Below are 50,727 nucleotides of genomic sequence, written 5' to 3' on the forward strand. Positions count from 1 at the left end.
GGCTGTGCTGCGGACGGTAGGGCGAATAACGCCATAGGCGTTATCCGCCGCGGCCCTGCACAATCGGCGGATAACCGCGATGCGGTTATTCGCCCTACGCCATGGTTTGACCGGTGGTGCCGGGCGGGCGCTCTGCCGAGGCCGGGGCGGCGTCTCGCTTGGCAGGGGCGCGCGACGGACCATGAAAAACGGGGCCCGAAGGCCCCGTTGGGTCGCTCATGGGAGCAGTGGCGCTTCAGTCGTCGCCTTCGTCGTCGGCTCCATCGACGTTCATCCCCAGCTCCTTGATCTTGCGGGTCAGGGTATTGCGGCCCCAGCCGAGCAGCACGGCGGCATCGCGGCGGCGGCCGGCGGTGTGCTTGAGGGCGGTTTCTATCATGATCCGTTCGAAGGCCGGCACGGCGCTGTCCAGCAGGTTCGACTGGCCGCGGCCCAGCGCCTGGTCGGCCCACTGGCGCAGGGCCTGTTCCCAGTTCGCCGCCGGCGCGCTGTCCTGCGGCTGGGTCAGCAGCTCCGGCGGCAGGTCGTCGATGTGCACCTCGCGGCCGGAGGCCATCACGGTGATCCAGCGGCAGGTGTTCTCCAGTTGTCGGACGTTGCCCGGCCAGCCGAGGTTCTTCAGGTACTCCTCGGTTTCCGCCTTCAGCAGCTTGGGTTCCACCGCCAGCTCCTGGGCGGCGCGGCTGAGGAAGTGCCGGGCCAGCGCCGGGATGTCCTCGCGGCGGTCGGCCAGCCGCGGGATGTGGATGCGGATCACGTTCAGGCGATGGAACAGGTCCTCGCGGAACTTGCCGTCGCGCACCAGGCTTTCCAGGTTCTGGTGGGTGGCGGCGATGATCCTCACGTCGACCTTCACCGGCGTGTGCCCGCCGACCCGGTAGAACTCGCCGTCGGCCAGGACGCGCAGCAGGCGGGTCTGGGTGTCGGCCGGCATGTCGCCGATCTCGTCGAGGAACAGGGTGCCGCCATCGGCCTGCTCGAAGCGTCCGCGGCGCTGGGCGGCGGCCCCGGTGAAGGCGCCCTTCTCATGGCCGAACAGCTCGGATTCCATCAGGTCCTTGGGGATCGCCGCCATGTTCAGCGCGATGAATGGCGAGGCTGCGCGCGGGCTGTGGCGATGCAGGGCATGGGCGACCAGCTCCTTGCCGGTACCCGATTCGCCGTTGATCAGCACGGTGATGTTGGAATGGCTGAGGCGGCCGATGGCGCGGAATACCTCCTGCATCGCCGGCGCCTCGCCGATGATCTCCGGCGTGCGCGCCTGGTTCGCCGGCAGCTCCAGGCCCTGCTGCTCCTGGGCGTGCTGGTTGGCGCGCTTGACCAGGGAGACCGCCTCGTCGACGTCGAACGGCTTGGGCAGGTATTCGAAGGCGCCGCCCTGGTAGGAGGCCACCGCGCTGTCGAGGTCGGAATGCGCGGTCATGATGATCACCGGTAGGCGCGGATGCAGTTCGCGGATCTGCGCCAGCAGGTCGAGGCCGCTGGCGCCGGGCATGCGGATATCGGAGATGATCACGTCCGGCTGCTGCCGGCCGAGGCGGCCGATCACGCTGTCGGCGCTGTCGAAGCTCACCGTGGTCATGCCTTCCTGCTGCAGGGCTTTTTCCAGTACCCAGCGGATGGAGCGGTCGTCGTCGACGATCCAGACGGTCTCTGATCGGCTCATGGTCAATGCACTCCTTGTTCCAGGGGCAGGAACAGACTGAACACGGTATGGCCGGGGTGGCTCTCGCATTCAATCAGCCCCTGGTGCTGGCTGATGATGTTCTGGGCGATGGCCAGGCCGAGTCCGGTACCGTCCGGACGGCCGCTGACCATGGGGTAGAAGATGGTTTCCTGGAGCTCGGCCGGAATGCCCGGGCCGTTGTCGATGATCTCCACCTTGCACACCAGGCGGTGACGCGTGTGGCCGATGGTGAACTGGCGCAGGGTACGGCTGCGCAGGGTGATGCGACCGAGACGCAGGTCGTTCTGCCCGGCGATCGCCTGCATGGCGTTGCGTACCATGTTGAGCACGGCCTGGATCATTTGCTCGCGGTCGAGCAGCAGGTCGGGGATGCTCGGGTCGTAGTCGCGGACCAGGGTGATGCTGCCCTGGCTCTCCGCTTCCACCAGGCTGCTGACCCGCTCCAGCACTTCATGGATGTTGGTCGGCGCCAGGTTTGGCAGTTTGTTCGAGCCGAGCATGCGGTCCACCAGGTTCCGCAACCGGTCGGCTTCTTCGATGATGACGTTGGTGTAGTCCTTCAGCGACTCTTCCGGCAGCTCGCGGGATAGTAGTTGCGCTGCGCCGCGGATGCCGCCGAGCGGGTTCTTGATCTCGTGGGCGAGTCCGCGCACCAGCAGCTTGGTGGTCTCCTGTTTGGACAGCTGTGCTTCTTCGCGGGTGATCCGCATCAGCCGGTCGCGCGGATGGACCTCGAGCAGCAGCAGCGTCTCGTTGCGGTTGAGGATGGGCGTCACCGCATAGTCGACCGTGATGCTGACGCCGGTGATAGAGGTCAGGGTCGCTTCGCGCTTGGTGAACGGATGCGCCTGTTCCACCGCCTGGCGCAGCGAGTTCAAGGCTTCCGGCGATTCGGTGAACAGCTCGCTGATGAATTGCCCGTGGCTGCGCTGGCCGCTCACGGCCAGGAGCATCTCCGCTGCCGGGTTCATGTACTCCAGGCGCAGTTCGCCGTTGAGCAGGATCACCGCGGTGGTCAGGTTGTCGAGCAACAGTCGGTGCAGGGTATCGGTCGGCATGGCGGGCAGCTGTTCCAAGGTTGGGCAGGAAAATGCAAAAAGCAAACCAGGCGCCGAAAAGGCGCGTTTTTTCTGCCGAGGCGCTGGCTAGAGGTGCGCCGGGAAGGTTTTCGGCGACGAGCGGTGACCCGAAATGGGGACAGTATAGAAAGTGGTGCGGGTAATCGCACCAATCTGGTGCGTTGACGTGGCCGGCGGCGTTTTCGCCAGGAGAGTCGGGAAAAAAACCGGAAAATCCCGCCCACGGCGGAGTGGGCAGGGGAAGTTCGGCTAGCGCTCGCTCGGCTGTACCGCGCTGACCAGCGGCGTATCGACCTCCGGCAGGGGTTGCCCGGCGATGCTCACTCGATGCAGGTGGAAGGGCTGGCTCGGGGTGCTTTCGACGGTCATGCCGTCGCCATCGATGATTTCCACTGCGACCTGGTGGGTGCCGCGATCGAGGTTCTTCAACGGGAACACCGGGCTGTGTCCCGGCGCTCCGGCAGGCTTGCCGTCGAGCAGCAGGCGATAGCGATGGCCGGGCAGCAGCGCCGGCTCGCTGGTGACGGTGACGATGACGTCGCCGCTGTTGGCGCGCAGGGTTGCGTCCGGTTCGGGGAAGAGGATGCGCAGTAGCTGGTAGGCCGGCGGCTTCACCTCCAGCGGCGCGGCGGGCGGACGATAGCGTATGCCCGGCGGCGCCACGCTGTTGCCCGGCGCCAGTTCGACGCGTTGGGCCTTGCGCCCGCTGGGGGGCTGGTCGGTGTAGACGCGGTTGCCCTCGGCGTCGATGTAGGTGTAGACCCCCGCTTGCGCGGCGCAGGCCAGGCACAGCAGGAGGGCGCCGAGAATGCGCGGGATCATCGCTTCTTCCCGAGGTGCACGCGCTGCACGGTGAAGGTCACCGGCGGGCTGGATTGCAGCACCCGTTCGCCGTTGAGTACCTGTACCGCGAGGCTGTGGTCGCCGCGGTCGATCTCGTGCAGGGTGAAGCGGGTGCCGCCGCTGGGCGTGCCGTAGGGTTTGCCGTCCAGCACCAGTTGCAACTGGTGGCCGCTGTGCAGGGCCGGGCGGATGCTGACGCTGACGTTGAAGGTGCCGTTGTTGGCGCGCAGCGCCTCTTCCGTGGGGAGGTCGCTGAGGGCAAGGATCTCGTAGGCGGCAGCCTCGCTATCGGCGGCCGGGGCATTGCCCGCGGAGGACTTTTCCGGCGTGTCGATTCCTACGGTATTGGTCGGCTGCAGTTCGACGGTCTGCGCCTGCACCCCGTCTGGCGGCTGGTTGGTGAATACCTTGTTGCCGTTGGCGTCGGTGTATTGGTAGATCTGCGCCATGGCCGGCAGGGCGGCGGCCAGGAGCAGGCAGCTGGTGATCAGGCGCATGGACGGTCTCCGGGTGAACCTGCCAAGCGTTGCACCGCATCGGCGCGCTGGCAAGCCGTGCATTGTGCGGCATGCGGGTATTCGAAGGTGTGCGCTGGGGCACGTTGGCGGTCGCTGTGCCCCGCCGCGCGGCTGCGTTCGTCTCAGCCGGCACTGGCGGGGCGAACCCTCGTTGCGCCAGAGTGTCTGTGCTTGCGCCGCCGGCCGGCGGCCCCGTTCGAAACGGCGGGTGTCCGGCTTGTATGATGCGGCTGTTTCGGTTTCTCACCTTGGGGACTGCCTTTCTCGTGCCGATCTTCGCCCGCTTCACCCTTCGCTCCCGCGTCCTGGCGGCCCTGCTGCTGTGCCTCTGCGCGGCCCTGTTCTACTCGCCGCCGGGCGCCGCGGCGCTGCCGAACCCGTTGGCGGGGAGTTCCTCCGGTGGCGAGAAGGTCAGCGATGCGCAGTTGGAACAATCGCTGAACCAGGTCATCCAGACCCTGGAGAACGACAGGCAGCGCGCCGACCTGCTGAAAAAGCTGAAACAGCTGCGCGACGTGACCAAGAAAGGCAAGGAAAGCGAGGGTGGGGTGCTGGGGCTGATCGGCGATACCCTGACCAGCCTGGAAAAGCAGTTCCAGGGCGCGAACAGCCCGGTCGCGTTATGGGGCAACCAGTTCCAGCTGGCGCGTGCCGAACTCGAGGAGCGCTTTCCCAGCTGGCGCGACCTGCCGGCGATGGTCTTCGATTTTTCGGTGGTGATCCTCCTCTGGGCCTGCCTGGCCAGCGCGCTGCTCTGGCTCAGCCGGCGCATGCGCGAGCGCTTCGGCCTGTCGGCGGAGTTGCCGCAGCATCCGAAGACCCGCGACCTGCTGCTGTTTTCCCTGCGCAAGCTGGGGCCCTGGCTGGTGGCCTTCCTCATCACCCTGTACCTGTCGGTGGTGCTGCCGGACTCCCTGAGCAAGACCCTGGCGATGGTCATGGCCTATGTGCTGGTCTGCGGCACGCTGTTCTCCGCGCTGTGCGTGATTTCCCTCTCGCTGCTCAGTGGCCCGCACCGCCAGCGCGCCCTGGATATCCTGCGGCGCCAGGCGTTCCGCCCGTTGTGGCTGATCGGCAGCCTCGCCGCGCTGGGCGAGGTCGCCCACGATCCGCGGCTGATCGCCGGCCTCGGCGAGCACACCTCGATCTGCCTGAGTACCCTGGCCAACGCCAGCGCCGCGCTGTTCACCGCGCTATTCGTGATGCGTTTCCGCCGGCCGATCGCCCACCTGATCCGCAACCAGCCGCTGGAGCGCCGCCTCAAGCGCCGTAGCCTGCACGACCTGGTGCAACTGGTCGGCTCGCTGTGGTTCGTGCCGGTGCTGGTGCTGGTGGGGATTTCCCTGTTCGCCACCTTCGTTTCCGCCGGCGACAGCAGTTCGGCGTTGCGCCGGGCGCTGGTCTGCGCGGTGCTGGCGGTGGTGGCGATGACCGTGATCGGGCTGATCCGCCGCCGTTCCAGTCGGGTCGGCGCCGGCCCGCGCCGCAGCGCGCCGTACATCGAGCAGTTGCAAAGCTTCGGCTACACCCTGCTGCACATCTTCGTGGTGCTGTTCTTCATCGAGGTCGCCTTGCGCGTCTGGGGCATGTCGCTGATTCGCTATGCGGAAGGCGAGGGCGAGCAGATCAGCATGAAGGTGGTCAGCTTCGGCACCACCCTGCTGGTCGCCTGGCTGATCTGGATCCTCACCGATACCGCGATCCAGCACAGCCTCGGCCTGGGCGGCAAGAGCCGGCCGAACACCCGCGCGCTGACCATGCTGCCGCTGATCCGCAACGTGCTGTTCGCCACCATCGCGGTGATCGCCCTGATCGTCGCCCTGGCCAACATGGGCATGAACGTCACCCCGCTGCTGGCCGGTGCCGGCGTGATCGGCCTGGCCATCGGCTTCGGTGCGCAGTCGCTGGTGGCGGACCTGATCACCGGCCTGTTCATCATCATCGAGGACTCGCTGTCGATCGACGACTACGTCGACGTCGGCGGCCACCTTGGCACGGTCGAGGGCCTGACTATCCGTACCGTGCGCCTGCGCGACCTGGACGGCGTGGTGCATACCATCCCGTTCAGCGAGATCAAGAGCATCAAGAACTACTCGCGCCAGTTCGGCTACGCGATGTTCCGCTGGCCGGTGCCGGCGAGCATGCCGATCGACGACGCGGTGGCGCTGGTGCGCGAGGTCGCGATGGAGCTGCGCAGCGACCCGGCGGTCTACCGCAACCTGTGGTCGCCGATGGAATTGCAGGGCGTGGAGAGTTTCGACAACGGCCAGGCGATCCTGCGCTTCCGCTTCAAGACCGCGCCGATCAAGCAGTGGGAGGTCCAGCGGGCGTTCAACCTGCGCCTGCGTCGGCGCCTCGACCAGGCCGGCCTCGAACTGTCCATGCCGCGTCTCAACGTACAGTTGAGCCGGGCGCCCAAGGCGAAATCCGCGGAACCGGACGAGCAGGGCACGCCGGCGGACGGCGGCATCTAGCGCGACAGGATGACCCGGCAGATGCGGCGCATGTCGCGGTCGTCGATGCCGTCGCACTGCCACGGCGCACGCGATACCACGGCCCGGCACTGGCGGCGCATGTCGCGGCTGTCGATGTCGTCGCAGCGCTTGCGGTCGCCGCGGACGATGGCGCGGCACTGGCGGCGCGTGTCGCCGTCGCGGATGTCGTCGCAGTCGTAGCGCTGTCCCGGCGCCAGCAGCGCGCCGCAGTAACGCCGCAGGTCGCGGCTGTCGATGTCGCCGCAATCCCCGCTGTCGCCGCGTTCCAGTGCGTTGCACATGCGCCGCAGGTCGCGGTCGTGGATATCGCGGCATTCGGTGGCGGCCTGGGCGGGCAGGCTGAGGATGGCGGCAAGCAGGAGCCAGAGAGAGTGACGCATGGACGGTCCTTATCCTTGGGGCGGGGAGCGCGGCAAGTCTAACCGAACGGCGCGGCGAACTTTGCGTTTCTCCATGGGCCGGCCCATAAAAAAGGCCTCCCGAAGGAGGCCTCAAGAGGGTGACTCGTTGTTATAGGAAAGGGTGGATCAGACGCTGTAGTACAGGTCGTATTCCAGCGGGTGCACGAAGGTGCGCACCTTGATCTCTTCTTCGCTCTTCAGCTCGATGTAGGCATCGATGAACTCGTCGGTGAACACGCCGCCCTTGGTCAGGAACGCGCGGCCCTTGTCGAGTTCTTCCAGCGCCTCTTTCAGGCTGCCGCAAACCTGCGGGATTTCCTTCGCCTCTTCCGGCGGCAGGTCGTACAGGTTCTTGTCGGCGGCATCGCCGGGGTGGATCTTGTTCTGGATGCCGTCCAGGCCGGCCATCAGCAGCGCGGCGAAGGCCAGGTAGGGGTTGGCTGCCGGGTCCGGGAAGCGCGCTTCGATACGGCGGGCCTTCGGGCTGGATACGTAGGGGATACGGATCGAGGCGGAACGGTTGCGCGCCGAGTAGGCCAGCATCACCGGAGCTTCGAAGCCCGGGACCAGGCGCTTGTAGGAGTTGGTCGAGGGGTTGGTGAAGCCGTTCAGGGCCTTGCCGTGCTTGATGATGCCGCCGATGAAGTACAGGGCGGTCTCGGACAGGCCGGCATAGCCTTCGCCGGCGAAGGTGTTCTTGCCGTCCTTGGAGATCGACATGTGCACGTGCATGCCCGAGCCGTTGTCGCCGTACAGCGGCTTCGGCATGAAGGTCACGGTCTTGCCGTAGGCGTCGGCGACGTTGTGCACGCAGTACTTCAGGGTCTGCACTTCGTCGGCCTTGGCGACCAGGGTGTTGAACTTCACGCCGATCTCGTTCTGGCCGGCGGTTGCCACTTCGTGGTGGTGGACTTCGACCACCAGGCCCATTTCTTCCAGGGCGTTGCACATGGCGGTGCGGATTTCATGGTCGTGGTCGACCGGCGGTACCGGGAAGTAGCCGCCCTTCACGCCCGGGCGATGGCCCTTGTTGCCGGACTCGATGTCGGCGTCGGTGTTCCAGGAAGCCTGCTCGGAGAAGATCTTGAACATCGAGCCGGAGATGTCGGACTTGAACTTCACTTCGTCGAAGATGAAGAACTCCGGCTCCGGGCCGACGAACACGGTGTCGCCGATGCCGGTGGACTTCAGGTACTCCTCGGCGCGCTTGGCGATGTTGCGCGGGTCGCGCTCGTAGCCTTGCATGGTGCTCGGCTCGATGATGTCGCAGACCAGGATCAGGGTCGGCTCTTCGGTGAACGGATCGAGGACGGCGGTGCTGTCGTCCGGCATCAGGATCATGTCGGAGGCTTCGATGCCTTTCCAGCCGGCGATGGAGGAGCCGTCGAACATCTTGCCGGCTTCGAAGAACTCATCGTCCAGCGCGTCGCGAGCCGGCATGGTGACGTGTTGCTGCTTGCCCTTGGTATCGGTGAAGCGCAGGTCTACCCACTTCACGTCATGGTCTTTGATCAGTTGGTGCGACTTGTACGACATGCTGTCCTCCAGGAGGGATTAGAGCTGGGAGCTTTTTCTGTGCCCCAGTATCGGGTGATGCCGGCCGGAATACTCCGCCAGGGCAACCTGCCTCACAAGTGAGCAAGTTGCGTGCCAGTGCCCGGAATCGGGCAGGGCCCCATGTTTGGCGGGGCCAGGTCTTCTTCATGGTAGCTGGGCGGCCTTCGGGTGCACCGTTATGGTGCTCCATGTTGGTGCATCATTCCATTTTGGTGCAGCAAAAATAACTGTGCATATTTCTGCTCAATACGTGAGCAATTTCAGATATAATTCCGCCCCTTTTTTTCCGTCGCCCCGCGCGTTCGCGTCCCTCGCATGAAACTCATCGTCAAGACCTTCCAGGAAATCACCATCAAGAGCCGGCCGGTGCGCAAGCGCTTCATCCGGCAGTTGGCGAAGAACATCCGCGCGGTGCTGCGCGACCTGGACCCGGAGCTGAAGGTCGAGGGCGAGTGGGACAACCTTGAGGTAGAGACCGCCGTGGTCGACGCCAAGGCCAGGCGCGAGATGATCGAGCGCCTGACCTGCACCCCGGGCATCGGTCATTTCCTCGAGGTCCACGAGTATCCGCTGGGCGATTTCGACGACATCCTCGCCAAGTGCAAGGCGCATTTCGGCGACCAGTTGGCCGGCAAGACCTTCGCCGTGCGCTGCAAGCGCGCCGGCAAGCACGCGTTCACCTCGATGGAGGTGGAGCGTTACGTCGGCAGCGGCCTGCGCCGCGAATGCGGGGCTGCCGGGATCGACCTGAAGCAGCCGGAAGTCGAGGTGCGGATGGAAATCCGCCTCGACCGCCTGTTCGTCATCCATCGCCAGCATCCGGGCCTGGGCGGCTATCCGCTGGGCGCGCTGGAACAGGTGCTGGTGCTGATGTCCGGCGGCTTCGACTCGACCGTGGCGGCCTACCAGATGATGCGCCGCGGGATGATCAGCCACTTCGTGTTCTTCAACCTCGGCGGGCGCGCCCACGAATTGGGGGTGATGGAAGTCGCCCACTACCTGTGGGAGAAGTACGGCCGCTCGCAGCGCGTGCTGTTCGTCAGCGTGCCGTTCGAGGAAGTGGTCGGCGAGATCCTCACCAAGGTCGACGACAGCTATATGGGCGTGACCCTCAAGCGCATGATGCTGCGCGCCGCCAGCCGCGTGGCCGAGCGCCTGGAGCTGGACGCGCTGGTGACCGGCGAGGCGATCTCCCAGGTGTCCAGCCAGACCCTGCCGAACCTCTCGGTGATCGACCGGGTTACCGACACCCTGGTGCTGCGCCCGCTGATCGTCAGCCACAAGCAGGACATCATCGACACCGCCCGGCAGATCGGCACCGCCGAGTTCGCCCGGCACATGCCGGAATACTGCGGGGTGATCTCGGTGAACCCGACCACCCAGGCCAAGCCCTACCGCGTCGAGCACGAAGAGTCGAAATTCGACATGGCGGTGCTCGAGCGCGCCCTGGAGCGCGCCACCCAGCGCACCGTCGACCGGGTGATCGACGAACTCGGCCAGGACCTGCAGGTGGAAGAGGTCGGCGAGGTGCTGCCCGGTCAGATTGTCATCGATATCCGCCATCCTGATGCCCAGGAAGACGAACCCCTGGCCCTGGAAGGCGTCGAAGTCCAGGCGCTGCCGTTCTACGCGATCAACAGCCGCTTCAAGGAACTGGACGCCAACCGCCAGTACCTCCTGTATTGCGACAAAGGGGTGATGAGCCGCCTGCATGCCCATCATCTGCTCAACGAGGGGCACACCAATGTGCGTGTTTATCGTCCGGCTTAAGCAGCCGGGCTTGTTCGGCGGCAGCATCCGCCACCGTCCTCCCGACACGTCCGCCGCCTAGGCCGATGCCCGCCCTTCGGCGTGCCGGCCGGACCGGGGCAGCGTCCGCCTGCTGCCCGCCCCTTAATTGAAGAAGCCTGTCGTGTCGGGCGCCGCCCTGTCCGACCCCACCACCGCCACGAAGCCGCGCTTCGGGCGTTAAACGAGACAAGACTTGTGATCGAAAATCTGCGCAACATCGCCATCATCGCCCACGTCGACCATGGCAAGACCACCCTGGTGGACAAGCTGCTGAAGCTGTCCGGCACCCTCGACCGCAAAGAAGCGGAAAGCGAGCGGGTGATGGACTCCAACGACCAGGAAAAAGAGCGTGGCATCACCATCCTGGCGAAGAACACCGCGATCAAGTGGAACGGCTACAACATCAACATCGTCGACACCCCCGGTCACGCCGACTTCGGCGGCGAGGTGGAGCGCGTGATGTCGATGGTCGACTCCGTGCTGCTGGTGGTCGACGCCCAGGACGGCCCCATGCCGCAGACCCGCTTCGTGACCCAGAAGGCCTTCAAGGCCGGCCTGCGTCCGATCGTGGTGGTGAACAAGATCGACCGCCCGGGCGCGCGTCCGGACTGGGTCATCGACCAGATCTTCGACCTGTTCGACAACCTCGGCGCCACCGACGAGCAACTCGACTTCCCGATCGTCTACGCCAGCGCCCTGAACGGCATCGCCGGCCTCGACCACGAGAAGATGGACGACAACATGGACGCGCTGTTCCAGGCGATCATCGACCACGTCCCGGCCCCGGTGGTGGACACCGAGGGTCCGTTCCAGATGCAGATCTCGCAGCTGGACTACAACAGCTTCCTCGGCGTGATCGGTATCGGCCGCATCACCCGCGGCAAGGTCAAGTCCAACACCCCGGTGGTGGCCATCAGCGACGACGGCAGCAAGCGCAACGGCCGCATCCTGAAGATCATGGGCCACCACGGCCTGCAGCGCGTCGAGGTGGCCGAGGCGGAAGCCGGCGACATCGTCTGCGTCAGCGGCATGGAGGAGCTGTTCATCTCCGATACCCTGTGCGACCCGCAGAACGTCGAGGCGCTGCCGCCGCTGACCGTCGACCAGCCGACCGTGAGCATGACCTTCCAGGTCAACGATTCGCCGTTCGCCGGCCGCGAAGGCAAGTTCGTCACCAGCCGCAACATCAAGGAGCGCCTGGAGAAGGAACTGCTGCATAACGTGGCGCTGCGCGTCGAGCCGGGCGACAGCCCGGAGAAGTTCAAGGTTTCCGGCCGTGGCGAACTGCACCTGTCGGTACTGATCGAGACCATGCGCCGCGAAGGCTTCGAGCTGGCCGTGGGCCGCCCGGAAGTGGTGATCATCGAGAAGGACGGCGAGAAGCAGGAGCCCTACGAGAACGTCACCATCGACATCGAGGAGCAGCACCAGGGCTCGGTGATGGAGCAGATGGGCCTGCGCAAGGGTGACCTGAGCAACATGATTCCCGACGGCAAGGGCCGAGTGCGCCTGGAGTACACCATTCCGGCGCGCGGCCTGATCGGCTTCCGCAACAACTTCCTGACCCTGACCTCGGGCACCGGCATCCTGACCTCGACCTTCAGCCATTACGGTCCGATCAAGGCCGGCGAAGTCAGCAACCGCCAGAACGGCGTACTGGTCTCCATGGCCACCGGCACCGCGCTGACCTACTCGCTGGAGACCCTGCAGAGCCGCGGCAAGCTGTTCCTCGGCCCGGGCGACGAAATCTACGAAGGCCAGTTGGCCGGCATCAACAGCCGTGACAACGACCTGGTGATCAACCCGACCAAGGGCAAGAAGCTCGACAACATGCGCGCTTCCGGCAAGGACGAAGTCATCGCCCTGGTTCCGCCGATCCGCTTCACCCTCGAGCAGGCGCTGGAGTTCATCGCCGACGACGAGCTGGTGGAAGTGACGCCGAAGTCGATCCGCCTGCGCAAGAAGATGCTCAACGAGAACGACCGCAAGCGCTACGAGCGCAGCAAGGTCTAAACCGTTGCCGTACCGGCGCGCCGCAACGGCGTGCCTCGCGGCCGGCAGGCAGGGCAGGGGTGCCCGGCCTGCCGGCCGTTTTGCTATGCGCCGGGCGCTTTCCGGCGGGGCTTGATGGCCCCCGCGGCAGCGGCCCGCAGCAAGCGGCGGAACGTCGGGCAGTCCATGTGCTCGCGCGCCGGACAGGCCGCGGCATGCCGCAGGCCGTCGCGCATGGCGGCGAGGCGGCGGATCGTCCGGTCCAGTTCGTCGGCCTTGGCCGCCAGCGCCGCGCGGTCGATCCGCAGCGCGCCGTCGGCTGCGCCCATGCCGGCAATCTCGTCCAGCGACAACCCGGCGGCGCGGCCCAGCCCGATCAGCGCCAGCCGCTCCAGCACGCCTGCATCGAACAGCCGGCGCAGGCCGTGCCGGCCGCTGGAGGCGATCAGTCCCTTTTCCTCGTAGTAGCGCAGGGTCGAGGCCGGTACCCCGGATCGTCGCGCGACCTCGCCTATGTCCAGTTGCCGCATGCCCTTGACCTCAAGTCGACTTGAAGTGGAAGACTAGCGTTTCGGCACCTGGGCCGTGACGAAATACAGACGAGGTGAACCTCATGTGGGACGAACGCTATGCCGCCGAAGAGTATGTCTACGGAACCGAACCCAACGCTTTCCTGAAGGAACATGCGCAGCGGCTGGCCGGGCCGGTGTTGAGCGTCGCCGAGGGCGAGGGGCGCAACGCGGTGTTCCTCGCTTCGCTGGGGCTGGAGGTGCTTGGCGTGGACGGCTCCGCCGTCGGCCTGGCCAAGGCGCGCCGGCTGGCCGAGGCGAAAGGCGTGTCGATCGACACCCTGGTGGTCGACCTGGCGGACTACGAACCGCCGGCAGCGGCGTTCGGCGCGGTGGTGTCGATCTTCGCGCACCTGCCCAGTCGCGTGCGCGGCAGACTCAACCGCCTGCTGGAGCGTTCGCTGCGACCGGGCGGTCTCTTCCTGCTGGAGGCCTATCGGCCGGAACAGCTCGGCCGCGGCACCGGCGGCCCGGCGGACGTCGACATGCTGGTGAGCCGCGCGGCGCTGGAGGCGGAGCTGCCGGAGTGCGAGGTGCTGCTGGCGCGGGAAATCGAGCGCGAGGTGGTCGAGGGCCGTTTCCACACCGGCGCGGCCTGTGTGGTCCAGTTCATCGCCAGGAAGAGGTAGCTCGCCACGGGGCGGGCGTCGGAATGCGTCGAATCTCGGGAATGCGGGCTGTATACTCCCGGCGCGGGTTCCGCTCTGGCAGGATGGCCAGGGCAGGTATCAGTGGATCGTGGTACCTCTTGATCAAGGATTCGACGCATGCAATGGATTTTCATGCTGGTGGGCCTGATCCTCGGCGGCTTCGCCGGGGAATCGCTGGTCGGCGCACTCCTCGGCGGCCTCTCCGGCCTGGCCCTGGGACAGGCCGTCTCGCTGCAGAACCTGGCGCAACAGAACGAGCGCCTGCGCAAGCAGATGAGCGAATTCGCCGAACGCTTCGAGCGCGGCACCGAGGTCATCCACCAGCGCTTGCTGCGTGTGGAGCGCCAGGCGCAGGACCTTCCCGAAAGCGTTCCCGAGCCGGCCGCCGACATCGACCAGCCGCTCGCAGACACGCCTCCCGCTCCTCCCGCCGAGGTTGCCCCGCCGCTGGACTGGGACATCGAGCTGCCGCCCGTCGAGGCTGCGCCGCCTCCGCCTCGTCCCCCCGAGCCCGTCCAGCCCATCGAGCGTCAGCCGGCGTTCCAGTCTGACGCCCAGCCAGCGCCGCGCCGCCCCGCCCCTCCGGCGCCTCCACGCGAACCCTCGCTGGTCGAGCGTGGCTTCGCCGCGGCCAAGGGCTGGCTGTTCGGCGGCAACACGGTATTGCGCATCGGCGTGGTGCTGCTGTTCATCGGCCTGGCCTTCCTCCTGCGCTACGCCTCGGAACGGGTGGCGGTGCCGGTGGAGTACCGCTACGCCGGGGTGGCGCTGGCAGCGATGGCGCTGCTCGGCGTCGGCTGGTGGTTGCGCGAGCGGCGCGCCGCCTACGGCCTGATCCTGCAAGGCACCGGTATCGCGGTGCTGTACCTGACCATCTTCGCCGCCATGCGCCTGCATCCGCTGATCTCTCCCGGCGCGGCGCTGGCCCTGCTGGTGGTGGTGACGATCTGCTCGGCGATCCTCGCCGTGCTGCAGAACGCCATGGGCCTGGCGGTGGTGGCGGCGCTCGGCGGCTTCGCCGCGCCGATCCTGACCTCCACCGGCAGCGGCAACCATGTAGCGCTGTTCAGCTACTTCGCCCTGCTCAACGCCGGCATCTTCGCCATCGCCTGGTTCCGCGCCTGGCGGCCGCTCAACCTGGTCGGCTTCGTCGGCACCTTCGGCATCGGTTTCGCCTGGGGACTGCGCTCCTATACACCGGAGCTGTTCGCCAGCACCGAGCCGTTCCTGGCCCTGTTCTTCCTGATGTACGTCGGGATCGGCCTGCTCTTCGCCCGCCGCAAGCTGCTGGAGGCCGCGCAGGCGCCTGCCGAGCGCGGCGAACTGCTGCGCTGGTCGGCGCGACAGGCCGACTACATCGACGCCACCGTGCTGTTCGGCCCGCCACTGGTGGGGTTCGGCCTGCAATGCGCGGTGATCGGCCACATCGATTTTGGCATGGCCTTCAGCGCCCTGGCCCTGGGCCTCTTCTACATGGTCCTGGCGCGGGCGCTGCGTGGCCATGCTTCGGCCGGACGCACCAGCCTGCTGGTGGAAATCTGCCTGGCGCTGGGGGTGGTCTTCGGCACCCTGGCCATTCCGCTCGGCCTGGACGCGCGCTGGACCTCGGCCGCCTGGGCCGTCGAGGGCGCCGGCATCTACTGGCTCGGCCTGCACCAGCAACGCCGCCTGGCGCGGCTCTTCGCCCTGCTGTTGCAGGGCGGTGCGGCGTTGGCCTACCTGAATGGCGTGCGGCCGGGTGAGACGACGTTGCTGGAGGGTTCGCCGCTGGGCGCGCTGATGCTCGGTGCGGCGGCGCTGTTCAGCTTCTGGCAGCTGCGTCGCGCGCCGGCGAAAGCGCTGGCCGACTGGGAGCCGGCCTGCCGGCCGTTGCTGGCGGCCGCCGGCCTGGCCTTCCTCTACCTGGTCGCACCGCTCTGCCTGGCCGTCGACGGCACCGCCATCGCCTGGGCCGTGGCCGGCCTGGCGAGCTTGTTCGCCGGCTTGCGCCTGGGCTCGCGTACCTTCCTGTTCTGCGCCTTCGCCGTGCAACTGCTGGGCGGTGCGCTGTTCCTCCTGCATTTGCAGGGCGGCGATGGCCAGGGTGGGGTATTCGACTCGGGCTGGCGTGGCTTGATGACCGCCTCGCTGATTGGCCTGGCGCTGATCGGCGGCATGCTGCTGGCGGCGCGCGACCCGCTGGTGAAGGACGACAGTCGGCTGCTCATGGGCTTGAGCCTGGTGCTGCTGGCCGGTCTGGCGTTCGTCAACCTGGCAGTGCTGTTCGTCCTGCCTTGGCGCAGCGCCAGCGCGGTATGGGCCGGTAGCGGGCTGCTGATCATCTGGCTGAGCCTGGTGCTGCGCCAGCGCCTGAGCTTCTACTTCGGCCTCGCCTTGCAGGTAGTGGGCGGCCTGGCGTTCCTCCTCGCCGGGCCGTCGCTGTTCGGCTCGCTGAGCGGCGAAGGCCTGCGGCCCCTGGCCCATTCCGGGTTCTGGACGCCGGCAGTGCTGGCCCTGGCGGCGCTGGTCGGCGCCTGGCGGCTGCGCCGCGCCGGCGAGCGCGAGCGGGCGCTGGGTATCGGTACCCTCGGCCTGGCCGAGCTGTCGCACCTGCTGCTGCTCTGGGGAGCCGGCTGGTGGGCGCTGACCGCGCTGTGCGAAACCGTCCGCTTCGTGCCTTATGGCCTGCGCGAGCATGCGTTGCTGCTGGTGGCCGCGGCGACAGTGGCGTCGTGGATGCTGCTGGCGCTGCGCGAGCGCTGGCGCGAACTGGCCCTGCTGTGCCTGGCGCTGGTCCCGGTGGCGCTGTTGGCCCTGGCCAGTGCCTGGCGTTTCGATTACCAGCCGTTCGGCGAATTCGGCTGGCTGGCCTGGCCGCTGCTGTTCGCCACGCACCTGCTGTCGCTGCGACGCCTTGCCCCGCTGCTGCCGGCGAAGGCCCTGAGCGTCGCCCATGTGCTCGGCTGCTGGCTGTTGCTCGGGGTGCTGGCGCTGGAGCTGCGCTACCTGTTCGCCTTGCTCGCCGAACAGTACAACGCCTGGCGTTGGCTGGGCTGGGCGCTGGTCCCGAGCGCCTACCTGCTGCTGGTGGCCGGCGTGCGGAGCCTGCCCTGGCCGCTGCGCGACTTCCCGCGGGAGTATCGGCTGCTCGCCGCTGCGCCGGTGGCGCTGTTGCTGCTCGGCTGGTTCTGGAGCGCCAACCTGTTCAGCGACGGCGCCGCCGAGCCGCTGCCTTACCTGCCGCTGGCCAACCCGCTGGAACTGGGGCTGCTGATCGCGCTGTTCGCCCTCTACCGCTGGAGCGACGCCAGCCTGGCCTCGCTCGTCGATGGCAATGCCAGCGCGCGCCTGGGGCGCCAGGCGTTGGCCGGCGCCTCGCTGTTCGCCCTGCTGACCCTGGCGGTGTGCCGCGCCGCGCACCACCTGGCCGGCGTGCCGTTCCAGGCCGACGCGCTGGCCGCGTCGATGCTGGTGCAGGCGGGGCTGTCGCTGGTCTGGACGCTCTGTGCGCTGGGCCTGACCATCGCCGGTACCCGTCTCGGCCGGCGCGACCTGTGGATGGTCGGCGCGGCGCTGGTCGGCGTCGTGGTGGTCAAGCTGTTCTTCGTCGAGCTCGGCAACAGCGGCAGCCTGGAGCGAATCATCTCCTTCATCGGGGTCGGCGTCCTGTTGCTGGTCGTCGGCTACTTCTCACCCTTGCCTCCGCGTCGTGCCGAGGTCGCATCGGAGGCCGAGCAGCCATGACGCGCTCCTTTTCGTTCAGAACCGCCGGCCTGCTCCTGCTGGGCGCCTGCCTGTCCCTGCCGCTGTCGGCGAAGGAGTCTGCCGAAGGTTTCAGCCGTCAGGTGGCGCTGTCGCTGCAGGGCGAAGGACCCTGGTATCGCCTGAGCATCCCGATGAGCGTGCAGTTGTCGGCTGCCCATGCCGACCTGCGCGACCTGCGGGTCTTCGATGCCGAGGGCGAGGCCTTGCCCTACGCCCTGGTGGCCGGCAGCGAACGCCAGGCCAGCACGCCGCATGAGGCCGAGGTGCGGCTGTTCCCGTTGCGAGGCACGTCCGCCGCCGACGCGACGCAGCCGAACCTGCGGGTGCAGCGCAACACCAGCGGCACCATAGTCGAGGTGCTGACGGAAAACGCCGGGCCGGCTGCCGAGACTTTGCGCGGCTGGCTGATCGACGCGAGCGCGGTGACGTTTCCCCTGGAGCGCCTGCGGCTGGACTGGAGCAGCCCGGAGGAGGGCTTCCAGCGCTTCTCCGTGGAAGCCAGCGACGACCTCGAGCATTGGCAGGCCTGGGGTGACGGACAGATCGCCCGCTTGACCTTCAACGGCGAACGCATCGACGTCAGCGAGGTCAAGCTTCCCGGCCGCCAGGCCCGCTACCTGCGTCTGGCCTGGCCGGCCGGGGCAACCGCGGCAGACCTCCATGGCGCCCGCCTGCAAGGCAGCACGCGGAGCACCGAGCCGGCGCCGATGATCTGGTCCGAGCCGCTGGCCGGGCGCCAGGCAGGGGACGGCGAGTACCGCTGGCAGTTGCCGCTGGCGTTGCCGTTGCAGCGGGTGCGGGTGTCCCTGGAGCAGGCGCTGACCCACACCATCGTCCCGGTGGAACTGTCCGGCCGTGATCGTACGGAGAACGCTTCGCCGCGCCGGGAGGCCGCCTGGAGCAGCCTGGCACGCGGGGTCCTCTACCGGCTGCCGATCGACGGCCGCAACGTACAGCAGAACGAGCTGGAACTGCCGGGCTGGGCGGTGCGCGAGCTGCGTCTGCAGGTGGACCAACGAGGTACTGGCCTGGGCCCGGAGGTCCCGTCCCTGAGTGTCGGCCTGCCGGCCAGCGAACTGGTGTTCCTGGTGCGCGGCAGCCCGCCGTACCGGCTGGCGTTCGGCAAGCCCGGCGCGCAGTCGGCGGCGCTGCCGCTCGGCGTACTGATTCCCGGCTATACCGAGAGCAAGCGCGCCACCCTGGGTAGCGCCAGCCTGGGCGAACCGCTGGAGGTGGCCATGGCGGCCGCGGCGCCGGCACCGGGTAGCGACTGGAAGAAGATCGGCCTGTGGGCGGTACTTCTGCTGGGGGTCGCTCTGCTGGTAATAATGGCAATGAGCCTGCTGCGTTCCTCGCCGAACAAGCCATGAGCCGGTTCCGCGCTATGCTGTTCGGCTGAGGAGGCTTTACGACGGGCCCCGGGGCGCATGCCGACGACGCGGCGGCCCGACAATAAAAACAAATCACGGAGTAAGAGAATGATCAGAATGGCGCTCAAGCCACTGGTAGCGGCCTGCCTGCTGGCTTCGCTGTCCACCGCCCCGCAGGCTGCTCCTTCGCCCTATTCGACGCTGGTGGTGTTCGGCGACAGCCTCAGCGATGCCGGGCAGTTCCCCGATCCTGCCGGCCCCGCCGGAAGCACCTCGCGTTTCACCAACCGGGTCGGCCCGACCTACCAGAACGGCAGCGGCGAGATCTTCGGACCGACCGCGCCCATGCTGCTCGGCAATCAGCTCGGCATCGCCCCGGGTGACCTGGCTGCCTCGACCTCGCCGGTCAACGCCCAGCAGGGCATCGCCGACGGCAACAACTGGGCGGTGGGCGGCTACCGGACCGATCAGATCTACGACTCGATCACCGCGGCCAACGGCTCGCTGATCGAGCGCGACAATACCCTCCTGCGCAGCCGCGATGGCTACCTGGTGGACCGTGCCCGCCAGGGCCTGGGTGCCGATCCGAACGCGTTGTACTACATCACCGGCGGCGGCAACGACTTCCTCCAGGGGCGCATCCTCAACGACGTCCAGGCCCAACAGGCCGCCGGTCGCCTGGTGGATAGCGTGCAGGCCCTGCAGCAGGCCGGCGCGCGCTACATCGTGGTCTGGCTGTTGCCCGACCTGGGCCTGACCCCGGCTACCTTCGGTGGTCCCTTGCAGCCTTTCGCCAGCCAACTCAGCGGCACGTTCAACGCCGAGCTGACCGCCCAGTTGAGCCAGGCCGGCGCCAACGTCATTCCGTTGAACATCCCGCTGCTGCTCAAGGAAGGCATGGCCAACCCGGCTTCCTTCGGCCTGGCCGCCGACCAGAACCTGATCGGCACCTGTTTCAGCGGCAACGGCTGTACCATGAACCCGACCTACGGGATCAACGGCAGCACGCCCGACCCGAGCAAACTGCTGTTCAACGACAGCGTGCACCCGACCATCACCGGCCAGCGCCTGATCGCCGACTACACCTATTCGCTGCTGTCGGCGCCCTGGGAGTTGACCCTGCTGCCGGAAATGGCCCACGGCACCCTGCGTGCCTACCAGGACGAACTGCGCAGCCAGTGGCAGGCGGACTGGGAGAACTGGCAGAACGTCGGCCAGTGGCGCGGCTTCGTCGGCGGCGGCGGCCAGCGCCTGGACTTCGACTCCCAGGACAGCGCCGCCAGCGGCGACGGCAATGGCTACAACCTGACCCTTGGCGGCAGCTACCGCATCGACGAGGCCTGGCGCGCCGGGGTCGCCGCCGGTTTCTACCGGCAGAAGCTGGAAGCCGGCGCCAAGGATTCCGACTACCGGATGAACAGCTACATGGCCAGCGCCTTCGTGCAGTACCAGGAAAACCGCTGGTGGGCCGACGCGGCGTTGACCGGCGGCTACCTCGACTACGACGACCTGAAGCGCAAGTTCGCCCTGGGCGGCGGCGAGCGCAGCGAGAAAGGCGACACCAACGGCCACCTGTGGGCGTTCAGCGCGCGCCTGGGCTACGACATCGCCCAGCAGGCCGACAGTCCCTGGCACCTGTCGCCGTTCGTCAGCGCCGACTATGCACGGGTCGAGGTCGACGGCTATTCCGAGAAGGGCGCCAGCGCCACCGCGCTCGACTACGACGACCAGAAGCGCAGCTCGAAGCGCCTGGGCGCCGGCCTGCAAGGCAAGTACGCGTTCGGCAGCGATACCCAGCTGTTCGCCGAGTACGCCCACGAACGCGAGTACGAGGACGACACCCAGGACCTGACCATGTCCCTCAACAGCCTGCCGGGCAATCGCTTCACCCTCGAAGGCTACACCCCGCAGGACCACCTCAACCGCGTCTCCCTCGGCTTCAGCCAGAAGCTGGCGCCGGAGCTGTCGCTGCGCGGCGGCTACAACTGGCGCAAGGGCGAGGACGATACCCAGCAGAGCGTCAGCCTGGCGCTGAGCCTGGACTTCTGAAACGGCGGCCGGCGCCCGGGCGGCGCCGGTCGCGTTTCCCGTCGACGGAACGATCGGCGCGCGCCGGCATCAAGAGAGTAGTACCCCGCTGTTACTCGCCGCCCGGTCGACCGCCATACACTGCCGATCCGTTTCGTTCGAGGGAATCGCCCGATGAGTTTCAACACCGAAGTACAGCCCGGCATCTGCATGGAGCCGGACGCCATCACCCAGGAATACGTGTTCAACCACACCATGTTGCGGGTCAAGGATCCGAAGCGCTCGCTCGACTTCTACTCGCGGGTGCTCGGCATGCGCCTGCTGCGTCGCCTGGATTTCGAGGAAGGCCGCTTCTCCCTGTATTTCCTCGCCATGACCCGTGGCGAAGAAGTGCCTGATGCGGTTGACGAGCGCCAGCGATATACCTTCGGGCGCCAGTCGGTCCTCGAGCTGACCCACAACTGGGGCAGCGAGAGCGACGACAGCCAGTACCACAACGGCAACCAGGACCCGCGCGGGTTCGGCCATATCTGTTTCTCGGTGCCCGACCTGGTGGCGGCCTGCGAGCGTTTCGAGACGCTCGGGGTGAACTTCGTCAAGCCGCTGGACCGAGGCATGAAGAACGTGGCCTTCATCAGCGATCCCGACGGCTACTGGGTGGAAATCGTCCAGGCCAGCCTGAACGGCGAGATGGGACGCGGCTGACGACCGTCGATCGGCTGCGCGCCGCGGAAATGAACCGCGCCACCGCCGCCGATCTCCAACCGGCGGTTGCGCGGAGTCAAGCGTGACCGCCAATTCCGCGTTAAACTGCGCGGGTTTTTTCCTCTCTCCGGAGCCATCCATGTCCCGCGTTACCCTGAGCCGCTATCTGATCGAGCAGACCCGCAGCCACAACACCCCGGCCGACCTGCGCTTCCTCATCGAGGTCGTGGCGCGTGCCTGCAAGGAAATCAGCCATGCGGTGTCCAAGGGCGCGCTGGGCGGCGTACTCGGCAGCATGGGCACCGAGAACGTGCAGGGCGAGGTGCAGAAGAAGCTGGACGTGATGTCCAACGAGATCCTGCTGGAAGCCAACGAATGGGCCGGCAACCTGGCCGGCATGGCCTCCGAGGAGATGGACCACCCCTACCAGATTCCGGGGCGCTACCCGAAAGGCGCCTACCTGCTGGTCTTCGACCCGCTGGACGGCTCCAGCAACATCGACGTCAACGTCTCGGTCGGCACCATCTTCTCGGTGCTGCGCTGCCCCAGCGAGTACCTGAACCAGAACGATACCCTGCGCGAGGAGGCCTTCCTCCAGCCGGGCACCACCCAGGTCGCCGCCGGCTACGCCATCTACGGCCCGCAGACCATGCTGATGCTGACCCTCGGCAACGGCGTCAAGGGCTTCACCCTGGACCGCGAGCTGGGCAGCTTCGTCCTCACCCACGACAACATCAGCGTGCCGGAAAGCACCGCCGAGTTCGCCATCAACATGTCCAACCAGCGCCACTGGGAAGCGCCGGTGAAACGCTACGTGGAAGAACTGCTGGCCGGCAAGGAAGGCCCGCTGGGCAAGAACTACAACATGCGCTGGATCGCCTCGATGGTCGCCGACGTCCACCGCATCCTGACCCGTGGTGGCGTCTTCATGTACCCGCGCGACGCCCGCGAGCCGGAGAAGCCCGGCAAGCTGCGCCTGATGTACGAAGCCAACCCGATGTCGTTCATCATCGAGCAGGCCGGCGGCGCCGCCACCAACGGCACCCAGCGCATCCTCGACATCAAGCCGGAGAACCTGCACCAGCGTGTCGCGGTGTTCCTCGGCTCGAAGCAGGAAGTCGAGCGCATCACCGGCTACCACGCGGAGTAGGCCGATGAGCGCGCCCTGGGAGACCTTGCTCGACTGGTGGTTCGGCACCTCCAGCGATGCCGCCGAGGTGGTTGCCCAGCGCAACGGCCTGTGGTTCGGCAAGAACGTCTGCCAGGACGCCGATGCCGGCGGCCGTTTCGGCGACCTGGTGAACCAGGCGCTGGACGGCGGCTTGCAGGAGTGGACGGCCGAGGCCGATGGCTGGCTGGCGTTGATCCTGTTGCTCGACCAGTTGCCGCGGATGATCTACCGCGACACGCCGCGCGCCTACGCCGGCGACGCCCGGGCGCAACGGGTGGTGCGCGAGGGCCTGGAGAAAGGCTTCGACCGCCAGTTGCCGCCGGTGCGCCGGGTGTTCGCCTACCTGGTCCTGGAGCACGCCGAGGACCTGCCCAGCCAGGAGCGGGCGGTAGCCTGCTTCCGCGACCTGCGCGATCAGGTCGGCGGCAGTGCGCGCCAGCCCTTCGATGACTTCTACGACTATGCCGAGCGGCATCATGCGGTAGTCGCCCGTTTCGGCCGCTTCCCCCATCGCAACGCCATTCTCGGCCGCCCTTCCAGCGAGGAGGAGACGGCGTTCCTCAGGGAACCCGGTTCGCGTTTCTGACTCCAAGGCTTCGGATTTCCCCCGCGTATGCCAAGCTGTAGGGCAGCGCTTCCCCCGAACAAGGAGTTCCTCATGGCGTCGTTCCGTACCCTGGCCGTGGTCGCTTTCTGCGTCGTCCTGGCTGCCTGCAGCAAGATCAACCAGGAAAACTATTCCAAGCTCAAGGCCGGCATGAGCAAGGCCGAGGTCGAGGCGATCCTCGGCAAGCCCACCGAGTGCTCCGGCGCGCTGGGCATGTCCAGCTGCACCTGGGGCGACGAGAAGGCTTTCATCAGCGTGCAGTACGCGGCCGACAAGGCGCTGCTCTTCTCCGGCCAGGGGCTCAAGTGATCGGTCTGCCGATCCGGGTGCTCTGCACCCTGTGGCTGGGCTTGCTGCTGGTCGGTTGCGCGGGCTCGCCGAAGAATCCGCCGGCCACCGAGCAGGTCGACCTCCAGCGCTACCAGGGCACCTGGTACGAACTGGCGCGCTTGCCGATGTTCTTCCAGCGCAACTGCGCGCAATCGGAGGCGCATTACCGCTTGCAGGAAGACCAGAGCATCCAGGTGATCAATCGCTGCCTGACCTTGGATGGCGAGTGGGAGCAGGTGGAGGGGCGGGCGGTCGCCCAGCAGCCGGGACGCACCGACAAGTTGTGGGTGCGCTTCGACAACTGGTTCGCCAATCTCTTCCCCAACGTGGCGCGCGGCGACTATTGGGTGCTGGCGGTGGACGACGACTACCGCACCGCGCTGGTGGGCAATCCGAACCGTGAATACCTGTGGCTGCTGTCGCGTACCCCGCAGGTTTCGCAGCAGACCCGCGAGCGTTTGCTGGAAGAAGCGCGCAGCCGCGGTTACGCGGTGGACGAGCTGATCTGGCGGGTACCCGACGGCCAGTTGAAGCGGAGCCAGTGAAGGAACGCCCCGCCGGGGCGTTTTTTCTTTCCAGCGCCGTTCACGCCTGGCGGCTGGCGTGGGAAGTATCGGCGTTTAGCGCCCGACGGCTCGAACGAGTGGGGCGGATAAGCGCAACGCGGTTATCCGCCGCTGCGCAGGGTCAGTCGAGCAGTTCCCCCAGCACCTGGACGAATGCCCGTGCGCTGCGTTCTTCCCCGGCATGCCGGCCGTCGCGCACCACCCATCTGCCGGCCACCATCACGTCGCGCACCTGGCGGTCGCCGCCGGCGAACAGCCAGCGGTTGAGCAGGGCGTCGCCCTCGGCGCTGGCCAGGTAGGGGTCGTTGCCGTCGAGCACCAGCAGGTCGGCGCGACGGCCCACGGCGAGGCTACCGATCGGCTGCCCAAGGGCCTGGGCGCCGCCAGCCAGAGCAGCGTCGTAGAGCGTGCGGCCGATCATCGGCTGGTCGTCGCGGTACAGCCGGTTGCGTTTCCGGTCGCGCAGGCGCTGGCCGTATTCCAGCCAGCGGAGTTCCTCGACCACGCTGAGCGAGACGTGGCTGTCCGAGCCGATGCCCAGGCGCCCGCCCTGGGCGAGGAAGTCCGTCGCCGGGAAGATGCCGTCGCCGAGGTTGGCCTCGGTGCTCAGGCACAGGCCGGCCACCGCGCCGCTACGCGCCATCGCCGCCACCTCGGCGGGGTCGGCGTGGGTCGCATGGACCAGGCACCAGCGCTGGTCGACCGCGACGTTCTCGTACAGCCATTGCAACGGCCGGCGTCCGCTCCAGGCCAGGCAGTCGTCGACTTCCTTCTGCTGTTCGGCGATATGGATGTGGACCGGCAGGTCGTCGTGGCCGGCGGCGAGGACCGTGGCGATCTGCTGCGGAGTCACCGCGCGCAGGGAGTGGAAGCACAGGCCCAGGGAGTGGCCTGCCGCCTCCAGCGGCGCGCGCAGGCGCTGGAGCAGTTCCAGGTAGGCCTCGCTGCCATTGATGAAGCGCCGCTGGCCCTCGCTGGCCGGCTGGCCGCCGAAGCCTGCGTGACTGTAAAGCACGGGCAGCAGGGTCAGGCCGATACCTGCGGCGCTGGCGGCGCGGGAGATGCGCAGGGAAAGTTCGGCGGGGTCGGCGTAGGAGTGGCCGTTGAGGTCGTGATGGACGTAGTGGAATTCCGCCACCGCGGTGTAGCCGGCCTTGAGCATCTCGATGTAGAGCTGGCAGGCGATGACCTCGATCTGTTCCGGCGACAGTCGAGCGACCATCCGGTACATCAGCTCGCGCCAGGTCCAGAAACTGTCGTTGGGATTGCCGGCGACTTCGGCGAGCCCGGCCATGGCGCGCTGGAACGCGTGCGAATGGAGGTTGGGCATCCCCGGCAGCACGGCGCCGCCGAGGCGTTCGGCGCCGTCGGCGTTGGCGTCGGGACGAATCTCGGCGAGGACTCCGTCCGCGGAAATCTCGAAACGGACATTTCGCGCCCAGCCTTCCGGCAGCAACGCACGTTCAGCGAAAATTGCGGACATAATCAGCTCACACGCAGTCTGTTTTATTTGTATATACATATACAGACGATTAAGCGGTGCGTAAACTCACTTCATCGACGCCTCGACAAGGAGTCTCTCCGTGACGTCCTCTTCTTCCGATCGTTCCCCGCTGGCCTCGCAACTCGGCGAGGTACCGGCGCCGCTCTACGCGCGGGTCAAGCAGATGATCGTCAGCCAGATCCAGTCGGGCGCCTGGCCGCCGCACCACCGGGTGCCGTCCGAGAGCGAACTGGTCAGCCAGCTCGGCTTCAGTCGCATGACCATCAATCGCGCCCTGCGCGAACTGACCAGCGACGGCCTGCTGGTGCGCATGCAGGGGGTAGGAACCTTCGTCGCCGAGCCCAAGGGCCAGTCGGCGCTGTTCGAGGTGCACAACATCGCCGACGAGATCGCGGCCCGCGGGCATCGCCATCGTTGCCAGGTGATCACCCTCGGCGAGGAGGTCGCCGGCCCCGAGCGCGCCCTGGCACTGGACGTGCGCGAAGGCCAGCGGGTGTTCCACTCGCTGATCGTGCACTACGAGAACGATATCCCGGTGCAGATCGAGGACCGCTACGTGAACGCCGCGGTGGCGCCGGACTACCTCAAGCAGGATTTCACCCGGCAAACGCCCTATGCCTACCTGACCCAGGTGGCGCCGCTCACCGAGGGCGAGCATGTGGTCGAGGCGATCCTCGCCGAGCCGGCCGAGTGCAAGCTGTTGCAGATCGAACGCGGCGAGCCGTGCCTGCTGATCCGCCGCCGCACCTGGTCCGGGCGTGTCGCGGTGACCGCAGCGCGGCTGCTGCACCCGGGTTCCCGCCACCGTCTGGAAGGACGCTTCAGCTCATGAGCGAATTCCGCATCCTGCGCGCCGTCGACTACCCGAGAATGCCGTGGAAGAACGGCGCCGGCTCCACCGAGGAGATCGCCCGCGACGGCGGCGACGGCCTGGACGGCTTCGGCTGGCGCCTGTCGATCGCCGATGTCGGCGAGTCCGGCGGCTTCTCCCGCTTCGCCGGTTACCAGCGGATCATCAGCGTGCTGGAGGGCGGCGGCATGCGCCTGCGGGTGGATGGTGCGGAATCCGCGCCGCTACGCGCGCGGCAGGCCTTCGCCTTTTCCGGCGACAGCGAGGTGCACTGCACCCTGCTCGATGGAGCTATCCGCGACTTCAACCTGATCTATGCGCCCCGGCGCCATCGCGCGCGCCTGCAATGGCTGCGGGTCGAGGGCGAGCTGGACTGGCACGGCACGGCGAGCACGCTGCTGCTCTTCGCCCAGCAGGGCGGGGTAGCGATTTCCTTGCAAGGGCAACCTCGCGGGCAACTGGCTGCCCACGACTGCCTGTGCGCCGAGGGACTGCAGGGCTTGCAGCATTGGCGCCTGACGGCACACGAGCCGGCGTGGGTCTGTGCGGTGGAACTCGATTCGCTGTGATTCGCCGGCGCCGCCAGGAAAAAGCGTCTACACCGAAAGGGTAGGCGCTTTTGTCTATCAAAAGAACCAAACGTTATTAATCCAATATTTTTAATGCCTATATAGTTCCGCATGCCGTCCGACTCCAACCGGGAGACCCGCATGCCCCCGCTTCGCCAGATCCTCGCCGTCCTCGCCCTGGGCGCCAGCCTCGCCAGCCAGACCGCCGTCGCGGCGGAATGCCCGTACCCGGGCAAAGTGGTGTTCGCCGGGCTGAACTGGGAAAGCGGCATGTTCACCACCGACCTGTTGCGCTACGTACTGGAAAAAGGCTACGGCTGCGAGACCGACGCGCTGCCGGGCAATACCGTGACCATGGAAAACGCCCTGCGCCAGAACGATATCCAGGTCACCGGGGAGCAATGGGCCGGGCGTAGCCCGGTGTGGCGCGCGGCGGAGGAGGCGGGCGAGGTGTTCTCCGTCGGCGAGACGGTGAAGGGCGCCACCGAGGGCTGGTGGGTGCCGGAGTACCTGGTCAAGGGCGACCCGCAACGAGGCATCGAGGCGAAGGCGCCGGAGTTGAGGTCGGTCGCCGACCTGCCGCGCTACAAGGCGCTGTTCCGCGATCCCGAGGAGCCCGCCAAGGGGCGTTTCTACAACTGCCCGACCGGTTGGACCTGCGAGATCGTCAACAGCCAGAAGCTCAAGGCCTACAGGTTGCAGGACAGCTACACGAACTTCCGCACCGGCACCGGCCCGGCGCTGGATGCGGCGATCAGTGCGGCCTTCCGGCGCGGTGAGCCGGTGCTTTTCTACTATTGGTCGCCGACTCCGTTGATGGGCCGTTTCAAGCTGGTGCAACTGGAAGAGCCGCCGTTCAGCGAGAAGGCCTGGGCCACCCTGTCCGATCCGAAGAACCCCGACCCCATCGGTTCCCGCTCGTTGCCGGCGAAGATCACCATTGGCGTTTCCCGCGATTTCCATGACAAGGCGCCGGCGTTGGTCGAGCTGTTCCGCAAGGTCGAGATCCCCTTGCCGCTGTTCAACGAGCTGCTCGCCGACATGGCGCAGAATCATCGCGAGGTCGGCGAGGTGCGTGCGCAGTTCCTTCGCCAGCATCGCGAAATCTGGAGCCACTGGGTGCCGGCCGAAGTCGCCGCGCGCCTCGATACCTCCCTGAAGTAAGCCTCGCCAGCCTTCATGGCGCACTACCTGAGCGGGCGTCAGCGCACCCTGGTGCGGCGGCTCCAGGATACCTTCCAGGCGCGCAGCGAATGGCCGACCTGGCTGCTGATCGCCTGCCTGTACGGCGGTTGGGCACTGCTCGCCAGCCAGTATCGGCATTGGGGCTGGCCGGTGCTGGCGGGGCTGGTGCCGTTCGCCTCCCTCTACATGTCGTTGCAGCATGAGCTGATCCATGGCCACCCGACCCGCTGGCCGAGGTTCAACGCCGTGCTCGGCTACCTGCCGCTGGCCGTCTGGTATCCCTATCCGCTGTACCGTGACAGCCACTTGCGGCACCACCGCGACGAGCAACTGACCTACCCGGGGCTGGACCCCGAGAGTCGCTACGTCAGTCTGTCCGAATGGCCGCGCCTGGGCTCCTGGCGGCGGCGCTGGCTCTGCCTGGACAAGACCCTGCTCGGTCGCGCCACCCTCGGCCCGCTGCTGGCCCTGGCGGCGATGGCGCGCCTGGAGGGTTCGCGGTTGCGCCAGGGAGAGGGCGCCGCCTGGCGCCTGTGGGGCCTGCATGCCGTGCTGCTGGGCGGGTTGCTGGCCGGGCTTTGGCGCTGGGCGGGTATCCCGCCCTGGCTATACCTGCCGGCGGTGGCCTATCCGGCCCTCGGCCTGAGCATGCTGCGCTCTTTCTACGAGCACCGTCCGGCCCGCGAGCCGGCGCAGCGCAGCGTGCTGGTCGAGGCGGGGTGGCCGTGGCGGCTGCTGTTCCTCAACAACAACCTGCATCTGGTCCACCACGATCTGCCGGGCCTGCCCTGGTACCTGCTGCCGCGCGTGTATAACGCAAGCCGCCGTGCCTACCGGCGACGCAGTGGCGATTTCCACCTGCCCGGCTATGGTCGTCTATGGCGGCGCCACGGTTGGCGGCCGGTGGATGCGCCGGTGCATCCCGAGCATTGAAGGCAGGCGGACGAGAGCATGATCGATACCCCGGTGGTGGCGGCGCTGGACATGTATGTCGAGCCGGACTGCGTCAGGCAGGCCGGCGCAACCTTCATCGGCGAGGTCTGCCGGCGCCTGGGCGTGCGCCGTTACGCGCCGGCCGCCGCCGATCTGGCGGTGCAGTGGCGACAGCCTAACCTGCTGTTCGCGCAGACCTGCGGCTATCCGCTGATGACCCAGTTGCGCGGCCAGGTGGCGGTGCTCGCGGTGCCCAGCTACGACTTGCCCGATTGCGCTCCCGGCGAGCATTGCAGTCTGTTCGTCGCCGCTGAAGGACAGGCGCGCCAGCGCCTCGGCGACTTCCGCAATACCCGCCTGGCGCTCAACGACCACGACTCCAACAGCGGCATGAACCTGCTGCGCCATGCGCTGGCGCCGCTGGGGCGAGACTCGGCGTTCTTCGCCGAAGTGCGCATCAGCGGCGGCCACCTGCGCAGCCTGGCGATGGTGGCCGCGGGTGAGGTCGAGCTGACCTCGGTGGATGCAGTGACCTTCGGCTACCTGCAACGCCACGCACCGGAGCGCCTGGACGGCCTGCGCGTGCTCGGGCGCAGCGCGCCGAGCCCGGCCTTGCCGCTGATCACCTCGCTGCACTGGAGCGCGGCGCAACGCCGCGAGCTGTTCGAAGCGCTGAACCTGACGCTGATCGAGTGCCCGCACCTGGCCGCGACACTGGCGCTGAAAAGCTTCCTCCCGGCCGGCGAGGAGCATTACCGGATTCTCCTCGACTACGAGCGTCAGGCGCAGGGCTGGGGTTACCCGCAATTGCGCTGAACGGTGTTACCGAAGGCCCCAAACCGGTGCGCGCACGCTTCGAACACATGCATCCAGGGCCGTTCCGGCAGGTTCCTTTTTCCGGAGAAGAGGCCACCTTCGCTAATTCTTAACTCCAGAAAAATCAACGTGTTGAATGAGATTCACGGGGGTGTGCAGATATCGCCGGAGGGCGTGACGGCAGAATTGGCCCTTCCTTTGCTTATACTTGTATGTACAAGCATAGATGTGTTCGGTAGACCCAGCCCGACCTCTGCTTCGTCCCCGAATTCAGGCGCACCCTCGCGGGGCGCCGCCCGTTGAACGCCACGCCCAGGAGCCTGCCGTGACCACCCCGAGCAAATTCCGCGATATTGAAATCCGCGCCCCGCGCGGCACTACGCTGACCGCCAAGAGCTGGCTGACCGAAGCGCCGTTGCGCATGCTGATGAACAACCTCGACCCGGAGGTCGCGGAGAACCCCAGGGAACTGGTGGTTTACGGCGGCATCGGCCGCGCCGCGCGCAACTGGGAGTGCTACGACAGGATCGTCGAGACCCTCAAGCAACTGAACGACGACGAGACCCTGCTGGTACAGTCCGGCAAGCCGGTCGGCGTGTTCAAGACCCACGCCAACGCGCCGCGGGTGCTGATCGCCAACTCCAACCTGGTGCCGCACTGGGCGACCTGGGAACACTTCAACGAACTGGACGCCAAGGGCCTGGCGATGTATGGCCAGATGACCGCCGGTTCGTGGATCTACATCGGCAGCCAGGGCATCGTCCAGGGCACCTACGAAACCTTCGTCGAGGCTGGCCGCCAGCATTACGACGGCAACCTCAAGGGCCGCTGGGTGCTTACCGCCGGCCTTGGCGGCATGGGCGGCGCCCAGCCGCTGGCGGCGACCCTGGCCGGCGCCTGTTCGCTGAACATCGAGTGCCAGCAGAGCCGCATCGACTTCCGCCTGCGCAGTCGCTACGTCGACGAGCAGGCCAAGGACCTGGACGACGCCCTGGCGCGGATCCAGCGCTACACCGCCGAAGGCAAGGCCATCTCCATCGCCCTGCTGGGCAATGCCGCCGAGATCCTTCCGGAACTGGTTCGCCGCGGCGTACGCCCGGACATGGTCACCGACCAGACCAGCGCCCATGATCCGCTCAACGGCTACCTGCCGGCCGGCTGGAGCTGGGAAGAGTACCGCGACCGCGCGCAGACCGACCCGGCCGCCGTGGTCAAGGCCGCCAAGCAGTCCATGGCGGTACACGTGCGGGCCATGCTGGCGTTCCAGCAGCAGGGCGTGCCGACCTTCGACTATGGCAACAACATCCGCCAGATGGCCAAGGAAGAGGGGGTGGCCAATGCCTTCGATTTCCCCGGCTTCGTCCCGGCCTACATCCGCCCGCTGTTCTGTCGCGGCATCGGTCCGTTCCGCTGGGCCGCGCTGTCGGGCGACCCGCAGGACATCTACAAGACCGACGCCAAGGTCAAGCAACTGATCCCCGACGATGCCCACCTGCACCGTTGGCTGGACATGGCCCGCGAGCGCATCAGCTTCCAGGGCCTGCCGGCGCGCATCTGCTGGGTTGGCCTGGGGCTGCGCGCCAAGCTCGGCCTGGCCTTCAACGAGATGGTGCGCAGCGGCGAGCTGTCCGCGCCGATCGTCATCGGCCGCGACCACCTCGACTCCGGCTCGGTGGCCAGCCCCAACCGCGAGACCGAGGCCATGCAGGACGGCTCCGACGCGGTGTCCGACTGGCCGCTGCTGAACGCCCTGCTGAATACCGCCAGCGGCGCCACCTGGGTCTCGCTGCACCACGGCGGCGGCGTGGGCATGGGCTTCTCCCAGCACTCCGGGATGGTGATCGTCTGCGACGGTAGCGACGAGGCCGCCGAACGCATCGCCCGCGTGCTGACCAACGACCCGGGGACCGGGGTGATGCGGCACGCCGACGCCGGCTACCAGGTCGCCATCGATTGCGCGAAGGAGCAGGGCCTGAACCTGCCGATGATCACCGCCCAGCGCTGACCTCGGAAACCGCCTCCACGCCGGCGGGGCGTGGGGGCGGCCGCCCACTGTCCCGACCAGGCCACAACAAGAATGGCGGCGCGCGAGCCGCAGCGGAGTACAGCAGCATGACCCAGGGCAGCGACAGCAAGCCACTGATCGAACGGCGCTCGATCGACTACATCCCGGCGAACGAGCGTCACGGTCGCCTCTACAGCCAGTTCACCCTCTGGCTGGGGGCTAATCTACAAATCACCGCCATCGTCACCGGCGCCCTCGCCGTGGTCCTCGGCGGCGACGTGTTCTGGTCGCTGGTCGGCCTGCTCATCGGCCAGCTCCTCGGCGGTGCGGTGATGGCCCTGCACGCCGCGCAGGGGCCGCGCCTGGGGCTGCCGCAGATGATTTCCAGCCGGGTGCAGTTCGGCGTCTACGGCGCCTGCATCCCGATCGCCCTGGTGTGCCTGATGTACCTGGGCTTCACCGCCACCGGCACGGTGCTTTCCGGCCAGGCCATCGGCCAGCTCACCGGGCTCAGCGACAGCGCCGGGATCTTCATCTTCGCCGCCTTCATCGTCCTGGTGACGGTGCTCGGCTATCGCGTCATCCACATCATCGGGCGGATCGCCAGCGTCCTCGGCATCATCGCCTTCGTCTACCTGTTCAGCCGCCTGATGCTGCTCAGCGACATCGGCGATCTGCTCGCCATCCGCCACTTCAGCTGGGCCTCGTTCCTCCTCGCGGTGTCCCTGGCGGCGTCCTGGCAGATCGCCTTCGGCCCCTACGTGGCCGACTATTCACGCTACCTGCCGGCGTCCACCTCGTCGTGGAAGACCTTCCTCGCCGTCGGCCTCGGCTCGGTGCTCGGCGCCCAGGCCTCGATGGTCCTCGGGGTGTTCTCCGCAGCCCTGGCCAACGGCCAGTTCGCCGGCCGCGAGGTGGCCTACATCGTCGGCCTGGGCAGCAGCGGGACCGTCGCCGCACTGCTCTACTTCAGCATCGCCTTCGGCAAGGTGACCATTTCCACGCTGAACTCCTACGGAAGCTTCATGTGCATCGCGACCATCATCAGCAGCGTACGCGGTCAACTGGAGATCACCCGCGTGCAACGCCTGTTCTTCGTCCTCGCGATCGTCGGCGCCTCGACGCTCATCGCGCTGCTCGGCCAGCACTCGTTCCTCGCTGCGTTCAAGTCCTTCATCCTGTTCCTGCTGACCTTCTTCACCCCGTGGAGCGCGGTGAACCTGGTCGACTACTACTTCATCACCCGCGAGCGCTATGACGTGCCCGCGCTGGCCGACCCCGACGGCCGCTACGGTCGCTGGAACCTGCCGGGAATCGCCGTCTATACCCTCGGCGTGCTGGTGCAGATGCCGTTCCTGGCGACCACGCTGTACACCGGACCGATGGTCGAGCACCTCGGCGGCGTGGATATCTCCTGGATCATCGGCTTGCTGGTGCCGGCGGTCCTCTACTACCTGGTGGCGCGGCGCAAGGCCACGCGCCAGGCCCCGGCGCGAATGATCCTGCCGGCCGATCCCGGCGCCTTCGAACGTCCCGCGCACGGGGCCTGAGACGAATTTCCAGGGCGGCGCGGCCGCCTTCAATCCCATGAAACGCCGCTGGCGGACGGCGCTGCCGAGCCCGCCGAACCGAACAAGGAGCCTTCGATGAGCCTGCATCTGAAACCCGGCCAGCTGACCCTGGCCGACCTGCGCCAAGCCTACCTGGCCCCCGTGCGCCTGAGCCTGGATCCCAGCGCCGACGCGCCGGTCGCCGCCAGCGTCGCCTGTGTCGAGAACATCATCGCCGAGGGCCGCACCGCCTACGGCATCAATACCGGTTTCGGCCTGCTGGCCTCGACGCGGATCTCCCCGGCCGACCTGGAGAAGCTCCAGCGCTCCATCGTCCTGTCCCATGCCGCCGGCGTCGGCGAGGCGCTGGACGACGCCATGGTGCGGCTGGTCATGCTGCTCAAGGTGAACAGCCTGGCGCGCGGGTTCTCCGGCATCCGCCGCAAGGTGATCGACGCGCTGATCGCGCTGATCAACGCCGAGGTCTATCCGCACATCCCGCTGAAAGGCTCGGTGGGTGCGTCCGGCGACCTGGCGCCGCTGGCGCACATGTCGCTGGTGCTGATCGGCGAAAGCCGGGCGCGCCATCGCGGTGAGTGGCTGCCGGCCGCCGAGGCGCTGGCGGTGGCCGGGCTGGAGCCGCTGACCCTGGCGGCGAAGGAAGGCCTGGCCCTGCTCAATGGTACCCAGGTGTCCACCGCCTACGCGCTGCGCGGGTTGTTCGAGGCCGAGGACCTGTTCGCCGCCGCCACCGTCTGCGGCGGGCTCAGCGTCGAGGCCATGCTCGGTTCGCGGGCGCCGTTCGATGCGCGCATCCACGCCGCGCGCGGCCAGCGTGGGCAGATCGACGTGGCCGCGGCCTATCGCGACCTGCTCACCGCCAGCAGCGAGGTGGCGCGTTCCCATGAGAAGTGCGACAAGGTCCAGGACCCCTATTCGCTGCGTTGCCAGCCGCAGGTGATGGGCGCCTGCCTGACCCAGATGCGCCAGGCCGCCGAGGTGCTGGAGATCGAAGCCAACGCGGTGTCCGACAACCCGCTGGTATTCGCCGCCGAGGGCGACGTGATCTCCGGCGGCAACTTCCACGCCGAACCGGTGGCGATGGCCGCCGACAACCTGGCCCTGGCGTTGGCCGAGATCGGTTCGCTGTCGGAACGGCGCATCTCGCTGATGATGGACATGCACATGTCGCAGTTGCCGCCGTTCCTGGTGGCCAACGGCGGGGTCAACTCCGGCTTCATGATCGCCCAGGTCACCGCCGCCGCGCTGGCCAGCGACAACAAGGCCCTGGCCCATCCGGCCAGCGTCGACAGCCTGCCGACCTCGGCCAACCAGGAAGACCACGTGTCGATGGCGCCGAACGCCGGCAAACGGCTCTGGGCGATGGCCGAGAACGTCTGCGGGATTCTCGCCGTGGAATGGCTGGGCGCCTGCCAGGGCCTGGACTTCCGTGAGGGCCTGAAGAGTTCGCCGAAGCTGGAGCAGGCTCGCCGCCTGCTGCGCGACAAGGTGCCGTACTACCAGGAGGATCGCTTCTTCGCCCCTGACATCGAGGCCGCCAGCCAGTTGCTCGCCAGCGGTTGCCTGAACGCGCTGCTGCCGGCCCGGCTGTTGCCGAGCCTTTGATACCCGCCCCCGGCCGCTCGGCCGGGGCGCTCCAGCAAGAACAACAACAGGAGAGCCGAGGGATGACGCACGACACGGGGCTTCGGCGCGGGCTGAACGCCCGTCATATTCGTTTCATGGCACTGGGGTCGGCGATCGGCACCGGTCTGTTCTACGGTTCCGCATCGGCCATCCAGATGGCCGGGCCGGCGGTGCTGCTGGCCTACCTGGTCGCCGGCGCGGCGGTGTACATGGTGATGCGCGCGCTCGGCGAGATGGCGGTGCACGAGCCGGTGTCCGGCTCGTTCGGCCATTACGCCAGCAGCTATCTCGGCCCCCTGGCCGGGTTCGTCACCGGCTGGACCTACGCTTTCGAGATGATCATCGTCTGCCTCGCCGATGTCACCGCGTTCGGCATCTACATGGGGTTCTGGTTTCCCGACGTGCCGCGCTGGATCTGGGTACTGTCCATCGTGCTGTTCATCGGCGGGCTGAACCTCTGCCATGTCAAGGTCTTCGGCGAGCTGGAGTTCTGGCTGTCGCTGGTCAAGGTCGGCGCCATCGTCGCGATGATCCTCGCCGGGCTCGGCATCATGTTCTTCGGCTTCAGCCTGGACGGCGCGGCGACGTCCGCCACCGGCGTGCACAACCTGTGGCAGCACGGCGGCTTCCTGCCCAACGGCTGGGCCGGGCTGGTCGCCTCGCTGTCGGTGGTGGTGTTCGCCTTCGGCGGCATCGAGATCATCGGCATCACCGCCGGCGAAGCGCAGGACCCGCAGCGGGTGATCCCGCGGGCGATCAATGCGGTGCCGCTGCGCATCCTGCTGTTCTACGTGCTGACCCTGTTCGTGCTGATGGCGATCTTCCCCTGGCAGCAGATCGGCAGCAACGGCAGTCCCTTCGTGCAGATCTTCGACGGCCTGGGGATCGAGTCGGCCGCGGCGATCCTCAATGTCGTGGTGATCACCGCGGCGATCTCGGCGATCAACAGCGACATCTTCGGCGCCGGTCGCATGCTCTACGGCATGGCCCGCCAGGGCCAGGCGCCGGTCGGCTTCTCGCGGGTGTCGCGGCACGGCGTGCCGTGGATGACCGTGTTGCTGATGGCGGTGGCCCTGCTGCTCGGCGTGGCGCTGAACTACCTGATCCCGCAGAGCGTATTCCTGCTGATCGCTTCCATCGCCACCTTCGCCACCGTGTGGGTCTGGCTGATGATCCTCCTGGCCCAGGTCGGCATGCGCCGGCGCATGGGGCCGCGCCAGGTCGCCGCGCTGAAGTTCCCGGTGCCGCTGTGGCCATTCGCGCCGGCGGCGGCGATCGTCTTCATGCTGTTCATCTTCGTGGTGCTCGGCTATTTCCCGGACACCCGCCCGGCCCTGTGGGTCGGGGCTATCTGGATCGCCGTGCTGGTGATCGCCTACCGGCGCTGGGTCAGGCCGAAGGGCGATGCCGCGCATGGCGTGCTTCAGGCCCAGGGAGGGCTGTGACGGAACCGACGGCGGCCTGAGCCGCCGGCCAATAACAACGATCGAGGCCGTTCCCCCGGGCGCGGCCCGCAGGTTTTCCAACTGCCTTTCCCAATCGTGCATCTGGAGCGTCGAACCATGCGATACAAGAAGTCGATGTTGAGTGTTCTCTGTGCCTTCGGCCTGCTCGCCGCCGCGGCGGGCGCCCAGGCGGAAGGCTGGTGCGAGTCCGGCAAGGCGGTGAAGTTCGCCGGGCTGAACTGGGAGAGCGGGACCCTGCTCACCGAGCTGATGCAGTTCGTCCTGGCCAAGGGCTACGGCTGTACCACCGACAGCCTGCCGGGCAACTCGATCACCATGGAGCAGGCGCTGAGCACCAATGACATCCAGGTCTTCGCCGAGGAGTGGATCGGCCGCAGCGACGCCTGGAACAAGGCCGCCGCCGCCGGCAAGGTGGTCGGCGTCGGCGAACCCATCGTCGGCGCGGTGGAGGGCTGGTACGTGCCGCGCTACGTGATCGAGGGCGACCCGCAGCGCAAGCTCGAGGCGAAGGCGCCGAAGCTGCGCTCTATCGCCGACCTGGCGCAGTACGCCGAGGTCTTCCGCGACCCGGAAGAGCCGGGCAAGGGACGCTTCTACAATTGCCCGGCCGGCTGGACCTGCGAGCTGGAGAACAGCGAGATGCTGAAAAGCTACGGCCTGGAGGAGACGTTCACCAATTTCCGTCCGGGCACCGGCCCGGCACTGGACGCGGCGGTGCTGTCGAGCTATCGGCGCGGCGAGCCTATCCTGTTCTACTACTGGTCGCCGACGCCGCTGATGGGCCGCGCCGACCTGGTGCGCCTGGAGGAAAGGCCCGGCGTCGACAAGCGCATCAGGATCCAGGTCGGCCTGTCGCGGACCTTCCACGACCAGGCGCCGGAGCTGGTGGCGGTGCTGGAGAAGGTCAACCTGCCGGCGGAGCTGCTGAACAGCGACCTGGCGCGGATGGCCAAGGACAGGATCGATGCAGCGCGCCTGGCGCGCGAGTTCCTCAAGGAGCACCCCGAGGTCTGGCACGCCTGGGTCGACGAGGACGCGGCGAAGAAGATCGAAGCGGCACTCTGAACCCACGACCGACGAGAGCAGACCATGTTTCCCGAACGCCTGACATTTTCCATCGCCGACTGGGTCAACGCTTGGGTCGACGCCCTGGTGACCAACTACGGCGACCTGTTCCGCAAGATCTCCGACACCCTGCTGTGGGCCATCGTCAACCTCGAAGGGCTGCTCCGCGCCACGCCCTGGTGGCTATTGCTGGCGATCGTCGCGGCGATCGCCTGGCACGCCACCCGGCGCCTGCTGCCGACCCTGGTGATCACCGGCCTGCTGTTCCTGGTCGGCGCCGTCGGCCTCTGGGACAAGCTGATGCAGACCCTCGCGCTGATGCTGGTGGCGACCTTCATCTCGGTGCTGATCGGCATCCCCCTGGGCATCCTCGCCGCGCGCAGCAACCGCCTGCGCGCGGTACTGATGCCGCTGCTGGACATCATGCAGACCATGCCCAGCTTCGTGTACCTGATCCCGGTGCTGATGCTGTTCGGCCTGGGCAAGGTGCCGGCGATCTTCGCCACCGTGATCTATGCCGCGCCGCCGCTGATCCGCCTCACCGACCTGGGCATCCGCCAGGTCGACAGCGAGGTGATGGAGGCGGTCAACGCCTTCGGCGCCAACCGCTGGCAGCAGCTGTTCGGCGTGCAGTTGCCGCTGGCCCTGCCGAGCATCATGGCGGGGATCAACCAGACCACCATGATGGCCCTGTCGATGGTGGTGATCGCTTCGATGATCGGCGCCCGCGGCCTCGGCGAAGACGTACTGGTGGGCATCCAGACGCTGAACGTGGGCAAGGGCCTGGAAGCCGGCCTGGCGATCGTCATCCTCGCGGTGGTGATCGACCGCATCACCCAGGCCTACGGCCGTTCCCGGCACGAGACGAGCAAATGAGCGGTGCGCAGATGAACAAGATCGAAGTGAAGAACGTGTTCAAGATCTTCGGCCCGCGCGCCGATGCCGCGCTGGCGCTGATCCGCCAGGGACGCAGCAAGGCCGAAGTGCTGGCGCAGACCGGCTGCGTGGTCGGCGTCAACGACCTGTCGCTGACCATCGGTGCTGGCGAGATCTTCGTGATCATGGGCCTGTCGGGTTCCGGCAAGTCGACCCTGGTGCGCCATTTCAACCGCCTGATCGACCCCACCAGCGGCGAGATACTGGTGGATGGCGAGGACATCCTGCGCTACGACATGGAAGCCCTCCGGCAATTCCGCCGGCGCAAGATCAGCATGGTGTTCCAGAGTTTCGGCCTGCTGCCGCACAAGAGCGTGCTCGACAATGTCGCCTACGGCCTGAAGGTTCGCGGCGAAAGCCGGGCGCAGTGTCACGAGCGGGCCCTGCACTGGATCGCCACGGTGGGCCTGAAGGGCTACGAGAAGTCCTATCCGCACCAGCTTTCCGGCGGCATGCGCCAGCGCGTCGGCCTGGCCCGCGCGCTGGCCGCCGACACCGAGATCATCCTCATGGACGAGGCCTTCAGCGCCCTCGACCCGTTGATCCGCGCGGACATGCAGGACCAGTTGCTGGAACTGCAGAAAACCCTGCACAAGACCATCGTCTTCATCACCCACGACCTCGACGAGGCGGTACGCATCGGCAACCGCATCGCGATCCTCAAGGACGGCCAACTGATCCAGGTCGGCACACCACGGGAAATCCTCCACCAGCCGGCCGACGACTACGTCGACCGCTTCGTCCAGCGGCGGGTGGCGAACCTATGAGCGACCTACCGAGCGTCGTGTTCGGCGACGGTCCGCTGCGTTGGCAGGAACTGGTCGCGGTGGCCCGGCACGGTGCGCGCCTGGAACTGTCGGCGGCGGCCTGGGCACGGATCGACAACGCCCGCGCCATCGTCTGCCGTATCGTCGCCAATGGCGAGCGTGCCTACGGCATCAGTACCGGCCTCGGCGCGCTGTGCGACGTCCTGCTGGAAGGCGAGCAGCTCGCCGAGCTGTCGCGCAACACCTTGCTCAGCCATGCCTGCGGGGTCGGCGAGCCGCTGCGCGACGAACAGACCCGGGCGATCATCTGTGCCGCCGTCGCCAACTACAGCCAGGGCAAGTCCGGGCTCGACCGTTCGCTGGTGGAAGGGCTGCTGGCGCTGCTCAACCACGGGATTACCCCGCAGGTGCCGGCCCAGGGCTCGGTGGGCTACCTGACCCACATGGCGCACGTCGGCATCGCCCTGCTCGGCATCGGCGAGGTCAGCTACCGCGGCAGCGTCGTGCCGGCCGCCGCCGCGTTGGCGGCGGAAGGCCTGGCGACGGTGCGCCTGGGAGCCAAGGACGGGCTCTGCCTGGTCAACGGCACGCCGTGCATGACCGGCCTCGCCTGCCTGGCCCTGGACGACGCGCAGCGCCTGGCGCAGTGGGCCGACGTGATCGGGGCGATGAGCTTCGAGGCCCTGCGCGGCCAACTGGCGGCGTTCGACGCCGAGATCGTTGCGCTCAAGCCGCATCCCGGGATGCAGCGGGTCGCCGCCAATCTGCGGGCCTTGCTGGCTGGCAGCCAGGTGCTGGAGAACGCCCGCGGCATCCGCACCCAGGATGCCCTGAGCATCCGCTCGATACCGCAGATCCATGGCGCCTGCCGTGACCAGTTGGCCCACGCGGCGCGGCAGATAGAGACCGAACTCAACTCGGCCACCGACAACCCGCTGCTGCTGGGTACGCCGGAGGCCTACCGGGTGGTATCCCAGGCCAATCCCCACGGCGAATCGGTGGCGATGGCCGCCGACCTGCTGGCGATCGCCGTGGCCGAGCTGGGCGGGGTCGCCGAGCGGCGCCTGGATCGCCTGGTCAACCCGCTGGTCAGCGGCCTGCCGGCGTTCCTGGTGGGCAAGCCGGGAGTCAACTCGGGGATGATGATCACCCAGTACGTCGCCGCCTCCCTGGCCGGCGAGAATCGCCAGCTGGCGCAGCCGGCGGTGGTCGACAACTTCGTCACCTCGGCGCTCCAGGAGGACCACCTGAGCCTCGGCACCAGTGCCGCGCTCAAGCTTGGCAGGGCCCTGGAGAACCTCCGGCGGATCCTCGCCATCGAGTACCTGCTGGCCGCCCAGGCCTTCGAATTCCTCGCCCCGCAACGCTTCGGCCAGGGCACCGCGGCGGCCTGGGGCATCCTGCGCGAGCGCGTGCCCGCGTACGACACCGACCGCTGGCTGGCTCCCGACATCGCCAGCGCGGCGGCCATCCTCGGCGAACGGAAGAGTCTCGCCCGGCTGGCCGCGAGCATAGGAGACCTGCAATGAAACGACTCTGGCAGCATTGCCATGCCGCCACCCTCAAGGGCGGCAAGTACTCGATCGTCGAGGACGCCGCCCTGGTCACCGACGGTCCGCTGATCCACTGGATCGGCCCGCGCGCCGAACTGCCGCCCGACGACTACGCCGAACGCATCGACCTCGATGGCGCCTGGCTGACCCCGGGGTTGATCGACTGCCACACCCACGCGGTGTTCGGCGGCAACCGCAGCGGCGAATTCGAGCAGCGCCTGGAGGGCGTCAGCTACGCCGAGATCGCCGCCGCCGGCGGCGGTATCGCCAGCACCGTACGCGCCACCCGCGAGGCCAGCGAGGAAGAATTGCTGGCCAGCGCGCGCAAGCGCCTGGACCCCTTGCTGCGCGACGGCGTGACGGCGCTGGAGATCAAGTCCGGCTACGGCCTCGACCTGGCCAGCGAACGCAAGATGCTACGAGTCATCCGCCGCCTCGGCGAACGCCTGCCGGCGACCGTGCGCAGCACCTGCCTGGCCGCCCATGCGCTACCGCCGGAATACGCCGGGCGCGCCGACGACTACATCGAGCATATCTGCTCGACGATGCTCCCCGCGCTGGCCGGAGAGGGACTGGTGGACGCGGTGGACGCCTTCTGCGAGCACCTGGCGTTTTCCCCGGCGCAGGTCGAGCGGGTATTCATCGCCGCCCGCGAGCTGGGCCTGCCGGTGAAGCTGCACGCCGAGCAGCTATCCTCGCTGCACGGTTCCAGCCTGGCGGCGCGCTACCGGGCTTTGTCGGCCGACCACCTGGAGTACATGACCGAGGACGACGCCCGCGCCATGGGCGAGGCGGGCACCGTCGCGGTGCTGCTGCCGGGCGCCTTCTACCTGCTGCGCGAGACCCAGCTGCCGCCGATCGATGCCCTGCGCCGGCACGGCGTGGCCATGGCCATTGCCAGCGATCTCAATCCCGGCACCTCGCCGGCGCTGTCGTTGCGCCTGATGCTGAACATGGCCTGTACCCTGTTCCGCCTGACCCCGGAGGAGGCGCTGGCCGGTGTCACCCTGCACGCCGCCCAGGCGCTGGGGCTGGAAGCCCGCCACGGCAGCCTGGAGGTCGGCAAGCTGGCCGACTTCGTCGCCTGGGACATCGAGCGTCCGGCGGAGCTGGCCTACTGGCTGGGCGGCGATCTGCCGAAACGCGTCATTCGCCACGCCGAGGAGGTATACCGTGGATGAAGTCCTGAGTTTCAAGCGCGGCCGCGTGCCGCTACTGATCAGCATGCCGCACCCCGGCACGCGCCTGACCCCGGCGGTGGACGCCGGCCTGGTGGAGGAGGCGCGGGCGCTGACCGATACCGACTGGCACATTCCCCGGCTCTACGATTTCGCCGAGGAACTGGGCGCCAGCACCCTGGCTGCCCACTATTCGCGCTATGTAGTCGATCTCAACCGCCCTTCCGACGACAAGCCGCTGTACAGCACCGCCACTACCGGCCTGTATCCGGACACCCTGTTCGACGGCCGGCCGCTCTACCGCGAAGGCATGGCGCCGTCTGCCGAGGAACGCATGCGCTACCTGGCCGAAGTGTGGACGCCCTACCACCGGACCATCGCCGAGGAACTGGCGCGGCTGAAGGCCGAGTTCGGCTACGCGCTGCTCTGGGACGCCCACTCGATCCGTTCCCACGTGCCGCACCTGTTCGACGGCCGACTGCCCGACTTCAATCTCGGCACCAACGCCGGCGCCAGTTGCGATCCAGCGCTGGCGGCCCGCCTGGAGGCGGTCTGCGCTGCCGCCGAAGGCTACAGCCATGTGCTCAACGGGCGCTTCAAGGGCGGCCACATCACCCGCCACTACGGCCAGCCGGAGCAGCACGTCCATGCCGTCCAGTTGGAGCTGGCGCAGTGCACCTACATGGACGAGCAGGCCCCGTTCGCTTACCGCGCGGACCTCGCCGAAGCGACCCGCGCGGTCATCCGCGAACTGCTGGAAAGCCTCCTCGCCTGGGGGCACGAGCGCTACGCCTGAGGCGCTCGGAGGCGGCGGACGCCTGGCCGTCCTGGCGGACGTGAATGCCGCGGATGGGGTGGGGCGTCCGCGTCGGCATTCTGGAAATTTTATGTTACAAATTTATTGAGGTCAGCGTTGATGCGGCCGGGAGGCCGAGTGCGCAAAGAGTTGCACAACTGTTCTCCTCTATCCTCTCGGCCAGCATTTCCATCGCGCGGGCGCAGGCGCGTCGCGCCCGGAACCGAATACGCCAGGAACGCACGGCTGCGTTTCCAAGAGGACAGTGAATGTTCGCCCCCGCCAACCAGACGCACTTCAGCCTTCGCATCGAAAACCTCCGGCACGACTTCCAGGTACTCGCCTTCCGCGGTCGCGAAGCCATCAGCCAGTCCTTTCGCTTCGACCTGGAGCTGGTCAGCGAGCGATCCGATCTGGACCTCGACGCGCTGCTGCACCAGCCGGCCTTCCTGATCCTTTCGCCGAGCGGGCAAGGGGTCCACGGACAGCTCACCAGCATCGCCCAGGGGGACTCCGGCAAGCGCCTGACCGGCTATCGCGCGACCCTGGAGCCGCGCCTGGCCTACCTGGGGCTGTGCAGCGACCAACGCATCTTCCAGCGCCTCAGCGTGCCGGAAATCATCGGTCGGGTGCTGGAGGGCCACGGCATTCTCGCCGACGCCTACCGCTTCCAGCTGGGCCCGACGCCGTACCCGGCCCGCGAATACTGCACGCAGTACGACGAAACCGACCTGGCGTTCCTCAGCAGGCTCTGCGAGGAGGAAGGCATCCATTACCACCATGAGTTTTCTGCCCGGGGCCATATGCTGGTCTTCGGCGACGACCAGACCTCCTTTCCGCGGCTGCAACGCCCCGTCGCCTACGTGCAGGACGCCGGGCTGGTCGCCGACCAGCCGGTGGTCAAGCGCTTCGGCGTGCGCTTCGACACCCGTGCCAGCCGGGTTACCCGGCGCGACTACGACTTCGAGCAACCCGCGTTGCAGATGCAGGCCGCCCATGGCCCGCAGCCCGGGGCGCAGCAACCGGACCTGGAGGACTACGACTATCCCGGCCGCTTCACCCACCGCGAGCGCGGCAAGCACCTGAGCCGGCGCGCGCTGGAACGGCATCGCGCCGACTACCTACAGGCCAGGGGCGAAAGCGACGAACCGGCGCTGCTCAGCGGACACTTCCTGACGCTGTCCGCGCATCCCCGCGGCGAATGGAACGATCTCTGGCTGCTTACCGAGGTTCTCCACGAAGGGCGGCAGCCGCAGGTACTGGAAGAGTCGATCGACAGCGACGTCGCGCAGGGCCGGGGCGATTTCCGCCAGGGCTATCGCAACCGTTTCGTCGCCACTCCCTGGAGCGCGCATTTCCGCCCCCCGCTGGAGCATCCCAAGCCACACGTGCTGGGCTGCCAGACAGCGGTCGTGACCGGCCCCGCTGGCGAGACCATTCACTGCGACCAATACGGCCGGGTCAAGGTGCAGTTCTTCTGGGATCGCCTCGGCCAGGCCGACGACAACACCAGTTGCTGGTTGCGCGTCGCCTCCAACTGGGCGGGCAAACGCTATGGCGGCGTCGCCATCCCGCGGGTGGGCATGGAAGTCCTGGTGGGTTTCCTGGAGGGCGATCCGGATCAGCCGCTGGTCACCGGCTGCCTCTACCACAGCGAAAACCGGGTGCCCTACGAACTGCCGCAGAACAAGACCCGCAGCGTTTTCAAGACCGACAGCTACCCCGGCGGCGGCGGTTTCAACGAACTGCGCATCGAGGACCGCAAGGGCCAGGAACAGATCTTCGTCCACGCCCAGCGCGACTGGGACGAGAACATCGAGCACGACCAGAAGATCCGCGTCGGCCATGAGCGCCACGACACGGTCGAGGGCGATAGCTACAGCGAGTTCAGGGCCGAGGAACAGCGCACGGTCCACGCCGACCGCAAGGTCGAACTGAAGGCGGCCGACCACCTCAGCGTCGCCGACGCGTTGCACCTGAGGATCGGCACCGGCCAGTTCGTCGAGGCGGGCGACGAGATCCATTTCAAGGCCGGCGACAAGGTAGTGATCGAGGCAGGCATGGAGCTGACCCTAAAGGGCGGTGGCAGCTTCGCCAGGCTCGACCCGGGCGGTGTCACCCTTGACGGCGCCCAGGTGATGATCAACAGCGGCGGCAGCCCCGGCATCGGTAGCGGCGTTCGCGCGCTGTCGCCGCTGCAACCGCTCGCGGCCGACTCCGCGGCGGCGGGAGGCGCCTTGTTGGGAGCCATCGCCCAGAAGATCGGCGAAGCGCCGCAGAAACTCCTGCGTTTCGAACTCAGTCCGTTGCCCGGCGTGGCATCGGCGGCCAGGCAACCGTATCGGCTCTACGCCAACGGTGCCCTCAAGGAGGAGGGCATCGCCGACGAAGGCGGCGCAATCAGCTTCGAACCGCTTCCGGGCGAACGCACCTATCGTATCGAGACGGCCAATGGCCACGCCTACGAAGTGGAGATGGTCGACCAGCCGGACGCACTGCAGGCCGACGATCGGCTCGCCCAGCAGGGGTTCCGCGACTACCGGGCGGAAATGCCCCAGCACAAGCCGCGTTCCGCCCCGGACGCCTACCGGCGCGACGCCTCGCGGCCCGGCGCCGCCGACAAGGATGACCCCACGCCATGAGCGACCTGTACAAACCGCAGACCCTCAAGCTGTACGCGCAACAGGCCGGCAGCGTCCGGCTGACCCTCGACTGGTTCGCCAACAAGGCTTTCTACCCGCCGCGCGCGGGTGTGCACATCAAGCCGCTGATCAATGGCCAGGCGGCCTTCGACGCGGTGCATGCGGCGATGGAAGCGGCCCGGCACAGCATCGACATCATCACCTGGGGCTTCGACCCGGCCATGCGTTTCAAACGCCCCGACGGACCGCGAATCGGCGAATTGCTGCAGACGAAGGGCCGCGAAGGGGTGCAGGCGCGGGTGCTGGTCTGGAGCAACCAGCTCGCCAGGCTCAAGGAAAACACCATCCCCGGGGCCGGCGTCGGCGGTTCCGGCGGCACCTGGGCGGGCTCGGGCGTCGCCAGCGGCAGCGCAGTGGACAACGAGGTGCTGCGGCTGGAGCAGCGGCGCCAGCATAACCTCAACCTCATCGCGCGGCAGCAGGAAGCCCTGGAACGCTCGGAACGGCTGCACCGCGAAGGCAGGCTGCCGAGCTTCGACCCGCGGGGCGCCGCCCACGCGCGGGCGCGCATCGCCGAGCTGGAGGCGGAGAACGCCGAGATCCAGCGCACTCTCGACAGCAGCGAGGCCCAGGGCTACGGCGGCAAGCGCGGTTCCGGCGGCACCCGCCAGGATCCCTGGGGGCAGATATTCACCCGCGACTGGTTCAAGGCGGTACGCGGCGGTGGGTTGCAGAACGTCGAGTTCCGTACCCGCGACTTCGAGCAGACGGCCAGACCGGTGATGAACGGCGAGCAAGTGCGCCTCGTCAACGGGCGACTGCAAAGCCTGATCCACCTGCTGCGCGCCGATGGCATCGACGACCTGGGCATCGGCCAGTTGCTGGTACTCACCCAGTTCGCCAGCCATCACCAGAAGATGGTCCTGGTCGACTATGGCAGCCCGCAGGCCATCGGCTTCGTCATGGGTCACAACATGCACCGTAACTACTGGGACACCAGCGCCCACCTGTTCGACGACCGCGCCGCCGGTCGCGATCCCGGGTTCGGGCCCTGGCAGGATATCTCCATGCAGGTCCAGGGCCCGGTGCTGGCCGACCTCAGCCGCAACTTCAGCGAGGCCTGGGACCTCGAGACGCCGTGGTACAAGCGCTGGTTCTCGACGCCATCGCTGACCGCCGAGCGCGACGCCTTGCCGCTGCCGAAGATCGCCACGCCCGCCAGCAACAGCGTCGCGCAGATTTGCCGGACCCAGCCGCAGGACGACGAGCGCTCGATCCTGGAGCACTATCTCAAGGCCCTGGGCAATGCCACCGACTACGTCTACATGGAAAACCAGTACTTCCGTTATGCCGGCTTCGCCGAGCGCCTGCGGAAGACTGCGCAGGTGCGCAAGGCCCGGGGCGTGCCCGGCGACCTGTACCTGTTCGTCGTGACCAACACCCCCGACTCCAGCGACGCCTCGAAGACCACCTACGACATGATGAAAGGCCTGGGCCAGGAGCAACTGATGCCGCAGGTACAGCGCGACCTGGCGCATGACTTGCGGGAAAAGCGGGAGCAGTTGAAGCAGGTCAGGGAAAACCTACATCCCGATCCCTATGTCCGGCGCGGCCAGGAAAACAACATCGAACGGCTGGAGCGCAAGATCGAAGCGCTCGAAGAGAAAGGCGTGACGCCGGAAGTCGAGCAACGCCTCGGCGATCTCGGCGCGCAGGAGATTCCCGGACTGGCGAAGAACACCGGCGAGGACGACAAGCCCTATCAACTCGCCGAAGTACCCGGCCTCAAGGTGGTCGTCGCCACCCTGGCCACCAGCGACCCCGCCCCCGGCAGCCCGCCGCCAGCGCGCCTGTCCGCCGAAGCCGAGGCCGCCCTCGGGGCACCACCGTTGAAGGCACGCTACAAGCACATCTACGTGCACTCCAAGCTGCTGCTGGTGGACGACCTCTATACCCTGCTCAGCTCGGCCAATATCAATGTCCGCAGCATGCATGGCGACAGCGAGTTGGGGATTGCCCAGCCCAATCCGGATTTGGCGAGGGCGATGCGGGAGGAGTTGTGGGGGGCGCATGTTGGGAGGTTGGCCGAAACGACCGAAAAAAACTTCGAATTGTGGAATCAGAAGATGGATGATAACTGGAAGGCCCAGGTGGCAGATGAGCCTTTTACTTCGCACTTGCTGCGCTTCTGGGATGTCACTACACCCTATAGTCAAAATCTTACGGTGGACTGAGCGATGCGAATCTCTATTGGTCTATTCATTTTCCTGTTGAGTTTCGGAGTTCCCGCTATGGCCGACAGTAAGCCGTTCATCTGCGTTAATGAGAAAGACCATTTGCCACCTCTCGATCCCCAGGCCGATGCCTGGTATCGGGAAGCAGTTGCGCTAGCTAAGCCTGACGCCTTGCGTCCTTGGGGACGTATTGTGGACTTATACAGTAAGGCAGTTGAGCGTGGGCATTGGAAGGCGATGCATAATTTGGCGAATCTTTATCGCACAGGGTGGCCCGGAGGGGTAGAAAAAGATACGCAGAAGGCATTGGATCTCTATCAAAAGATGATCGATCTGGAGGTGCCCCAAGGGTTCTATGATATGGGAGCAATGATCGGCAATCGTGCAGGGGTCATGAATCCTGCAACTGACGGGCTTAGTTTTCTTAATAAGGCTGCTAGCCTAGGAAATCCGCCGGCATTAACCGAGCTAGGTAAGCTCTATATATATGTGGCCAAAAAAAAGGATTTGGGGTTGGCGTATACTCACTGTGCTGCTAGCCAGGGCTATGCGCCGGCTAGTTATGAGTTGGGGGCGTATTACAAGATAGTAGAGCATAATTTTCCAAAAGCATTGGGTTATTATCAGGCGTCAGTCTCTCAGGGCGGAAAGAGTGCGGCTTTATTTATCTCCGGTGTTTTTGATAAAGCCAGTCCTGATGTCGATAGAATGTGGTACGCACCCGATGAGAAATTGCGCAAATTATATGATGGTATTTACGATAAACTTGCCGCTGATCCTGATTTTCGTTTTCCCAACTTGATAAAGGACCATCCTCTACCTTCTCACCCGACCCAGGGCTACGATGCAGATCGGCCCGACTGGAAACCGGGGCAGTGATGCGGCTGATGGCTATTGGACTTTGGGTCGTGCTCTGTCTTGCAGGCGTCCCCGTGATGGCCAACAGCAAACCATTTGTCTGCGCTAATGAAAAAGACCATCTGCCGCCGTTGGATCCGCAAGCCGATGCTTGGTACCGCGAAGCAGCAGCCTTGGCCAAGCCCGATACTCTGCGGCCCTGGGGCCGTATCGTCGAGCTTTACAGCAAGGCAGTGGAGCGCGGTCATTGGAAGGCCATGCATAATTTGGCGAATCTTTATCGTACAGGGTGGCCCGGAGGAGTAGAAAAAGATCCGCAGAAGGCATTGGATCTCTATCAAAAGATGATAGATCTGGATGTGCCTCAGGGGTTCTATGATATGGGGGCAATGATTGGTAATCGTGCCGGTGTTAAGAACCCTGCTACCGATGGTCTGACCTTCTTGGATAAAGCCGCTAGTTTGGGGAACCCGCCAGCACTGACCGAGTTGGGTAAACTCTATATTTATGTGGCCAAGGAAAAGGAATTGGGGCTGGCGTATACCAGTTGTGCTTCCAGTCAAGGTTATGCTCCGGCGAGCTATGAGCTTGGAAGCTACTATGAGTTGGTTGAGCATAATTATCCAAAGGCACTTAGATACTATCAAGTCTCCGTCTCTCAAGGCGGCAGGAGTGCCGCCTTTTTTCTCTCGCGCGTCTTCGGAAAGAGGACGCCTCCTTCAAGTGCAATGTGGTATACGCCGGATGAAAAGCTTGAGAAATTCTACTACTCCCTCTATCTGCAAATTGATGCCGACCCCGATCTTCGTTTTCCCAATTTGGTAAAAGATAACCCCTTGCCACCCCACCCCGTCCAGGGCTACGACGCAGCTCGACCCGACTGGAAGCCGGGTCAGTGATTCGGCTAATGGCTATTGGAATATGGGCTGTACTTTGTCTCGCAGCAGTTCCCGCTATGGCTGACAGCAAGCCTTTTGTCTGCGTTAACGAAAAGGACCATCTACCCCCTCTGGACCCGCAGGCCGATGCTTGGTATCGCGAAGCGGCGACCCTGGCCAAGCCCGATACCTTGCGTCCGTGGCCTCGTATCGTCGATCTATACAGTAAGGCAGTTGAGCGTGGTCACTGGAAGGCTATGCATAACTTGGCGAGCCTCTATCGTACCGGTTGGCCAGGCGGTGTGGAGAAGGATACTCAGAAAGCTCTAGATCTCTACCAGAAGATGATCGTTTTGAAGGTTCCTCAAGGTTTCTACGATATGGCGGCAATGATCGGGAGTCGCGCTGGCGTCAAGAATCCTGCGACTGATGGACTTACTTTTCTCGATAAGGCTGCAAGCTTGGGTAATCCACCAGCATTAACTGAGTTAGGAAGGCTATATATATATGTTGCTGGTCAGGATGAGTTGGGGCTGAAATATACGAACTGTGCTGCAGGCCAGGGCTATGCTCCTGCCAATTACGAACTGGCGATGTACTATCGTTTGGTGGCACATAACTACCCAAAGGCGGCAGGCTATTACCTTCTTGCTGCAAGCCAAGGAAATAATGATGCTGCCTTCTTCATGTCCGGAGTTTTTGATAAGACTAGTCCCGATGTTGACAGAATGTGGTACGCCCCCGATGAGAGGCTACACAAACTATATGATGGTATTTACGACCAACTTTCCGCTGATCCTGATTTGCGTTTTCCCAACTTGATAAAGGACCATCCTCTGCCTCCTCACCCGACCCAGGGCTACGACGCAGATCGGCCCGACTGGAAATCGGGGCAGTGATGCGGCTGATGGCTATTGGACTTTGGGTCGTGCTCTGTCTTGCAGGCGTCCCCGTGATGGCCAACAGCAAATCGTTTGTCTGCGTTAATGAAAAAGACCATCTGCCGCCGTTGGATTCGCAAACCGATGCTTGGTACCGCGAAGCAGCCGCCTTGGCCAAGCCCGATACTCTGCGGCCCTGGGGCCGTATCGTCGAGCTTTACAGCAAGGCAGTGGAGCGCGGTCATTGGAAGGCCATGCATAATTTGGCGAATCTTTATCGTACAGGGTGGCCCGGAGGAGTAGAAAAAGAT

The 50,727-nt window shown here is 66.5% G+C and carries 40 protein-coding genes and 1 pseudogene; 33 read left to right on the forward strand and 8 right to left on the reverse strand.

Features of this window, described 5'->3' with window-relative positions:
* Positions 1-235 precede the first annotated feature (235 nt).
* From ntrC to HMPREF2914_RS02480, 4 genes are all read right to left on the reverse strand, one after another.
* A complete protein-coding gene (gene ntrC / locus HMPREF2914_RS02465; RefSeq protein ID WP_003104661.1) occupies positions 236-1,666 on the reverse strand; it encodes a two-component system response regulator NtrC in 1,431 nt (476 codons plus the stop codon).
* A gap of 2 nt (positions 1,667-1,668) precedes the next feature.
* Positions 1,669-2,745, reverse strand: a complete 1,077-nt coding sequence (ntrB, locus tag HMPREF2914_RS02470) for a two-component system sensor histidine kinase NtrB (protein WP_003096033.1) — start codon at positions 2,743-2,745, stop codon at positions 1,669-1,671.
* A gap of 270 nt (positions 2,746-3,015) precedes the next feature.
* Entirely contained in the window at positions 3,016-3,588 is a 573-nt protein-coding gene (locus HMPREF2914_RS02475; protein ID WP_023092716.1) for a DUF4124 domain-containing protein, read from the reverse strand.
* Positions 3,585-4,106: a DUF4124 domain-containing protein gene (locus HMPREF2914_RS02480; protein ID WP_003096024.1), complete on the reverse strand. Its 522-nt coding sequence runs from the start codon at positions 4,104-4,106 to the stop codon at positions 3,585-3,587. Before HMPREF2914_RS02480 ends, HMPREF2914_RS02475 begins: the two co-directional genes overlap by 4 nt.
* 287 nt (positions 4,107-4,393) lie before the next feature.
* On the opposite strand from HMPREF2914_RS02480, the gene HMPREF2914_RS02485 reads away from it, so the two are divergent.
* A complete protein-coding gene (locus HMPREF2914_RS02485; RefSeq protein WP_003096022.1) occupies positions 4,394-6,601 on the forward strand; it encodes a mechanosensitive ion channel family protein in 2,208 nt (735 codons plus the stop codon).
* Here the strand turns inward: HMPREF2914_RS02485 and HMPREF2914_RS02490 are convergent.
* On the reverse strand, positions 6,598-7,002 hold the full coding sequence (locus tag HMPREF2914_RS02490) for a hypothetical protein (RefSeq protein WP_003096019.1): 405 nt from the start codon (positions 7,000-7,002) through the stop codon (positions 6,598-6,600). The two genes, HMPREF2914_RS02485 and HMPREF2914_RS02490, sit on opposite strands and share 4 nt — an antisense overlap.
* Positions 7,003-7,149: 147 nt before the next feature.
* On the reverse strand, positions 7,150-8,559 hold the full coding sequence (gene glnA / locus HMPREF2914_RS02495; protein ID WP_003096016.1) for a glutamate--ammonia ligase: 1,410 nt from the start codon (positions 8,557-8,559) through the stop codon (positions 7,150-7,152).
* 336 nt (positions 8,560-8,895) lie between these two features.
* Between glnA and thiI the strand changes: the two genes are divergently transcribed.
* Complete coding sequence (gene thiI, locus HMPREF2914_RS02500; RefSeq protein ID WP_003096011.1) at positions 8,896-10,350, forward strand: tRNA uracil 4-sulfurtransferase ThiI; 1,455 nt, start codon at positions 8,896-8,898, stop codon at positions 10,348-10,350.
* A 216-nt stretch (positions 10,351-10,566) separates the two neighbouring features.
* Positions 10,567-12,384, forward strand: coding sequence for a translational GTPase TypA (gene typA, locus HMPREF2914_RS02505; RefSeq protein ID WP_003096009.1), 1,818 nt, complete (start codon positions 10,567-10,569; stop codon positions 12,382-12,384).
* Between the two features lie 83 nt (positions 12,385-12,467).
* Here typA and HMPREF2914_RS02510 read toward each other — a convergent pair whose 3' ends face one another.
* A complete protein-coding gene (locus HMPREF2914_RS02510; protein ID WP_003114472.1) occupies positions 12,468-12,893 on the reverse strand; it encodes a helix-turn-helix domain-containing protein in 426 nt (141 codons plus the stop codon).
* Positions 12,894-12,976: 83 nt separating this feature from the next.
* Here HMPREF2914_RS02510 and HMPREF2914_RS02515 point away from each other — a divergent pair, with 83 nt between their 5' ends.
* The 9 genes from HMPREF2914_RS02515 to HMPREF2914_RS02555 all read left to right on the forward strand — a co-directional run bounded on the left by HMPREF2914_RS02515 (position 12,977) and on the right by HMPREF2914_RS02555 (position 24,082).
* The gene (locus HMPREF2914_RS02515) at positions 12,977-13,561 is read left to right on the forward strand and encodes an SAM-dependent methyltransferase (protein ID WP_003110179.1); all 585 of its coding nucleotides are present in this window, start codon (positions 12,977-12,979) and stop codon (positions 13,559-13,561) included.
* 138 nt (positions 13,562-13,699) lie between these two features.
* Entirely contained in the window at positions 13,700-17,305 is a 3,606-nt protein-coding gene (locus HMPREF2914_RS02520) for a DUF2339 domain-containing protein (RefSeq protein ID WP_023092715.1), read from the forward strand.
* Positions 17,302-18,696, forward strand: a complete 1,395-nt coding sequence (locus HMPREF2914_RS02525; RefSeq protein ID WP_023092714.1) for a DUF3999 domain-containing protein — start codon at positions 17,302-17,304, stop codon at positions 18,694-18,696. Before HMPREF2914_RS02520 ends, HMPREF2914_RS02525 begins: the two co-directional genes overlap by 4 nt.
* A 108-nt stretch (positions 18,697-18,804) precedes the next feature.
* The gene (estA, locus tag HMPREF2914_RS02530; RefSeq protein ID WP_003115524.1) at positions 18,805-20,745 is read left to right on the forward strand and encodes an esterase EstA; all 1,941 of its coding nucleotides are present in this window, start codon (positions 18,805-18,807) and stop codon (positions 20,743-20,745) included.
* Positions 20,746-20,898: 153 nt separating this feature from the next.
* Positions 20,899-21,429, forward strand: a complete 531-nt coding sequence (gloA, locus tag HMPREF2914_RS02535; protein ID WP_003101793.1) for a lactoylglutathione lyase — start codon at positions 20,899-20,901, stop codon at positions 21,427-21,429.
* A gap of 139 nt (positions 21,430-21,568) precedes the next feature.
* Complete coding sequence (locus HMPREF2914_RS02540; protein ID WP_003110175.1) at positions 21,569-22,579, forward strand: class 1 fructose-bisphosphatase; 1,011 nt, start codon at positions 21,569-21,571, stop codon at positions 22,577-22,579.
* A gap of 4 nt (positions 22,580-22,583) precedes the next feature.
* Positions 22,584-23,186, forward strand: coding sequence for a DUF924 family protein (locus HMPREF2914_RS02545; RefSeq protein WP_003095987.1), 603 nt, complete (start codon positions 22,584-22,586; stop codon positions 23,184-23,186).
* A 72-nt stretch (positions 23,187-23,258) separates the two neighbouring features.
* Positions 23,259-23,516: an outer membrane protein assembly factor BamE domain-containing protein gene (bamE, locus tag HMPREF2914_RS02550; protein ID WP_003095983.1), complete on the forward strand. Its 258-nt coding sequence runs from the start codon at positions 23,259-23,261 to the stop codon at positions 23,514-23,516.
* The gene (locus tag HMPREF2914_RS02555; protein WP_003110174.1) at positions 23,513-24,082 is read left to right on the forward strand and encodes a lipocalin family protein; all 570 of its coding nucleotides are present in this window, start codon (positions 23,513-23,515) and stop codon (positions 24,080-24,082) included. Before bamE ends, HMPREF2914_RS02555 begins: the two co-directional genes overlap by 4 nt.
* Before the next feature lie 142 nt (positions 24,083-24,224).
* On the opposite strand, the gene HMPREF2914_RS02560 is transcribed toward HMPREF2914_RS02555, so the two are convergent.
* On the reverse strand, positions 24,225-25,586 hold the full coding sequence (locus HMPREF2914_RS02560; protein ID WP_023092713.1) for a formimidoylglutamate deiminase: 1,362 nt from the start codon (positions 25,584-25,586) through the stop codon (positions 24,225-24,227).
* A 100-nt stretch (positions 25,587-25,686) separates the two neighbouring features.
* Here HMPREF2914_RS02560 and hutC point away from each other — a divergent pair, with 100 nt between their 5' ends.
* The 21 genes and pseudogenes from hutC to HMPREF2914_RS32265 all read left to right on the forward strand — a co-directional run.
* A complete protein-coding gene (hutC, locus tag HMPREF2914_RS02565) occupies positions 25,687-26,439 on the forward strand; it encodes a histidine utilization repressor (protein WP_003095970.1) in 753 nt (250 codons plus the stop codon).
* Positions 26,436-27,026 carry a HutD/Ves family protein gene (locus HMPREF2914_RS02570; RefSeq protein ID WP_003095969.1) on the forward strand — a complete coding sequence of 197 codons (591 nt, stop codon included), beginning with the start codon at positions 26,436-26,438 and terminating at the stop codon, positions 27,024-27,026. The genes hutC and HMPREF2914_RS02570 overlap by 4 nt, the downstream gene beginning before the upstream one ends.
* 141 nt (positions 27,027-27,167) lie before the next feature.
* Positions 27,168-28,190, forward strand: coding sequence for an ABC transporter substrate-binding protein (locus HMPREF2914_RS02575; protein ID WP_003101766.1), 1,023 nt, complete (start codon positions 27,168-27,170; stop codon positions 28,188-28,190).
* Positions 28,191-28,205: 15 nt separating this feature from the next.
* Positions 28,206-29,144, forward strand: coding sequence for a fatty acid desaturase (locus HMPREF2914_RS02580; protein ID WP_003141830.1), 939 nt, complete (start codon positions 28,206-28,208; stop codon positions 29,142-29,144).
* Between the two features lie 18 nt (positions 29,145-29,162).
* Positions 29,163-29,960, forward strand: a complete 798-nt coding sequence (locus HMPREF2914_RS02585) for a phosphate/phosphite/phosphonate ABC transporter substrate-binding protein (RefSeq protein ID WP_023085826.1) — start codon at positions 29,163-29,165, stop codon at positions 29,958-29,960.
* 325 nt (positions 29,961-30,285) lie between these two features.
* Complete coding sequence (gene hutU / locus HMPREF2914_RS02590; protein ID WP_003095958.1) at positions 30,286-31,965, forward strand: urocanate hydratase; 1,680 nt, start codon at positions 30,286-30,288, stop codon at positions 31,963-31,965.
* Positions 31,966-32,072: 107 nt separating this feature from the next.
* A complete protein-coding gene (locus HMPREF2914_RS02595) occupies positions 32,073-33,515 on the forward strand; it encodes a purine-cytosine permease family protein (protein WP_003095954.1) in 1,443 nt (480 codons plus the stop codon).
* Positions 33,516-33,611: 96 nt separating this feature from the next.
* Positions 33,612-35,141 carry a histidine ammonia-lyase gene (gene hutH / locus HMPREF2914_RS02600; protein WP_023092712.1) on the forward strand — a complete coding sequence of 510 codons (1,530 nt, stop codon included), beginning with the start codon at positions 33,612-33,614 and terminating at the stop codon, positions 35,139-35,141.
* A gap of 62 nt (positions 35,142-35,203) precedes the next feature.
* Complete coding sequence (locus tag HMPREF2914_RS02605) at positions 35,204-36,607, forward strand: amino acid permease (RefSeq protein WP_003141829.1); 1,404 nt, start codon at positions 35,204-35,206, stop codon at positions 36,605-36,607.
* A gap of 117 nt (positions 36,608-36,724) precedes the next feature.
* The gene (locus HMPREF2914_RS02610; RefSeq protein WP_022581078.1) at positions 36,725-37,693 is read left to right on the forward strand and encodes an ABC transporter substrate-binding protein; all 969 of its coding nucleotides are present in this window, start codon (positions 36,725-36,727) and stop codon (positions 37,691-37,693) included.
* A gap of 24 nt (positions 37,694-37,717) precedes the next feature.
* Positions 37,718-38,569, forward strand: a complete 852-nt coding sequence (locus tag HMPREF2914_RS02615; protein ID WP_003095946.1) for an ABC transporter permease — start codon at positions 37,718-37,720, stop codon at positions 38,567-38,569.
* A complete protein-coding gene (locus HMPREF2914_RS02620; protein WP_003135837.1) occupies positions 38,566-39,396 on the forward strand; it encodes a quaternary amine ABC transporter ATP-binding protein in 831 nt (276 codons plus the stop codon). Before HMPREF2914_RS02615 ends, HMPREF2914_RS02620 begins: the two co-directional genes overlap by 4 nt.
* The gene (gene hutH / locus HMPREF2914_RS02625; RefSeq protein ID WP_003101754.1) at positions 39,393-40,925 is read left to right on the forward strand and encodes an HAL/PAL/TAL family ammonia-lyase; all 1,533 of its coding nucleotides are present in this window, start codon (positions 39,393-39,395) and stop codon (positions 40,923-40,925) included. The genes HMPREF2914_RS02620 and hutH (HMPREF2914_RS02625) overlap by 4 nt, the downstream gene beginning before the upstream one ends.
* Positions 40,922-42,130 carry an imidazolonepropionase gene (hutI, locus tag HMPREF2914_RS02630; protein ID WP_022581077.1) on the forward strand — a complete coding sequence of 403 codons (1,209 nt, stop codon included), beginning with the start codon at positions 40,922-40,924 and terminating at the stop codon, positions 42,128-42,130. Before hutH (HMPREF2914_RS02625) ends, hutI begins: the two co-directional genes overlap by 4 nt.
* Complete coding sequence (gene hutG, locus HMPREF2914_RS02635) at positions 42,123-42,923, forward strand: N-formylglutamate deformylase (protein ID WP_003117997.1); 801 nt, start codon at positions 42,123-42,125, stop codon at positions 42,921-42,923. Before hutI ends, hutG begins: the two co-directional genes overlap by 8 nt.
* A 269-nt stretch (positions 42,924-43,192) precedes the next feature.
* Positions 43,193-45,565: a type VI secretion system Vgr family protein gene (locus HMPREF2914_RS02640; RefSeq protein WP_022581076.1), complete on the forward strand. Its 2,373-nt coding sequence runs from the start codon at positions 43,193-43,195 to the stop codon at positions 45,563-45,565.
* Positions 45,562-47,799: a type VI secrection system-dependent phospholipase D effector PldB gene (gene pldB, locus HMPREF2914_RS02645; RefSeq protein ID WP_009314416.1), complete on the forward strand. Its 2,238-nt coding sequence runs from the start codon at positions 45,562-45,564 to the stop codon at positions 47,797-47,799. Before HMPREF2914_RS02640 ends, pldB begins: the two co-directional genes overlap by 4 nt.
* A gap of 3 nt (positions 47,800-47,802) precedes the next feature.
* On the forward strand, positions 47,803-48,678 hold the full coding sequence (locus tag HMPREF2914_RS31125; protein WP_003141822.1) for a tetratricopeptide repeat protein: 876 nt from the start codon (positions 47,803-47,805) through the stop codon (positions 48,676-48,678).
* Positions 48,679-48,686: 8 nt separating this feature from the next.
* Positions 48,687-49,556 carry a tetratricopeptide repeat protein gene (locus tag HMPREF2914_RS02650; RefSeq protein ID WP_083323299.1) on the forward strand — a complete coding sequence of 290 codons (870 nt, stop codon included), beginning with the start codon at positions 48,687-48,689 and terminating at the stop codon, positions 49,554-49,556.
* Positions 49,557-49,564: 8 nt separating this feature from the next.
* Positions 49,565-50,434, forward strand: a complete 870-nt coding sequence (locus HMPREF2914_RS02655; RefSeq protein WP_078452313.1) for a tetratricopeptide repeat protein — start codon at positions 49,565-49,567, stop codon at positions 50,432-50,434.
* An 8-nt stretch (positions 50,435-50,442) separates the two neighbouring features.
* Positions 50,443-50,727, forward strand: a pseudogene (locus HMPREF2914_RS32265) (sel1 repeat family protein); the annotation flags it as partial.

The sequence above is a fragment of the Pseudomonas sp. HMSC067G02 genome (genome assembly GCF_001813485.1).
Classification (GTDB): Bacteria; Pseudomonadota; Gammaproteobacteria; order Pseudomonadales; family Pseudomonadaceae; genus Pseudomonas; species Pseudomonas aeruginosa.

Bases quoted from the DNA above. Each gene is read 5' to 3' on its own strand.
- bamE (WP_003095983.1), top strand. From the start codon at position 23,259: ATGGCGTCGTTCCGTACCCTGGCCGTGGTCGCTTTCTGCGTCGTCCTG.
- pldB (WP_009314416.1), top strand. From the start codon at position 45,562: ATGAGCGACCTGTACAAACCGCAGACCCTCAAGCTGTACGCGCAACAG.
- HMPREF2914_RS02620 (WP_003135837.1), top strand. From the start codon at position 38,566: ATGAGCGGTGCGCAGATGAACAAGATCGAAGTGAAGAACGTGTTCAAG.
- hutH (WP_023092712.1), top strand. From the start codon at position 33,612: ATGAGCCTGCATCTGAAACCCGGCCAGCTGACCCTGGCCGACCTGCGC.
- HMPREF2914_RS02610 (WP_022581078.1), top strand. From the start codon at position 36,725: ATGCGATACAAGAAGTCGATGTTGAGTGTTCTCTGTGCCTTCGGCCTG.
- thiI (WP_003096011.1), top strand. From the start codon at position 8,896: ATGAAACTCATCGTCAAGACCTTCCAGGAAATCACCATCAAGAGCCGG.
- HMPREF2914_RS02580 (WP_003141830.1), top strand. From the start codon at position 28,206: ATGGCGCACTACCTGAGCGGGCGTCAGCGCACCCTGGTGCGGCGGCTC.
- HMPREF2914_RS02475 (WP_023092716.1), bottom strand. From the start codon at position 3,588: ATGATCCCGCGCATTCTCGGCGCCCTCCTGCTGTGCCTGGCCTGCGCC.
- ntrB (WP_003096033.1), bottom strand. From the start codon at position 2,745: ATGCCGACCGATACCCTGCACCGACTGTTGCTCGACAACCTGACCACC.
- hutH (WP_003101754.1), top strand. From the start codon at position 39,393: ATGAGCGACCTACCGAGCGTCGTGTTCGGCGACGGTCCGCTGCGTTGG.
- HMPREF2914_RS02575 (WP_003101766.1), top strand. From the start codon at position 27,168: ATGCCCCCGCTTCGCCAGATCCTCGCCGTCCTCGCCCTGGGCGCCAGC.
- HMPREF2914_RS02605 (WP_003141829.1), top strand. From the start codon at position 35,204: ATGACGCACGACACGGGGCTTCGGCGCGGGCTGAACGCCCGTCATATT.
- ntrC (WP_003104661.1), bottom strand. From the start codon at position 1,666: ATGAGCCGATCAGAGACCGTCTGGATCGTCGACGACGACCGCTCCATC.
- HMPREF2914_RS02515 (WP_003110179.1), top strand. From the start codon at position 12,977: ATGTGGGACGAACGCTATGCCGCCGAAGAGTATGTCTACGGAACCGAA.
- hutI (WP_022581077.1), top strand. From the start codon at position 40,922: ATGAAACGACTCTGGCAGCATTGCCATGCCGCCACCCTCAAGGGCGGC.
- HMPREF2914_RS02650 (WP_083323299.1), top strand. From the start codon at position 48,687: ATGGCTATTGGACTTTGGGTCGTGCTCTGTCTTGCAGGCGTCCCCGTG.
- gloA (WP_003101793.1), top strand. From the start codon at position 20,899: ATGAGTTTCAACACCGAAGTACAGCCCGGCATCTGCATGGAGCCGGAC.
- glnA (WP_003096016.1), bottom strand. From the start codon at position 8,559: ATGTCGTACAAGTCGCACCAACTGATCAAAGACCATGACGTGAAGTGG.
- HMPREF2914_RS02540 (WP_003110175.1), top strand. From the start codon at position 21,569: ATGTCCCGCGTTACCCTGAGCCGCTATCTGATCGAGCAGACCCGCAGC.
- HMPREF2914_RS02585 (WP_023085826.1), top strand. From the start codon at position 29,163: ATGATCGATACCCCGGTGGTGGCGGCGCTGGACATGTATGTCGAGCCG.
- HMPREF2914_RS02615 (WP_003095946.1), top strand. From the start codon at position 37,718: ATGTTTCCCGAACGCCTGACATTTTCCATCGCCGACTGGGTCAACGCT.
- HMPREF2914_RS02490 (WP_003096019.1), bottom strand. From the start codon at position 7,002: ATGCGTCACTCTCTCTGGCTCCTGCTTGCCGCCATCCTCAGCCTGCCC.
- HMPREF2914_RS02480 (WP_003096024.1), bottom strand. From the start codon at position 4,106: ATGCGCCTGATCACCAGCTGCCTGCTCCTGGCCGCCGCCCTGCCGGCC.
- HMPREF2914_RS02570 (WP_003095969.1), top strand. From the start codon at position 26,436: ATGAGCGAATTCCGCATCCTGCGCGCCGTCGACTACCCGAGAATGCCG.
- HMPREF2914_RS02655 (WP_078452313.1), top strand. From the start codon at position 49,565: ATGGCTATTGGAATATGGGCTGTACTTTGTCTCGCAGCAGTTCCCGCT.
- HMPREF2914_RS02525 (WP_023092714.1), top strand. From the start codon at position 17,302: ATGACGCGCTCCTTTTCGTTCAGAACCGCCGGCCTGCTCCTGCTGGGC.
- HMPREF2914_RS02560 (WP_023092713.1), bottom strand. From the start codon at position 25,586: ATGTCCGCAATTTTCGCTGAACGTGCGTTGCTGCCGGAAGGCTGGGCG.
- HMPREF2914_RS02640 (WP_022581076.1), top strand. From the start codon at position 43,193: ATGTTCGCCCCCGCCAACCAGACGCACTTCAGCCTTCGCATCGAAAAC.
- HMPREF2914_RS31125 (WP_003141822.1), top strand. From the start codon at position 47,803: ATGCGAATCTCTATTGGTCTATTCATTTTCCTGTTGAGTTTCGGAGTT.
- estA (WP_003115524.1), top strand. From the start codon at position 18,805: ATGATCAGAATGGCGCTCAAGCCACTGGTAGCGGCCTGCCTGCTGGCT.
- HMPREF2914_RS02520 (WP_023092715.1), top strand. From the start codon at position 13,700: ATGCAATGGATTTTCATGCTGGTGGGCCTGATCCTCGGCGGCTTCGCC.
- HMPREF2914_RS02545 (WP_003095987.1), top strand. From the start codon at position 22,584: ATGAGCGCGCCCTGGGAGACCTTGCTCGACTGGTGGTTCGGCACCTCC.
- HMPREF2914_RS02510 (WP_003114472.1), bottom strand. From the start codon at position 12,893: ATGCGGCAACTGGACATAGGCGAGGTCGCGCGACGATCCGGGGTACCG.
- HMPREF2914_RS02595 (WP_003095954.1), top strand. From the start codon at position 32,073: ATGACCCAGGGCAGCGACAGCAAGCCACTGATCGAACGGCGCTCGATC.